General features: G+C 64.1%; 52 protein-coding genes and 1 pseudogene (1 of these 53 only partly in view). 33 read left to right on the top strand and 20 right to left on the bottom strand.

Annotated elements, in window-relative coordinates; translation table 11 throughout:
* The 12 genes from flgL to flgB form a co-directional block, all read right to left on the bottom strand.
* Nucleotides 1–988: the 5' portion of a flagellar hook-associated protein FlgL gene (flgL, locus tag THIX_RS00740; protein WP_112484431.1), read on the bottom strand. It extends 278 nt beyond the left edge of the window; the window shows 988 of its 1,266 coding nt (coding positions 1–988); the start codon lies at nt 986–988; its stop codon lies off the left edge, out of view.
* 20 nt (nt 989–1,008) lie between these two features.
* Entirely contained in the window at nt 1,009–3,012 is a 2,004-nt protein-coding gene (flgK, locus tag THIX_RS00735) for a flagellar hook-associated protein FlgK (RefSeq protein ID WP_112484430.1), read from the bottom strand.
* A 1-nt stretch (nt 3,013) separates the two neighbouring features.
* The gene (locus tag THIX_RS00730; RefSeq protein ID WP_112484429.1) at nt 3,014–3,439 is read right to left on the bottom strand and encodes a hypothetical protein; all 426 of its coding nucleotides are present in this window, start codon (nt 3,437–3,439) and stop codon (nt 3,014–3,016) included.
* Nucleotides 3,440–3,504: 65 nt separating this feature from the next.
* Nucleotides 3,505–4,572, bottom strand: a complete 1,068-nt coding sequence (gene flgJ / locus THIX_RS00725) for a flagellar assembly peptidoglycan hydrolase FlgJ (protein WP_112484428.1) — start codon at nt 4,570–4,572, stop codon at nt 3,505–3,507.
* 8 nt (nt 4,573–4,580) lie between these two features.
* Nucleotides 4,581–5,723 (bottom strand): flagellar basal body P-ring protein FlgI, encoded by a 1,143-nt coding sequence (locus THIX_RS00720; RefSeq protein WP_112484427.1) that lies wholly within the window; start codon nt 5,721–5,723, stop codon nt 4,581–4,583.
* A 24-nt stretch (nt 5,724–5,747) separates the two neighbouring features.
* The gene (locus tag THIX_RS00715) at nt 5,748–6,434 is read right to left on the bottom strand and encodes a flagellar basal body L-ring protein FlgH (protein ID WP_112484426.1); all 687 of its coding nucleotides are present in this window, start codon (nt 6,432–6,434) and stop codon (nt 5,748–5,750) included.
* Between the two features lie 13 nt (nt 6,435–6,447).
* Nucleotides 6,448–7,233 carry a flagellar basal-body rod protein FlgG gene (gene flgG, locus THIX_RS00710; protein ID WP_112484425.1) on the bottom strand — a complete coding sequence of 262 codons (786 nt, stop codon included), beginning with the start codon at nt 7,231–7,233 and terminating at the stop codon, nt 6,448–6,450.
* A gap of 57 nt (nt 7,234–7,290) precedes the next feature.
* Nucleotides 7,291–8,028, bottom strand: coding sequence for a flagellar basal-body rod protein FlgF (gene flgF / locus THIX_RS00705; protein ID WP_112484424.1), 738 nt, complete (start codon nt 8,026–8,028; stop codon nt 7,291–7,293).
* A gap of 102 nt (nt 8,029–8,130) precedes the next feature.
* Nucleotides 8,131–9,366, bottom strand: a complete 1,236-nt coding sequence (flgE, locus tag THIX_RS00700) for a flagellar hook protein FlgE (protein WP_112484423.1) — start codon at nt 9,364–9,366, stop codon at nt 8,131–8,133.
* Between the two features lie 54 nt (nt 9,367–9,420).
* On the bottom strand, nt 9,421–10,119 hold the full coding sequence (locus THIX_RS00695; RefSeq protein ID WP_112484422.1) for a flagellar hook assembly protein FlgD: 699 nt from the start codon (nt 10,117–10,119) through the stop codon (nt 9,421–9,423).
* Nucleotides 10,120–10,144: 25 nt separating this feature from the next.
* On the bottom strand, nt 10,145–10,561 hold the full coding sequence (gene flgC, locus THIX_RS00690) for a flagellar basal body rod protein FlgC (protein ID WP_112484421.1): 417 nt from the start codon (nt 10,559–10,561) through the stop codon (nt 10,145–10,147).
* Between the two features lie 35 nt (nt 10,562–10,596).
* Nucleotides 10,597–11,016 (bottom strand): flagellar basal body rod protein FlgB, encoded by a 420-nt coding sequence (flgB, locus tag THIX_RS00685; protein WP_112484420.1) that lies wholly within the window; start codon nt 11,014–11,016, stop codon nt 10,597–10,599.
* 391 nt (nt 11,017–11,407) lie between these two features.
* Between flgB and flgA the strand changes: the two genes are divergently transcribed.
* Complete coding sequence (flgA, locus tag THIX_RS00680) at nt 11,408–12,127, top strand: flagellar basal body P-ring formation chaperone FlgA (protein ID WP_371412866.1); 720 nt, start codon at nt 11,408–11,410, stop codon at nt 12,125–12,127.
* Between the two features lie 372 nt (nt 12,128–12,499).
* The gene (locus THIX_RS00675) at nt 12,500–13,339 is read left to right on the top strand and encodes a diguanylate cyclase (RefSeq protein ID WP_158540759.1); all 840 of its coding nucleotides are present in this window, start codon (nt 12,500–12,502) and stop codon (nt 13,337–13,339) included.
* Here THIX_RS00675 and THIX_RS00670 read toward each other — a convergent pair.
* Nucleotides 13,325–13,660, bottom strand: coding sequence for a hypothetical protein (locus THIX_RS00670; RefSeq protein ID WP_112484418.1), 336 nt, complete (start codon nt 13,658–13,660; stop codon nt 13,325–13,327). The genes THIX_RS00675 and THIX_RS00670 overlap by 15 nt on opposite strands.
* Here THIX_RS00670 and THIX_RS23275 point away from each other — a divergent pair.
* From THIX_RS23275 to THIX_RS23270, 23 genes are all read left to right on the top strand, one after another.
* Nucleotides 13,649–14,926: a hypothetical protein gene (locus tag THIX_RS23275; protein ID WP_158540758.1), complete on the top strand. Its 1,278-nt coding sequence runs from the start codon at nt 13,649–13,651 to the stop codon at nt 14,924–14,926. The two genes, THIX_RS00670 and THIX_RS23275, sit on opposite strands and share 12 nt — an antisense overlap.
* Nucleotides 14,923–15,519 (top strand): chemotaxis protein CheW, encoded by a 597-nt coding sequence (locus THIX_RS00665; RefSeq protein ID WP_158540757.1) that lies wholly within the window; start codon nt 14,923–14,925, stop codon nt 15,517–15,519. The genes THIX_RS23275 and THIX_RS00665 overlap by 4 nt, the downstream gene beginning before the upstream one ends.
* A gap of 134 nt (nt 15,520–15,653) precedes the next feature.
* Entirely contained in the window at nt 15,654–16,790 is a 1,137-nt protein-coding gene (locus THIX_RS00660) for a hypothetical protein (RefSeq protein ID WP_146748422.1), read from the top strand.
* 94 nt (nt 16,791–16,884) lie between these two features.
* Entirely contained in the window at nt 16,885–18,360 is a 1,476-nt protein-coding gene (locus THIX_RS00655) for a flagellin (protein WP_112484415.1), read from the top strand.
* Nucleotides 18,361–18,684: 324 nt separating this feature from the next.
* Nucleotides 18,685–18,915, top strand: a complete 231-nt coding sequence (locus THIX_RS00650) for a hypothetical protein (RefSeq protein ID WP_112488029.1) — start codon at nt 18,685–18,687, stop codon at nt 18,913–18,915.
* 84 nt (nt 18,916–18,999) lie between these two features.
* Nucleotides 19,000–20,961, top strand: coding sequence for a flagellar filament capping protein FliD (gene fliD, locus THIX_RS00645; RefSeq protein ID WP_112484414.1), 1,962 nt, complete (start codon nt 19,000–19,002; stop codon nt 20,959–20,961).
* An 18-nt stretch (nt 20,962–20,979) separates the two neighbouring features.
* Entirely contained in the window at nt 20,980–21,357 is a 378-nt protein-coding gene (fliS, locus tag THIX_RS00640; RefSeq protein WP_112484413.1) for a flagellar export chaperone FliS, read from the top strand.
* A gap of 81 nt (nt 21,358–21,438) precedes the next feature.
* Nucleotides 21,439–22,020 (top strand): PilZ domain-containing protein, encoded by a 582-nt coding sequence (locus THIX_RS00635; protein WP_112484412.1) that lies wholly within the window; start codon nt 21,439–21,441, stop codon nt 22,018–22,020.
* A gap of 73 nt (nt 22,021–22,093) precedes the next feature.
* A complete protein-coding gene (gene motD / locus THIX_RS00630) occupies nt 22,094–22,987 on the top strand; it encodes a flagellar motor protein MotD (protein WP_112484411.1) in 894 nt (297 codons plus the stop codon).
* Nucleotides 22,984–23,805, top strand: coding sequence for an SPOR domain-containing protein (locus THIX_RS00625; RefSeq protein WP_112484410.1), 822 nt, complete (start codon nt 22,984–22,986; stop codon nt 23,803–23,805). The genes motD and THIX_RS00625 overlap by 4 nt, the downstream gene beginning before the upstream one ends.
* A gap of 84 nt (nt 23,806–23,889) precedes the next feature.
* Entirely contained in the window at nt 23,890–24,969 is a 1,080-nt protein-coding gene (locus tag THIX_RS00620; protein ID WP_112484409.1) for a sigma-54-dependent Fis family transcriptional regulator, read from the top strand.
* A 493-nt stretch (nt 24,970–25,462) separates the two neighbouring features.
* Nucleotides 25,463–26,524, top strand: a complete 1,062-nt coding sequence (locus THIX_RS00615) for a sigma-54 dependent transcriptional regulator (protein WP_112484408.1) — start codon at nt 25,463–25,465, stop codon at nt 26,522–26,524.
* Between the two features lie 99 nt (nt 26,525–26,623).
* The gene (gene fliE, locus THIX_RS00610; RefSeq protein WP_112484407.1) at nt 26,624–26,959 is read left to right on the top strand and encodes a flagellar hook-basal body complex protein FliE; all 336 of its coding nucleotides are present in this window, start codon (nt 26,624–26,626) and stop codon (nt 26,957–26,959) included.
* Between the two features lie 108 nt (nt 26,960–27,067).
* Complete coding sequence (gene fliF, locus THIX_RS00605) at nt 27,068–28,753, top strand: flagellar basal-body MS-ring/collar protein FliF (RefSeq protein WP_233224326.1); 1,686 nt, start codon at nt 27,068–27,070, stop codon at nt 28,751–28,753.
* The gene (gene fliG, locus THIX_RS00600; protein ID WP_112484406.1) at nt 28,743–29,756 is read left to right on the top strand and encodes a flagellar motor switch protein FliG; all 1,014 of its coding nucleotides are present in this window, start codon (nt 28,743–28,745) and stop codon (nt 29,754–29,756) included. Before fliF ends, fliG begins: the two co-directional genes overlap by 11 nt.
* A 30-nt stretch (nt 29,757–29,786) precedes the next feature.
* A complete protein-coding gene (locus THIX_RS00595; protein ID WP_112484405.1) occupies nt 29,787–30,512 on the top strand; it encodes a FliH/SctL family protein in 726 nt (241 codons plus the stop codon).
* Nucleotides 30,513–30,586: 74 nt separating this feature from the next.
* Nucleotides 30,587–31,981, top strand: coding sequence for a FliI/YscN family ATPase (locus THIX_RS00590; protein ID WP_371412985.1), 1,395 nt, complete (start codon nt 30,587–30,589; stop codon nt 31,979–31,981).
* Between the two features lie 30 nt (nt 31,982–32,011).
* Nucleotides 32,012–32,497, top strand: coding sequence for a flagellar export protein FliJ (locus THIX_RS24720; protein ID WP_112484404.1), 486 nt, complete (start codon nt 32,012–32,014; stop codon nt 32,495–32,497).
* 465 nt (nt 32,498–32,962) lie between these two features.
* Nucleotides 32,963–33,949 carry a flagellar hook-length control protein FliK gene (locus THIX_RS00580; RefSeq protein ID WP_158540756.1) on the top strand — a complete coding sequence of 329 codons (987 nt, stop codon included), beginning with the start codon at nt 32,963–32,965 and terminating at the stop codon, nt 33,947–33,949.
* Between the two features lie 104 nt (nt 33,950–34,053).
* Complete coding sequence (gene fliL / locus THIX_RS00575; protein WP_112484402.1) at nt 34,054–34,584, top strand: flagellar basal body-associated protein FliL; 531 nt, start codon at nt 34,054–34,056, stop codon at nt 34,582–34,584.
* Nucleotides 34,584–35,591 (top strand): flagellar motor switch protein FliM, encoded by a 1,008-nt coding sequence (gene fliM, locus THIX_RS00570; protein ID WP_112484401.1) that lies wholly within the window; start codon nt 34,584–34,586, stop codon nt 35,589–35,591. The genes fliL and fliM overlap by 1 nt, the downstream gene beginning before the upstream one ends.
* A 43-nt stretch (nt 35,592–35,634) precedes the next feature.
* On the top strand, nt 35,635–36,090 hold the full coding sequence (gene fliN / locus THIX_RS00565) for a flagellar motor switch protein FliN (protein ID WP_233224324.1): 456 nt from the start codon (nt 35,635–35,637) through the stop codon (nt 36,088–36,090).
* A 233-nt stretch (nt 36,091–36,323) separates the two neighbouring features.
* Nucleotides 36,324–36,470: a hypothetical protein gene (locus THIX_RS23270; protein ID WP_158540755.1), complete on the top strand. Its 147-nt coding sequence runs from the start codon at nt 36,324–36,326 to the stop codon at nt 36,468–36,470.
* Between the two features lie 382 nt (nt 36,471–36,852).
* Here THIX_RS23270 and THIX_RS00560 read toward each other — a convergent pair whose 3' ends face one another.
* From THIX_RS00560 to uvrA, 3 genes and pseudogenes are all read right to left on the bottom strand, one after another.
* Nucleotides 36,853–37,515, bottom strand: coding sequence for a dienelactone hydrolase family protein (locus tag THIX_RS00560; RefSeq protein ID WP_112488025.1), 663 nt, complete (start codon nt 37,513–37,515; stop codon nt 36,853–36,855).
* Nucleotides 37,516–37,645: 130 nt separating this feature from the next.
* A pseudogene (locus THIX_RS00555) lies at nt 37,646–38,422 on the bottom strand (fructosamine kinase family protein); the annotation flags it as partial.
* Between the two features lie 146 nt (nt 38,423–38,568).
* Nucleotides 38,569–41,505, bottom strand: a complete 2,937-nt coding sequence (uvrA, locus tag THIX_RS00550; RefSeq protein ID WP_112484399.1) for an excinuclease ABC subunit UvrA — start codon at nt 41,503–41,505, stop codon at nt 38,569–38,571.
* Nucleotides 41,506–41,837: 332 nt separating this feature from the next.
* Here uvrA and THIX_RS00545 point away from each other — a divergent pair, with 332 nt between their 5' ends.
* From THIX_RS00545 to THIX_RS00535, 3 genes are all read left to right on the top strand, one after another.
* Nucleotides 41,838–43,094 (top strand): MFS transporter, encoded by a 1,257-nt coding sequence (locus THIX_RS00545; RefSeq protein WP_371412865.1) that lies wholly within the window; start codon nt 41,838–41,840, stop codon nt 43,092–43,094.
* Nucleotides 43,095–43,284: 190 nt separating this feature from the next.
* Nucleotides 43,285–43,779: a single-stranded DNA-binding protein gene (locus THIX_RS00540; protein ID WP_112484398.1), complete on the top strand. Its 495-nt coding sequence runs from the start codon at nt 43,285–43,287 to the stop codon at nt 43,777–43,779.
* Between the two features lie 222 nt (nt 43,780–44,001).
* On the top strand, nt 44,002–44,682 hold the full coding sequence (locus THIX_RS00535) for a cyclic nucleotide-binding domain-containing protein (RefSeq protein WP_158540754.1): 681 nt from the start codon (nt 44,002–44,004) through the stop codon (nt 44,680–44,682).
* Here the strand turns inward: THIX_RS00535 and THIX_RS00530 are convergent.
* The 4 genes from THIX_RS00530 to THIX_RS00515 form a co-directional block, all read right to left on the bottom strand.
* Nucleotides 44,631–45,326 carry a bifunctional 2-polyprenyl-6-hydroxyphenol methylase/3-demethylubiquinol 3-O-methyltransferase UbiG gene (locus tag THIX_RS00530; protein WP_112484396.1) on the bottom strand — a complete coding sequence of 232 codons (696 nt, stop codon included), beginning with the start codon at nt 45,324–45,326 and terminating at the stop codon, nt 44,631–44,633. The genes THIX_RS00535 and THIX_RS00530 overlap by 52 nt on opposite strands.
* A gap of 104 nt (nt 45,327–45,430) precedes the next feature.
* Nucleotides 45,431–45,883, bottom strand: coding sequence for an OsmC family protein (locus tag THIX_RS00525; protein ID WP_112484395.1), 453 nt, complete (start codon nt 45,881–45,883; stop codon nt 45,431–45,433).
* Nucleotides 45,884–46,031: 148 nt separating this feature from the next.
* Nucleotides 46,032–47,255 (bottom strand): DUF1501 domain-containing protein, encoded by a 1,224-nt coding sequence (locus THIX_RS00520; RefSeq protein ID WP_112484394.1) that lies wholly within the window; start codon nt 47,253–47,255, stop codon nt 46,032–46,034.
* Between the two features lie 17 nt (nt 47,256–47,272).
* Nucleotides 47,273–49,000, bottom strand: a complete 1,728-nt coding sequence (locus THIX_RS00515; RefSeq protein WP_112484393.1) for a DUF1800 domain-containing protein — start codon at nt 48,998–49,000, stop codon at nt 47,273–47,275.
* A gap of 263 nt (nt 49,001–49,263) precedes the next feature.
* On the opposite strand from THIX_RS00515, the gene THIX_RS00510 reads away from it, so the two are divergent.
* The 5 genes from THIX_RS00510 (at nt 49,264) to THIX_RS00490 (ending at nt 57,031) form a co-directional block, all read left to right on the top strand.
* Nucleotides 49,264–51,369, top strand: a complete 2,106-nt coding sequence (locus tag THIX_RS00510; protein WP_158540753.1) for an EAL domain-containing protein — start codon at nt 49,264–49,266, stop codon at nt 51,367–51,369.
* A gap of 411 nt (nt 51,370–51,780) precedes the next feature.
* Nucleotides 51,781–53,106, top strand: coding sequence for an IS110-like element ISCARN20 family transposase (locus THIX_RS00505; RefSeq protein WP_086558138.1), 1,326 nt, complete (start codon nt 51,781–51,783; stop codon nt 53,104–53,106).
* Nucleotides 53,107–53,291: 185 nt separating this feature from the next.
* The gene (locus tag THIX_RS00500) at nt 53,292–54,653 is read left to right on the top strand and encodes a class I SAM-dependent methyltransferase (protein WP_112484391.1); all 1,362 of its coding nucleotides are present in this window, start codon (nt 53,292–53,294) and stop codon (nt 54,651–54,653) included.
* Nucleotides 54,654–54,735: 82 nt separating this feature from the next.
* The gene (locus THIX_RS00495) at nt 54,736–55,059 is read left to right on the top strand and encodes a DUF1840 domain-containing protein (RefSeq protein ID WP_112484390.1); all 324 of its coding nucleotides are present in this window, start codon (nt 54,736–54,738) and stop codon (nt 55,057–55,059) included.
* Between the two features lie 310 nt (nt 55,060–55,369).
* Nucleotides 55,370–57,031 carry an MFS transporter gene (locus THIX_RS00490; protein ID WP_112484389.1) on the top strand — a complete coding sequence of 554 codons (1,662 nt, stop codon included), beginning with the start codon at nt 55,370–55,372 and terminating at the stop codon, nt 57,029–57,031.
* The last annotated feature ends 85 nt before the right edge of the window (nt 57,032–57,116 follow it).

Raw genomic sequence — 57,116 nt, 5'->3', positions numbered from 1 at the left:
GCTGGGCGTTGGCGCCGGGGGTTTGCGCCGTGGTGGTGAACGCCTGCTGCAGCGCCTGGAAGGTGGCGAACAGGCTTTGCGGACCGGCGCCCGCGATGGTGAACGTGTCTCCTGCCGCTGGCGTGCCCTGGATGGGGACGCTGATGGCCGCGCCGCTGCCAGGTGGCAGACTGATGCTCATGCCGTCGGTATACGTGCCGCTGCTGACCACCCCGGAGCCGGCCATGCTCGAGCCGGTGCCGCTGGTGACCGTATAGCTGATGGCGCCGCCGCTTGCGGCCGTGCCGCTGAAGCTGATCTGGTATTGCGTGCCGTCGACCAGCAGCACCTGCTGCGCAAGCGCCGGGTTGTTCACGCTGCCCGGGCCTGCGGTGGCGTTTCCGGTGTTGCCGCCGGAGGCGGCCACGGAGAAGGTTCCGTTGCCGCCCGGCACGTTCATGAACAGCGCATTGCCGGGGTCGCCCACGGAGGTTTGAAGGCTGGGGCCAAGGGCCAGTTGGTTCTGGCTGCCGTCGCCCAGATACTGCACCTGGCCATTGGGCTGCAGGGAAAAGGGCTGGGCCTGGCTCTTGCTGCCGGCGAAGAGATAGTTGCCCTGGCCGTCCTGGGTATTGCCGTACTGCACCAACTGCTGCAGATAGCCCTGCATGGTGGCGGCGGCGTTTTGCAGATCCTGCGTGTTGACGGTTGCGTTGTTCATCTGCACGGCGAGTTGCCGCACCTGGTCGACCAGGGTGCCCACGCTTTGCAGGGTCGAGCTTTCGAGCTGCAGCGCGTTCTGCGCGTTCTGGCCGTTCTGCTGGTAGCTGGCCAGGCGGTTGATCTGCCCGGTGAGCGTGATGTTCTGCGCCGCGGCCACGGGTTGGTCGGACGGGTTGACCAGGGCGTTGCCGGTCGACAGCTGCTGGCTCAGGGTATTGAGCGTGTTCTGCTGGTTGAGGATGCCGCTCAGGCTGGCGGCGTAGAACTGCGGTGTGCTGATGCGCATGACGTGCTCCCCGGCTCGCTCTACAGCGCCTGGATCAGCGACTGAAACAGGCTGTTGCCGACCTGGATGGCCTTGGCTGCGGCCTGATAAGCCTGCTGGTACTGAATGAGGTTTGTCGCCTCTTGGTCAAGATTCACGCCGGAAACAGATTGCTGCGCCGCGCTTGCCTGTTGCACCACGGCTGCTGCTGCGGACAACGAGCTTTGCGCTTGGCTGCCTTGGCTCGCAACCTGACTGACGAGTTGACCGTAGGCACCCTCCAACGAGGTTGTGCCGCCGTTCAAGGATTTGGCCGTTTGCAGTGCAGCCATGGCCTGGGCGTTGTTGCCATTGCCTGGGCCACTGGGCGTGAGAGTAAAAGCATCGCCGGATGCGGCGGTGCTGCCGCTCAAGGTGACCTGCCACTGCCCCCCTGGGGGGGTGTTCGGGTAGTTGATGCCGAGGGTCGTACCGCTGGTGCCCAGGGTCAGGTTCCCTGAGCCGACCACGCCGGATGTGGCGCCGCTGCCCGATGTGACCTGAAAGGTGACCGTGCCGCCGCTGACTCCGCTGCTGGTGAGTGTGAGCTGCAGTGGCACGGGCGGACTGGCGAGCGTGTTCGAGAGATTGACGCTGGCGCTGCCGCTCGTGGCTGTAAAGCTGCCCGCAGATAGTGTCAGATTGCCGAGGTTGGAGTTGGCCAGCACGCCACCGCTTTGAACGGATCCGGCACTGCTGACATAGGGCGAGGCTGCAGCGATGGCGGATGGGGCTGTCAAGAGCGACTGGAAATTCAGCGCGCCGTAACGCGTGGGTTCAATCAGAAAACTGTCACCATTCTTTGGCGTGCCACTGGCTTGGGTGAGTTGCACACCATCGAAACTCAGGGGCAAGGCGCTGCCCGAGGTGATGACCTGCTTACTCGAGAGGTTCGTCACCGTCCAGTTTGCGCCGTCAAAGCGTGCCAGATAATCGGATGCGGTCAATCCGCTGGTGTTGACGATGCTGGCCGAGATCTGGGCGGAGCCGGTGTTGCTGCTGCTGGACAGAACTTGCGGGTTCCCCGTCGAGAACATTGCCGCTCCGAACGTGCCGCTCAGGTTCAGCCCCTGCGCCTGTTGCGAATTCATGGCCTGCGCCAACCCATCGGCAATCTGCCCGAGAGCGTTCTGTGCCGGTTGCAGCACCTGGCTGCGGAACTGCAGCAGGCCACCGAGGTTGCCGCCTTGCAAGCCCGAGGAGATGATGGCGCCGCTACTGGCATAGGCCACCTCGATCTGCGTCGGGTCATAGGAATTTGGTGCCGTCTTGAGCGCGTAGGACTGGTTGCCGGCCACCAAGACCTGGCCATTCCCGGTGTACACATTCACCTGGTTGCCCTGTTGCAGCACGTTGATGCCGACCTGGGCCGAGAGTTGGGTGACCAGTTGGTTTTGCTGGTCGAGCAAGGTGTTGGGTGCCTGCCCCGAGCCCGACAGGTTGTTGATCTGGATGTTGAGCTGGGCGATCTGCTGCGTCAAGCTGTTGATCGTGGTGATGCTCTGCCCGATTTGCTGGTTCACGCCGCTGGCCGCGTCCTGCAACTGCCGGGCCGAACCCTGCATGGCCTGAGCCAGTCCTTGCGCCTGGCTGATGAGGTTTTGGCGCGAGGGGATGTCCGATGGGTTGGCCGCCACTTGCGCGACGCCGCTGCCAAAGAATTGGTTGATTGCCGTACTCAGGCCCGAGCCGGTTCCAGCCAGCAGATTGACGATGGGTTGCAGTTGGGTGTTCAAGGTGTTGGCACCACTGGCCGTGGCCGTGGTGCTCCAGACCTGGGACTGCAGATAGCTGCTGTAGCTGCGAGTGACGGTTTCAACCTGGGTGCCGTTGCCCAGATACAGCCCGCCCAGCAGCGTGGGCGGCTGGGCGGACTGGATCGCCTGTTCACGGCTGTAGCCGGGGGTGTTGACGTTGGCAATATTGTTGCCCGTGACCTGCAGCGCCTCCTGCGCCGCTTGCAGGCCAGTAAGGGAGTTGCTGACGAGGCCGCTGATGCCGGACATTTCAGCCTCGCCCCAGAGTTTGGCGCTGCGTGGAAGAATGGAAACGGCCGTAGGCCGGGCCGTACACCGGCTCTGGCAGGCGCTGCGACGATTGCTCCAGTGCCTGCCGAATGGCTGCGCTCCACACCGTCAGGGTGTGCTGCAACCCTTCATATTCCTGGCGCAGTGCGTTCACCCGCGCTGCGAGTTCGGTCGACACCGCAGGTTTGTCCCCGGCCTGTTGCCGGCGCGCTGTACAGCGATCAAGCTCGTCGAGCAGGGGTTGCCAGATGGGTGCGAGCCAATCGGGCGTCACTCTTGCGGCAGCGGATGCCGTTGAGGCTTGAAGCGCCGGATCGTCGTCCAGCAGGGCTTGCCGCTTCTGGCGCAGCACGTCGGCGAGCGCTGCAACCAAGCGGGCTTCGTCCAAGGGAGGGGTGTTCGTCATTGCTGCCGGGCCGGGAGTCGCTGGATTGCGGGTCGCATTGAGTCGGTACTTTGGCTGTTCTAACGTCACCGTGCGGCCAAACTTGAGCCGTCCTGCAGGCCAAGCGCCGCGAGCGCCCCGCGCATGGTCGGGCTTTGCGCCACGGCCAGCAGTTTGCTGGCGTAATGCGGGTCGGTGGCGTAGCCGCTGCGCTGCAAGGCTGCGGCAAAGCCGGCAATATCGCCGCCTTGGCCGCGCACGTTCTGAAAGCGTGAAGAGCCGAGCAGCATCTGCGCGTAGTTCTGCACGCTGTCGGAGGCGCTCTGATAGGCGCGGAAGGCGGCTTCGCCCAGGTGCGAGACTCCATCGCTCACTTCGCTGGTGATCGATGTCAATGTCCCGCCTTGCCAACTGGCACCCGCCTTGATACCGAACAGGTTATTGCCCGGAGCGTGGCTGCCCCAACCCGTTTCCAGAGCTGCCTGGGCCAGAATTGCAATCGGGCTGACCTTCAGCGCCGTGGCCGCCGACTGCACGCTGGGCAGGATGGACTGGATGAAAGCCTGCGCCTTGTCCAGTAGCGTGGGCGGGGCTGTGTTGCCCTCGGATGTTTGCGTCCCATTGCCTGGCGCGTGCGTGATCGCAACGGCGCTGCCTGGACGGACTGTGCCGCGCGACGGCGTCGTGGCGGTTGCGGATGCGGTGGTGGCGTGGGGCCGTGGCGTCGACTCGGCGGCCTGCGGCAGAGCGCCGGGCATGTTCGTGCCGGATGTCGGGCCGCTCGCCTTGCCCGGGTGGACTGGGTGTGCAGTGCCGTAGCGCGTGGCCAGTTCCTTGGCCAGAAAGCTGGCCAGACCAATGCCTTGCCCCTGGCTGATGGTGGTGGCGAGCTGCTGCGTGAAGAGTGACTTGAACATCGGCCCGGAAGTGTCACCGAGCAGATCGGGACCAAGGCTGGTGGCGTTCATCACGGTGAGCATCTGCTGCATCAGCAGCGCCTCGAACTGCTGCGCCACGGCCTTGATCGCCTGCGGGTTGTGCGGGTCGGCCTTGGCTGCGGCTGAAAGCTGGTTCAGCCCCTGGAACGAGAGGCTGTTGGCGGCCGCTGGAATCGTTGGCGGCAGAGGGGCCAGGGGCAGGATAGGGGTTTGCATCGCCGGCCTCAGATCACGTCGAGTTGCGCATGCAGGGCTCCCGCGGCCTTCATCGCCTGCAGGATGGCGATCAGGTCATTCGGCGTGGCGCCCACGGCATTGAGGGCACGCACGACAGCCTCCAGCGTCACGCCAGGGTTGAACATCAGCAAGTTGGCCTTGTCCACCTTCGCTTTCACGTTGGTCGTCGGTACCACGGCGGTCTGCCCGGCACCAAGCGGGTTGGGCTGACTCACCTCATATTGGGTGTTGATCGTCACCGACAAATTGCCGTGCGCCACCGCGCAGGACCCCAGCGTCACGTTCTGCCCCAGCACCACGGTTCCACTGCGAGCGTCGATCACCACCTTGGCTGGCGGGGTTTCCGGGGAAACGTCGAGCGCTTCCAGACTGCCTAGAAAACCGGTACGCGCACCCGGATTGGCGGGTGCGCTGACTTGCACCATGCCCGCATTCAAGGCCACGGCCGTATTAGCGCCATATTGCTGGTTGATGCGGTCGGCAATGCGGCTTGCCGTGCCGAAGCTCGGGGTATTGAGCGCCAGGGTGAGCGGCCCGGGCTGGTCGAAATGATTGGCGACCGCGCGTTCCACGGTGGCGCCGTTGGCCACCGTGCCGGCAGTGAGAAAGTTGACTTGTGTGCTGTTGCCCCCCGATGAGGCGCCAAAACCGCTGACCACCACATTGCCCTGCGCCACCGCGTAAGTCTGGCTGTCGGCGCCCTTGAGCGGAGTCATCAGCAAGGTGCCTCCGGCGAGGCTGGATGCATTGCCAACGGCCGAGACCGTGACGTTGATGGTCTGTCCAGGTTGAGAGAAGGGCGGAAGCTGGGCGGTCACGATCACCGCGGCCACGTCTTTGGGCTGCAGGTTCGACGCCACGCTCGGCGGCAGATTGATGCCCAGACGCTGGAACATGTTGAGCAGCGACTGGGTCGTGAAAGGGACCTGGGTCGCCTGATCGCCGGTACCCGACAGGCCCACCACCAGCCCGTAGCCCACCAGCTGATTGACCCGCACGCCTTGCACGCTGGTGAGGTCGCGAATCGCCATGGCCTGGGCCGTCGTGCTGGCAGCAAGCAGGGTCAGGGCGAACAGCAGCCGGTTCAGAAGGCCGGAACGCGAGCGAGACGGTGCGCTTAGGATTTGCATGAGATCGTGTTGGTCACGTGTCGTTCAGAACGGCCATAGCGAGAGGAAGAAACTGGTCAACCAGGGCACCTTGGCCGCGGCGTAGACGCTGCCGTTGCCGCTGTATTCGACGCGAGCATTGGCAATCTGTGTGCTGGAAACGGTGTTTTGCGGCGAGACGTCGGCCGCGCGCACGACGCCGACCACGCGAACGAATTCGTGTCCGCCGTTGAGCATCACTTCCTTCTGGCCGGAAATTTCCAGGTTGCCGTTGCTCATCACCTGAACCACAGTGGCTTGCAAGGTGGTGGTGAAGGTGTTGCTTTGCGCGGTGGCGCCGTTACCGCCGAACTTCTGTGCCGAGGTGGCGCCAATGCTGGGGCTGTAAGCACCGATGGTTGGAACGACGCCGAAAAAGCTGGTGAGACCGGCACTCACGCTGTCGGACTTGTTGATGGTGGTGTTGGTGGACTTGGTGGCGTTGGCATTTTCCTGGATCAACACCGTGATCAGATCGCCCACGCGGTGCGCGCGCGTGTCCTCGAACAAAGTCACGTTCGTTCCGGGTTGCCAGATCGAGCCATTGGCGGCGTGCGCGTTCATGGCCTCGGGCATCGCCGGAACGGGCAGGGGCTTGAGCTGTTCGTTGGCCATGCGGCCGGGCATGTCGGCGCAAGCGCCGAGCAGCAGCGCCAGCAACGATACGACAACAGTGCCGACATGGGTGCGCATATGCGGAGCCGGCTCAGATGTTCTGCTCGGCGTACTGCAGCATCTGGTCAGAGGCCTGCACTGCTTTGCTGTTGATCTCGTAAGCACGCTGCGTGGAGATCATGTCCACCAGTGCAGAGACCACGTTCACGTTCGACGATTCGAGATAACCCTGTTGCACCGAACCCAGGCCATTGAGTGTGGGCTGACCGGTATTGGGGCTGCCGGAGGAGCCTGTTTGCAGATAGAGGTTGGTGCCTATGCTTTGCAGCCCAGTGGGGTTGACAAAGCTGGCGAGCTGCAAGGTGCCGACCTGCTGCGGCGCCGCTTGCCCAGGCAAGGTGACTGACACCGTGCCATCGTTGCCAATGGTGATGCTCTGTGCACTTGCAGGAATGGTGACGGTGGGCTGTATCAGGTAACCGTTGGACGTGACGAGCTGCCCCTGGTTGCTGAGTTGGAAGGTCCCGTCCCGGGTGTAGGCAATGGTGCCATTAGGCTGCAGCACCTGAAAGAACCCCTGACCGTTGATCGCCACGTCGAGCGAGTTGCCGGTTTGCGTCAGATTGCCCTCGGTCATCAGCCGTTCGGTGGCGATCGGGGTCACGCCGGTGCCGAGTTGCAGGCCCGAAGGGTATTGCGTGGTCTGCGATGACTGCGCCCCGGGCTGCGTCAGGTTTTGATAGAGCAGGTCCTGAAACACGGTCCGCGCACTCTTGAAGCCCGTGGTGTTGACGTTGGCCAGATTGTTGGAAATCACATCCATGCTCGTCTGCTGGGCTTGCAGACCGGTGGCGGCGATATAGAGGGAGCGGATCATGGGAGAGGTCTCATTCGAAGGGCGTCGATAAGGACAGGACTTGAGGCGAAGCCGCCATCAGCTCACATTCAGCAACTGCGTTGCGGCCTGCTGGTTCTGGTCCACCGTCTGCATCAATTTGGTTTGGATTTCGAAGGCGCGGGAGTTGTCGAGAATCTGGATCAGGGCCTGTACCGGATTGACGTTGCTGCCTTCAAGCGCACCCACGTCCAGTTGCATTGAACCGTCCTGCTGGGCAGGGCCCTTGGCGTCGCGGAACAGGCCGTCGGCCCCACGCTGCATTTGCGTGGCAGGCGGATTGACGAGTTGGATGCGGTTGACCACAACCAAGGCGTTGGGCTGGCCACCGACAGGTACGCCGGAGATGGTGCCGTCGGCGCCGATCTGCACCGATTGCAGCGGCGGCAGTGAAATCGGTGCGCCTCCCTGGCCGAGAACCGGGTGACCGTCGCTCGTGCTCAGGATGCCGCTGCTGGATACCTGCAGATCGCCGTTGCGGGTGTAGGCGGCATCGCCGTTTTGGGCCTGCACCGCAATCCAACCGGGCCCCTTGATCGCGACATCGAGATTGCGCCCGGTGTGATTGACCGGACCTTGCTGGAAGTCAGCACGATTGCCTTGCGTGGTCACGTAGGCATTGCTCGGCAGTGGTTCGCCATACACGGGCAAGGCGCGAAACTGGGCCTCCGCTGCGCGGTAGCCGGTGGTGTTGACATTGGCCAGATTGTTGGTGACCACGTCCTGCCGCTGCAGGATGGCGCGAGCGCCGTTGGCGGCAATCCAAAGGGTATCCATGAGTCAAGTTTCGGTCGGGCTTGCGATTGAATCGAAGAGCCACCCCAAGGATCGAGATTCGATTGGGGCTGGCGCCGCTTGCGGCGTTCCGGGGCTGCTCGCTTACAAAGCAAGCAAGGTCTGGACCACCTGATTCTGTGTCTTGATGGTCTGGGCATTGGCTTGGTAGGCCTGTTGAGCGACGATCAGATCGACCAATTGTGTCGACAAGTTGACGTTGGACTGTTCCACTGCGCTGGCCTGGAGCGTGCCCAATCCGTTGGAACTGGGTTGCCCGGTGAGCGGTTGGCCAGACTGGTAGGTCGCAGCGTAGTAATTGTTGCCCACGCGCTGCAGATTCTGCGGTGCCGCGAAGTTGGTCAGCGTGATCTGGCCCAGGATGGACGACTGGCCGTTGCTGTAGACGCCATAGACCACCCCGCCGGGGTTGATGGACAGATTGCTGAGCTGGCCGACGCCATAGCCGTTATCGGTGATGCTGCTCACCGCCGACGGCGCGCTGTAATTGGTCGAGCCGGCGAAATTGATGGCAATCGTGCTGCTCGAAGCGCCATCGGCCCAGTTCAGCCCGGCAATGGTGCCGCTGACCGTGCCGCTGACTGCTCCGGCGGACGTGAACGGCAAGGTTCCGAACGATCCTGAGGTGGTGCCTCCCGAGGCCGTTGTGCCGTTGGCCGAGTAGTAGACGTTCCAGGTTGGCGTCGCACCGGAGGTGAGCTGGTAGTAGCTCGTCAGTAAATGCGATGCCCCCAGGCTGTCATAAACCGTCGTACTCGTCGAGTAGTTGTAGCTGGTGGGGTCGTTGATGTTGAATGCCGTGCCGCTGGCAATCGGCGTGGCTCCGGCGTCCAGATTGAGGCCGATGCTCAAGCCTGATGTCGCTTGCGGCGCCAGGATTGTTGCCGTGACGCGCAACGGGCCGGCACCCCCGGTCAGCGCGCCGCTCACGGCAGGGGTGCCGATGAGCTTGCCGCCCGCAGCATCCACGATATGGCCGTTTTGATCGATCTGGAACTGGCCGTTGCGGCCATAGACGGTTGCGCCGTTGTAGTTGAACTGGAAAAAACCCGTGCCATTGATGGCGACGTCCAGCGGGTTGCTGGTGGTCTGGATATTGCCCTGCGAGAATTGTTGGGCCACGGTCTGCACGGTCGTGCCAATACCGATCTGCCCAGCAGCTGGTGCGGTCCCTGCAATCGCCGAGGCGTAGGCGTCGGCGAACTGAGCGTTCGACTCCTTGAAGCCCACGGTGTTGGCGTTGGAAATATTGTTGCCCATCACCTGCAGGTCGGTGGAGGCGGCTTGCAGGCCAGAGAGTGCCGTTTGAAAAGTGCTCATCGATATTCCCGGATGGGTGGTGTGCAGTGCTGTACTGGGATGCTTTGCCGGCGCTTACATCACGCCTTGAATGCTCGCAAGTGGAATCGTGCCGCTCTGACCTTGAATTTGCAGGGCGGGGCCACTGCTGGCGTTCAGGTACACCGACTGCACCTTGCCTGTCCCGAAGGGAATCGCGGCCACGCTCTGGCCGCCAGAGTCCGTCGCCTGAACGTTGAAGCTGTAATTGCCGGCTGGAGCGGGTTTGCCGCTGGAATCGGTTCCATTCCAGTTGAACGTTTGCACGCCGGTAGGCAAGGCTCCGAGCTGCAAAGTCTGGATGACTTGTCCCGCGCTGTTCTGAATCTGAACCTGCACATTCTGCGCGGCGTTGGCCAGGGTGAAGCCCCCGGCGGTGCCGCCACTTGCTCCCAGACTGACCGAGTTGTTGTCGAACACCACGTTTTGCCCGACCAGATTGGCGGCTTGAAGACCTTGCGACTGCGCCAGTTGCGCGGTCAGCGCTGCCATGGATTGCTGGATGGACTGCACCCCGCTGGCGGTGCTGAACTGCGCCAATTGCGCCGACAAGTCTGAATTGCTCATCGGGTTGAGTGGGTCCTGGTTGGTCAATTGCGTGACCAGCAGGTTGTAGAAGGTATTGACGTTGCTCAGTCCACTCACGCCGCTGGTGCCGCTGCCGGAGGTGCCGCTGCTGCTGCTCGTCTGCAGCGATGAGAGAAAGGTGTTGCTGCCGATGGAAGGGATGCTCATGGTGTTGTCCTTCAAGCGTTCAGGCTCATTGGCCCAGGGCTAGGGTTTTGAGTAGCAGGTTCTTGGTGGTGTTCATCACGTTCACGTCGGCCTGGTAAGCGCGCGAAGCGGAAATCATGTTGACCATCTCGTCCACCGGGTTCACGTTCGGATAAGCCACATAGCCTTGCTTGTCGGCCAGCGGGTTGCCCGGGTCATAGACCATTTTCATCGGACCCGGCTTTTCCACCACCCCTGCCACTTGCACGCCATTGACGCCCGCTGGAACGCCCGGGCCGGACAGCGGCTGCGCGGCGAACACCACTTCGCGGGCACGGTAGGGTTGGCCGTTGGAGCTGGTGGCCGAATTCGCGTTCGCCAGGTTGCTGGCCACGACGTTGAGACGGTAGCTCTCGGCGTTCAGGCCGGAGTTGGCGACATCGAGTGCTGTGAACAGGGACATGGCGGGGATCGGCGGCCGGAGTTTGGAGTTCGGGTTCAGTTGCCAGTGATGGCAGAGGTCAGCGTCTTGATCTTGCCGGTGAGGAAGGTCAGATCGGCCTCGTACTGGATGCTGTTCTTTTGGAATGAGGCCTGTTCTCGGCTCATGTCGACCGAGTTGCCATCGAGCCTCACGGAATTGCCTGCCTGGTAGGCGACGAAGGCGGCTGCCGGGCTCGCGGTCTGGGTGCCTTGTTGTTGGCCGGATTGCTCAACTTTCAGCGCCAGGGAACCCTGGGTCTGGCCGGGCGTTTGTTGGAGCGCACTTTGAAGCGCAGCGGAGAAGTCAAGGTCCACAGCCTTGTAATGCGGCGTATTGGCATTGGCCATGTTCGCCGCCAGCAGTTGCTGTCGATACGCGCGCAGGTCCAGCGCGGTTTGCAGCGGTGCGAATGCGCGGTCGAGGGCGGAGTTCATGGTCAGGTCGTGGCGGTGGATGCCATGTCTTCTGCACGAAGCGTGCCAGTGCCTCCGCCACGTCAGCCCTTGCCTGCATGCGGCCATCCGTGCCAGCGGCACCCAACAGGAGCGGCAAGGCTTTGCCGCTTCGGCGGCAAAGCTGGGTTCACTCCGGCTTCTTCCTGGACTGGGTCACCAGTCGAATACCTTGGCGCTCCAGTGGTATGGACCTTGCAGCATGGAGGTGGATGGTCAATCCCGCATGGGGTGGAATCGGGTCGGGATCGACGCGGCCTTGCGAACCATTGAAGGCTGGCTGGCGACGAAAGGAAGCATGAAGATGTGCGGTGTGGGTTGGATGAGCGTTCAGGCGAGAGCTTCGCAACAGTGCTCCGGTCTTTGGCGTGGAGTGCGCTGCTTGCTGCTCGTCACGTTCACCGTCTTTGGCGCAGGTTTATGGGCTTCCAGCATGGCCGCAGCGGCTGATGCCACGGCCTGGGAGCCCGCCGAAAGCATTCGCCAGGTCGTCGAGCATTTCGTCCGAAGTCGCCTGCCACAACAATCGCAAGATGCGCGCATCACCGTTCAGGGGCCTGTGGAGGGCCTGCATTTTCCCCGCTGCGGGCATATGCAGGCGCGTGACTTCGGCGCTGCCAACCCTTTCGGCGCGCAGACCGTCGAGGTGGCCTGTTTGACACCTCAGGTCTGGTCTCTCTATCTACCGGTTCAGGTGGCTTGGCCGCAGGGGGCGGTGGTTGCAGCGCGGGCGCTTGGTGCCGGGCATGTGCTGACCGAGGGCGATCTGGCCATCGTGCAGCGTGACCTGTCGAGCCTGCCCGCAGGCGCGATCACCAAGCCGGCGCAGGCCATCGGCAGGGTTCTGCAATACAGCGTGGCGGCCGGGCAGAGCGTCACCCAAGGCATGCTCGCCGGACCGCAGTTGATTCACTATGGGCAGTCGGTTTCCTTGGTCGCACTGGGTCAGGGGGTGAGACTGGTGGCCTTGGGTATGGCCATGGAAAACGGGCGCCAGGGGCAAACCATCCTGGCGCGTAATGTCCAATCCGGCAAGGTCGTCACCGGCGTTGTCGACGGGGCTGGACAAATCATGGTGGCGATGGGGCCTTGACGAATCAGGGCAATCGATCGTCATGCCAAGTCGGCCAGTCATATTCCGTCAAATCCATGACGCAGGCGCCGGAAATTTGCGTCGAATAGAATATTGATTGGAAAATTTTTAAAATAACCATCAATAATTCTATTTTTTAGAACAAAGCTGTCTTATGTAAAGACTTGGGCTGGCACCAGGTTTGCTTGTTTTGAGCAATCATCCCTAGGAGCTGTGCCCATGTCGGCTGCGGCAATCACAACGAATATCGAAGCCAGCACCCCGCACCCGGTCATGATCGGTGCTGCGGGAGACAGGCTGGACGCTGTGGATTCATGGCCAAATGAAGGTGCTGAGAGCCCTGACTCTGTAGCCATTCGTATGGCTCGAAGCTTGCTGTCTTCATGGCTGCAACGCTGCCTGCGCCAGGGCGCCTATCGCCAGAAGCCGAGAGCCGTGGCGGCGCTGCCGATTGAGGCCATCGAGCAGCATTTGCGTCCGGCGATGGAGCCGGCGCTTCGCACGGGCACACTGACCACTGCAAGCGCCGCGCTGATGGCAGAGTTCCAGGGTCTCGATGGACGGGTCTCCAGCCTGGCGGCTGCGAGCAAATCCCAACCCGAGGCTTTGCGCATCCACGACGCCATCGTGGACAGCGGCCTGGCCTCCCTGCTGCAGATCGCTGAAATCGAGGCCGAACTCACGGCACAGCGAACTGGCCCCGACCCGCTCACCGGTCTACCGGGACGCCGAGCGCCGCCGCAGCGACTGCTCGCTGAACATGCAGGGGTGATGAGGCGGCATGATCATTCTTGCGCGCTTGCGCTCATCGATCTTGACCAGTTCAAACTTGTCAACGACCGTTATGGTCATCTCGCTGGCGACCGCTCTCTGGGGGCCTCCGTCACGATGCTGCAGGCGGAATTTCGGCCTGACGACGCCGCTTTTCGCTACGGCGGTGACGAATGCGTGATCTGCCCGCCCCGGACCACAGACGAGCAGGCGAACACGGTTGTTGAACGCATTCGCAGCCGACCGCAACGAGAACCCCTGCTGCAGGTGCAGAGCCAAGCCTTGTCGGCGCAGTTTTCCGCCGGAATCGCCGCGTTGGACCCAAACGCCGCCATCCCCCAGATCCTGTGCGAGGCTGACACTTCGCTCTATGCCGCCAAAGCGCGATCGCAGCAGATGGGCGAGTTCCGCTGGGCCAAGACAGGTTCAAGTGGGGCCTGAACTGAAGCACCAGTGCGGAAACATCGAAGGTCCTGACGCCATGAAGTCCGGGCCGAACCCGTGTTGCCTGCCACGGAGCTGGTGGTGAATCTCGCCCAAGCCTCTGCGGACGAGTTGATGGCGGCCTTCGCGCGCGATGCCGGCGTCTTTCTCGCCCAGTTCGAGCAAGCCCTGGCCGATGTTGCCGTGGGCGTCGAGTCCATGCAAGCGCTTGGCCATGCCGGCGAGGCGCTGCGAGGCATTCGCATCGGCGCTGATTTTCTTGGGCTGGAGGCCGTACGCCAACTCTGCCGGCAAGGCGAGCAGGAATTGCTGGTGCAACTGCCTGGCGTCAGCGCAGGAATGCCTGTGCGCTGGGACGTCCTGCGGGTGGTGGTGACTGGGTTGCGCCGCACGCTTCAGCCCCTGGGGGATCTTGAGACTGAGCCGCTACAGGATCATGTCGTCGGGCTGGCCCAAGGCTCCCCTGAGCGACCGGACCCGGCTGCATCTCCGGCTGCATCTCCGGCTGCGGAAATACTGCTTGCTCAAGTCGCCGAGGCAGCGTCGGCGCCCACGGTGGTTGCAGCAGCGGAATCCATGACGTCTGGCTCCGACCAGGCGGCTACATCGGTTGGGTTCTCGATTGCGGCCCAGCCCGCGACCGCAATCGATCAGGATCCACCCGTCAAACGGCCCGACATTGAGCCGCCAGCAATCAAGGCCGCCGACCTCGATCCACCCGAACCAGGACCACCTCTCGCGGAAGTCGTGGCTCCTTCACCAGCATCGGCGACCATGGCACCCGAAGCAGCGCAGGCGTCAAGGGACGGCGCGCACCCCTCCGGTCCCGTAGCTGACTTGCAGCCGCCGCCTCCCACCGAGGGAAAACAAGACATTTCGGGTGGCAGCGCGTTTGCTACAGAACCGTTTTTACAGCTGCTGGCGGAGATCCCGGGCTTGTTGCGCGAGCAGATCAAGAGCTGGCGGGAATTGCGCGAAGCCTGGGAGCCATGGCAAGTCAAAGTAGTCGCCGCATCCCCAGTCATTGCTGAGCCTGAACTTTCATCGGTGCCCATCGCGCCGATGAAAGTTGCCGACATGAATCCTGACGTCAAAGCGGCCGACAGCTCAAGTCAGATGGAGAAAGGCGCACCACAAGTCCGCCGGCATCAACCCTGGGATGCCGGTATCGAAGTGCGTTTGGCGCGCATCGGCGCTTGGTCGCTTGCCTTGCCTGCTACGTGTGTGCTGGGCGTTGTTCCCATGGATAACCGCAGTTTGAGCCTGCCTCGTGGCGAAGCGCTGCTGTTCACGGATGTTGGCGCCGTACCGGTGCTGAGCCTCGAATCCGCCTGGGGCGCATTGCCCGCCGAGACCTCGCGCATGTTGTTGCTGCAGTACCGTGAGCAGTTTTTCGCGCTGCGCGTGGATACATGTGCTCCCGTCCAGACTCTGCATTTCTGGTCCATTCCGCCGCAGATCGGAGCGCCGTATGGCATCGAGGCGGCCGCGGTGATGCCGCAGGCGGCGAGTTCGATGGCGTTTTTGCTCTCGCTGAGGTTTCTGTCGCGCCTTCAGGGGCAGGTCCGTGGCAAGCGGCGATGAATCCAGCCCCGGCCTCCCTGCATGTCGGATCGCATCTCCCGCCAGGGGTGCAGACGCGTGATGCAGAACCCGCTGTTGCGCAGGGTTTCGGGAGTTGGTTGCTGTTCGAGGCCGATGGCCAGCTATGTGCCATCGACAGCCGCCAAGTGCGGCAGATTCTCTTGCCCTCCGGCCTTTTCCCCCTGCCTGGCCACAACCCACATTGCCCCGGCTTGCTGGCGTGGCAGGGGAGAGTTTTGGTCGTGCTCGATCTTGGTTTCAGCCTTGGCAGGCGCGCGAGCCTGGGTCAGCCGCAGACACGCCTGCTGGTGTGTCAGGGACCGGCGCATGCCTGGGCCGTGGCGGTCGACGCGGTGCGAGGGTTCCACCGCGACTCGGCCCTCGCGCCGGAGTGGATCCCTGTGAGCCCCGGCTTATCGCCGCCTTGGAACGCCATGTTCGCCTTGTTGCCGCTGGCATCGGCGCCCGATGGCGAGGTCTGTGCCTTGCTGCATGCGCCGGCTCTATGGCACGGCTGCCTTGCCGTCATGTCCGAGTTCGGCGCGGCCGCAGATGCGCGGCGGCTGCATGTCTTCCCGGAGTTTGAAACGTGAAAATCTCCCCGATGCGGGCCTTGTTCCTGATGTGGCTGCTGTGCAGCGCGTGGATGGTCGGTTTGTGGTGGCTGGCGCGTGGTGCGCTCGCTCCTGGCCTGATCGGCGCATCCGCGGCCACGGCCAATGGATCGATGCTGAACCTCGCCCTAGGGGGAGGGGCCGTGCTCGCGCTGTTTTTGGCCCTCTATCTCGGCCTGAGCATCAAGATCGAACAGGGCCGTTTGCGCATCACGGCCCAAGCCCTGATGCGTGGGGCTGCGCCACCGGGTACTGATGTCGATGTCGCGCCCGAGTGGCGCGGCCTGCTCGACGATTTGCGCGTCGTCTCCCGTCGCCAGCAACAGGAACTGGCCGATACCAACAAGAAATGGCATGCTTGTCAGCATGACCTTGCCGTTGGCCAAGCCCGTGCCCTAGCCGCCAACTCAATGGCAGTTGCGATGCATCGGACCATCCTCAGCACTCTTGCGGAGGTCGAGCGGATGCTCGCCGGCATGCCGCTTCAGGGGGCGGCGCAAGCGGATCGTCAAGCACGCGTCCGTTCGAGCCTGGAACCGTTACAGCTCAGCCTGAAGGCCAGTGTCGCCTCTCTCGAAACCGCACTGCAGCCCGTCTCAGCACTGTTGAAAGCTGCGGAGATGGCGCCTACGTCTTTAACTGAAAAACACGAAGGGCGAACGCATGCCGCCGAGACGAAGCGTGCCTTCGTGCAAACGGCGACGCGGCTTGCCGAATCCATGCAATTGTTGGGGCTGAATTTCCGTCTCACACTGGAGCGCATCAGCCTGGAGCGTGACGAGAACCCAGAATTGGCCTCGGTGGTCGAGGATCTGGAGCCCTTATGCGCCGAGGCTGCGGTTTTGCAGGATCAGGTTCGTGCAGCAGAACGGACCTGGTTCGAGCCGGAGCCAGCCCCGAGCGCTGGCGAGCCGTCTGCATGGCCACTGCCGGGGCCGCAGACCCGGCAGGTGTTGGTCGCATTCCTGCAGCAGGCTGCGCTGGAGCTACAAACCATGACTGCTGCATTGCAGCAAACGCACTCTGCGCTGGAGCGGGATACGACCGAATGGGGCAATTCGGAATCCGCCCAAGACTCCTTGCGAACGACGCTGGGTGCGATGTCACAGCGTCTATCGCTTGCGCTGCAGCAAGGGCGGATGGAATTCGCCCCGTCGGAGATGACCACGCCGGCGCCCGACGCAGTCATCCCGAGTCCTTTCCCGCCGGATGCGTCCAGCCGCCACAGGGAGGCTCAAGGAGAGGGCTAAAGTCTGGCGGTGGCGTGCCGTCAACCCAGGTGCGGGCAGGTTTGCCTGCATCCGGCAGGGACGCCGGATCATGTCCATCCACAGGAGCAACAAAATGGCCATTTCCGGCATCATCAACACCAACGTCAACGCGCTGAATACACTCAACGCCCTCGGCAGCACATCAAGCAGCCTCAGCACCTACATCCAGCAACTCTCCACCGGCAAGCAGATCAACGGCCCGTCCGACAATCCTGCTGGCTACGCCATCGCCCAGCGCTTCCAGACCCAGATCAACGGCTTGAACCAAGCGGTGTCGAACGGCAACCAGGCCGTTTCGCTCGTGCAAACCGCCACCGGCGCGCTGCAAAACGAAACCAACCTGCTGCAGCAGATCCGCACCATCGCCGTTCAGTCGGCCAACGGCTCCAACACCTCGTCGGACCGGGCTTCCCTGCAAGGCGTGGTGTCTCAACTGCTGGCCCAGGTTCAAACGATTGCGACGCAAACCCAGTTCAACGGGCAGAACATCCTCGACGGCAGCTTCTCCGGCCAGCAGTTCCAGGTCGGCGCGAATGCCAATCAGGTGATCAATGTTTCCATCGCGAACTCGCAGGCCAACTCCATTGGCGTCAACACGATCGGCACAAGCGGCACGGTTTACGCAGGTGCCAGCGGATCGGTCACCAATAACGGCTACGGCTCCGCTTACACCATCAACACCGGGGCTGGCGGCTTCACTGCAGGTACCGTCTCAATTTCAGGATCGGCGGGTGCAAGCGGCGTTGCCGTCACGGCTGACGAATCGGCGTCCAACATCGCCGCCGCGTTCAATGCGATCACCCAGCAAACCGGGGTGAGCGCAACGGCCAATACCAGCGTGGCTTTCACCGTGACCACGGGTTCGTTCTCGTTCTCGCTGAGCAACGGCACCTCCGGCAGCCCGACCAATACCGTCAACATCTCGGCCAACGTGACCAGCACCGACCCCACTGGCCTGAGCGGACTGGTCGCGTCGATCAACAACAGCACGGCACAAACCGGTATCGCGGCCAGTGTGAATTCCAGCAACCAGTTGGTGTTGAGCCAGAACCAAGGACAGAACATCCTGGTTTCTGGTTTCGGCGGCAGTGGCACCCTGCAAGCAGGTTCGGCGACAGCCATTAGCAGCGGCTCGGGCACGGCACTGGTGCAGGGCTTCGTCCAGTTGCAGTCCACCCAGGGCTACTCGCTGAGCGGCGGCACCAGTATCGGCCTGGCCAACATCAGTTCGCTGAACGCCGCCTCGACCGTGAATGTGTCCACAGTCCAAGGTTCGAATCAGGCCATCTCGATCATCGATAACGCCATCAATGCCCTGAACCAGCAAGGTGGTGCGCTAGGTGCGATTCAAAACCGGATTCAAGCCTCGGTGCAGAACTCGCAGACCACCGCGACCAATCTGCAGGCGGCCCAGTCCGTGGTGCAGGATGCGAACATCGCCCAGGCGACGACGCAACTGTCGAAGTATCAAATTCTTCAGCAAGCCGGCATCTCCACTCTGGCGCAGGCCAACTCGCTGCAGCAGAGCTACTTGAAGCTGCTGCCGTAAACCAGTCTGAGGCTTGACCAAGACTTCCCCCGGGGGCTGCAAGGCGTCCCGGGGGTTTTGCCATCTGAAAGGTGGTTTTGTTTGGGGAGTTGTTCGCGTTTTTAACCGGTTCTTGGCGGGGGCATCATGAACATTCAAGGTGTGGCAGGACTGCCCGATGCGGGCGGTGTGCAAAAACGGTCAGCGGGCGATCTGCCCCCCATCGCAGCCAAACCGCCTGCTGGTGCTGACGCGTCATTGCCTGGACCAGCGCATGCTCCGGCTGGCGGCGCAACGCCACCGGCGAGTCCCGACACGGCACCGGCTGCAAAATCGGCCCAGGCTGTGGACAAAGCGCAGAAGCAGCTCAGTGCGCAGGAGTCTTCGGTCGCGCTGACCGCGGGACTCGACCCTGGTGGCGATCATCCGGGGCAGGTGCTTGTGGAGCTCAAAGACAATGTGACGCAGCAAGTTTTTTTCCACTATTACCTTCCGGCGGAACAGGTTGCGAAGGCCGCGACGCAGGGCACGGCTCAGGGTGTGCCACCAGGCACTTTGCTGAAAGGAAAAGCCTGAGCAAGGGCTTGTGCTTGCTGTGCTTCAAGTTTGCGGCGGCTGCGCCGTTAAGTCAGACAAGCGAATACGCATTCGGAGTCAACCATGTCGTCGGTGTCCATTTCGGGTTTGGTGAGTGGAATCAATGTGCAGTCGCTGATCACCACGCTCAGCGCGGCTTACCAGCAACCCATCACCCTGTTGCAGAACCAGGAACAGTCCTACCAGACGACCCTGAGCGCCTGGGGCTCGGTGCAGAACAGTCTCTCAAGCCTGCAGTCGGCCGTGGGCAGTTTGCAAAACGTCACCAGCCTGAACAATCGCACGGTCAATCTGAACAACACCAGTGCAGTCTCAGGAACGGCCAGCGCGAACGCACCGCTGGGCAGCTATTCATTGAGCAACATCGTTCTGGCACAGACGCAGAGCGTGTACTCGCAGGACTTCACATCGGCCACCAACACGGCAGTTGGCACGGGTACTTTGCAAATCCAGGTGGGCAGTGGATCGGTCACCAATATCAGTATTGGAAGCGGCAACAACACGCTCAATGGCATTGCCGCGGCCATCAATGGGTCGAATAGCGGTGTGAACGCCGCAGTCATTTACGACGGCACGGGTTACCGCCTGACTCTCACCGGCAACAATACCGGCGCAGCCAATGCGTTTACCGTGAGCACCAGCGGTGCGACAGGTGCGCTGGCGGCCCTGAGTTACAGCGCCGGTGCGTCCGGTGGCATGACCCAGAGCCAGACGGCGCAAAACGCTTCAGTCAGCATCAACGGCCTGGCCATCACGAGCGCCACGAACACGGTGAGTGGTGCGATACCGGGAGTGAGTCTGAACCTGTTGCAAGCAAGTGGTTCGACAACGCTGACCGTGGCCAATGATTCCAGCGCCTTTGTCACCTCGGTGCAGAGTTTCGTCACGGCGTTCAACTCGACCATGAGCACCTTGAACCAGCTCACCGCTTTCAACGGTGGAACTGGCACGAGTGGATCGTCCGGCCAGAGCGGTCCGTTGATTGGTAACGCCGGCATCCAGACGCTGCGCACGCAGTTGCTCAATCTGATCAGTGGCCAGGGCATTGGCACGACGCCCGGCAGTTCTTACACCTCGTTGGGAGCGGTGGGCCTGAGCTTGGCGCAGAACGGCACTCTGGTGCTGAACTCGGGCACCTTGAACCAGGCGCTTTCGAGCAATTACAACGCCGTGGCCGGCTTGTTCGGCCAAGTGGGTAGCGCGACCAACGCCAACGTGCAGTACATCGGCGCCGGCAACAGCACCCAACCCGGAACCTATGCGGTGAACGTGACAACACCCGCAGCGCAGGCTAGCGTCACGGCGGCCAACCCGATTGCAAGTGGCGGTTTGAGCAGCGCCGAAACCCTGGTGATTGGCTCGGGAGCGACCAGCGTATCGGTGCAACTGGCCTCGGGTGCAACGATCAGCGCCATCGTTGCCACCATCAATGCCACGTTGACTCAGCAAGGTCTAAGCAACATCGCGGCCATCAACAATAACGGCAGCTTGCAATTCCAATCGTCCGGCTACGGTAGTGCGCAAAGTTTCACGGTGGTGTCCACCCAGGCGGCATCAAGTGGTAGCACTGGCATTGGCACCACATTGCTCACGGGCAAGGGGATGGACGTGCTTGGCTCGATCAACGGCCAGACCGGCAGCGGCGCTGGCCAGCAACTCACGGCCACCGGGCCGGGTGCGGCGCTCGGATTGCAAGTGAGCGTGACTGGCCAAGGCACGGGAAGCCTCGGGACTGTCACTGTCAGCCAGGGCATCTACCAGCAAATGAATGCCATCCTGACGCAGGCCCTCAACACGCAGAGCGGCTTTGTTTCGGCGGCCACCAGTGGCATCAACAGCACCATCACCAGCATCAACCAGCAGATCACCCAGTTGCAAAGCAGCGCGACGGCCCAGACCGCCTTGCTGCAGCAACAGTTCAACGCCATGCAGACCCAGGTGGCGCAACTACAGTCGGTGGGTCAATATCTGACGGCATTTTTCAATACCGGCAGTTCCAGCAGTTCTTCGTCAACCAGTGGTTGAAAAATTTAGGAGACGTCTATGAGCGCAGGATTGGCTGTACAGGCTTATCGTCAGGTCGGGCAGCAGGGCGTGCCCGAAGACAAGCTTCTCGTATTGGGTCTGGACGGGATTCTGGAATATTTGCGGCGTGCCAGAGCAGCCATTGCTGACAGCGCGACCGACCGCAAGCTGCTGGCCCTGAACAAGTCTTACCAGATCGTTGAGCATCTCTTGGTGGCCTTGCCCGGCGCGCCAGAAGTTACGCCGTTGGGGCATCGGCTTGAGGGTATTTATCGCTATTTATTGGAGCGTCTGGGCCAGGCCAATATCTTCGACGACGTGCAAGCCATCGATGATTGCGATGCTGTGGTCACCGCTCTGCGCGACTCCTGGCTTGAAGGTCTGCGCCGGGGCTGAAGCTGCCCATGCACGGTTGTCGCAGCGGGTTATGCTGTGCGCAGCGCAGTTGTCGCGCTAGCTCGCAGGTGAAGCCATGCCATGACCGCAACCGGTACGCCAGAACCGCTCGATACGCCTTCCAGGTTGCCGCACGCCGATGCGGTGCGCTTGGAAGGCCGCATGCCACTGGATTGGGTGGACACGATCACACCGGCGTCTGCATTGGCCGACGTGATGATCGACAACACAACCCTGCTCCGTGCTCTGCTGATGCTGGATGATCCGCGTGCGGGCGTGGACACGGAACATGGCCGCAACGATGCCATCCAACAGCTCGAACGGCGTATCGACCTGCTGTTGATCATGGCCAGTACGGCGCTTCGCGGCATGAACACCATCCCCGAGGAAAGGCCATGCGTGTTGTCGGCGCGGTATTTGCACTGGGGCAGCGAGGAGGCGGTTGGCGTTGGCCGGCGGGTTTGGGCGCGCATCTATCTGCGCCACCGCATTGCCTTGCCGCTGATGCTTCCGGGTCAGATCGTGGAAGAGTCGGTGGAAAACGATTTGCTGTGGCACCGTCTGCAGATCGAGCCGTTGGACGAAGCCTTGCAAAACGACCTGGAGCGTTTCATCTTTCGCCATCACCGCAGGCAGATCGCGCGGCAGCGCTCAGGGCTATGACGCTGTCGTGCGCGGCAACATCCGAATCGGTGCGATGAACCGAGGCCATTGCTCAATTCGGAGATCCGTTCACATGGCGCGCAAAAAACAACAGGAGGAGCACGAAAACCACGAGCGATGGTTGGTCTCGTATGCTGACTTCATCACGCTGCTATTCGCCTTTTTCGTGGTGATGTACTCCATCTCCTCGCTGAATGAAGGCAAGTACAAGGTGCTGTCGCAAACCCTCGTGACAGCATTCACGGGGCAGCCGAACTCACCAGAGCCGATTCAAACCGGGCAGCCCTACTCCAATACGCCCAGTGTCATCGACCTCCCGCCACTGCCCAGGCCGACAAACATCGCGCCGATTCCGACGATGGCACATGCAGCGCATGGGCCCAAGTCAGGTGCGGCATCACCGCCGGTCGACCCGGTTGGGCAACAGCTCGAGGCCATCGCCCAGGCCATGGCGGCACGCCTTGCCAGTCAAATTCGCCAAGGCGAAGTGCAAGTGCGCATGACGCCGATGGGCGTGGCTATCGACATCCATGACGACCTGTTGTTCGCCTCCGGCCAGGCGGCGTTGTCGTCAGTGGCTCAGGGTCTGCTGCAGGAGGTGGCTGGTGTGCTCGCCGGCTTGCCTTACCAGGTCCGGATTAACGGCTACACCGATGACAAGCCCATCCACACAGCGCAGTTTCAGTCCAATTGGGCGTTATCGGCCATGCGCGCCGTCTCGGTCGTGGACATGTTGATCCAACAAAATGTTTCCCCTGGACGGCTGGTTGCTGCAGGGTATGGGCAATATCATCCGATCGCTTCGAACGCCACACCTGAAGGCCGTGCCGCGAATCGACGCGTCAGCATCGTGATCGTGTCCCCTGAGCAACCCAAAAACGCAGACACCGCATTACCAGTGGGCGGCATAGCGCCACCCGCCGCACCGATACCAGCAAAGGCCACCCATCCAGGAAATCCTTCGTGACCGACTCACTTGACGCCATTCAAAACCGCCTGCGTTGGATCAATCGGGGCATTTTGCTGATGGCCGTGCTGGTGCTTGTTGGCTTGCTCGTGTTCGCGCTCCGCTCTTTGCAGGCAGGCAGAACCTCTGCGGTCCAGATCAAGACGGTCGTCGTGAACCAGCCAGGCGCCAAGGCCCCAGGAGCCCATATTGCTACGAGCAAGCCCGCGACTTCAGCATCTGCGGCCGAGCCAAATGCGCCGAATCCAGCGGCTGCGATTCCTGGCGCGGCACATGCGGCTTCCGCATCACGTCCAACCCCACAGGCTCCCACGAGCGCAAGCTCGTCCGCGCACACGCTGGCGAATGCTGCGTCTAAGCCATTGAAAGCCGTCGATGTCAATCATGCGGGTTCTGCAGCGCCTGCTGAGCCGGCCGCCCATTCTCCTATCGTGCATTTCGCAAATCTGGAGCACAAGGTCAAGACTGATCGCCTGCGTCTTCACCCCAGGCAAGCGCGCCGTATCAAGACCAATCCGGTCCCAACGGAGGCGCGTGCCAACGTACGACACAGGCTAGCGTCGAAATCAGCGATGTGCCACCGGCCGGGTTGGTACGTGCAGGTTGGCGCTTTCGCCGAGGACTGGCGTTTCGAACGATTGCGAATCCGCATGCGGCACGACGGCTTTGCGACATGCAAGGCGCCGCAAACACCCATGGATCTGAGCCTGTTGTTGGTCGGCGCTTATCCGACGCGCGATAGCGCCCGCCGCGCCCAGTTGCGCATCAAAAAATTGTTGGGAACCGACAATTATTTGCGCCACCTGCTGGCACGCTAGGCGGCGCTAGCCAAGTCAAAAACCCCGCCAGTGCTCGCATGGTGTGTGGAGCATCACCGTCTCGGATGCGAAAATGCGCTGCAAATGACAGCCAAACCCCTACAGATTGACGAGGCGGAACGCGAGCCGCAACTCCTTGGCGAAAGTTCGGCGATGGTGGCGTTGCGCACACTGATCCGCCGCGTCGCCACCACGGACAGCACAGTGCTGATCCAGGGCGAGTCCGGCACTGGCAAGGAACTGGTGGCGCGCTTGCTGCATGCCTGGTCGTCGCGCGCATTTCGGCCATTTGTCGCGGTCAATTGCGGCGCGATCCCGGGCGAACTGATGGAAAGCGAGTTGTTTGGCCACGAGCGCGGCGCTTTTACCGGAGCGCAGGCGGCCAGGAAAGGGCGTTTCGAACTCGCGGGACGTGGCTCGTTATTTCTTGATGAAATCGCTGAAATGAGCCCCCCGCTGCAAGTGAAAATATTGCGAGTTCTGCAAGAACGCTCGTTCGAGCGGGTGGGCGGCTCTGAAACGCTGCAGGCCCACGCCCGTATCGTCGCGGCAACGCACCGCGATCTGGAACAGCAAATCCAACTTGGGCGTTTCCGTGAGGACTTGTTTTACAGGTTGCACGTTGTTCCCATCCAGATTCCGCCGCTGCGCTCGCGTGGCGAAGACATTCTGCTGCTAGCCGAGCAGGCGCTACTGAACCTCGAAGAAATTGGCCTGGGCCATATCCGAATGGGTGACGGAGTGCAGCAGGCCTTGCTGAGCTATCGCTGGCCAGGTAATGTGCGCGAGTTGCACAATTTGATGGAGCGGCTGGTTGTCATGCATGCCGGCTCCACGGTGCAACTGCGCGACCTTCCGGCCAAAATGCTGACGCCCGGCGCACAAACGTTGTCTGTCGAACTTGCTGCCGACACAGAAGATGGGTTGCACGATCTGATGCAGTTGATGGCTGAGCCGCCCGAGTCTGTGCTGCCGGCACAAGGCATCGATTTGCGGAGCTACCTTGAACGGATCGAACGATCGCTCATCAAGCAAGCGCTTGGGGTCAGCGGTCATGTGATCGCACATGCGGCCAGCAAGCTGGGCCTGCGGCGCACCACCTTGGTCGAGAAAATCAAAAAATACGGATTGCGTGACGACTCCGGTGGGATAGAAATTTCCTGAATGTCCAGATGCATCGCGGGCTGTTTCCACACCCCCAGGCCCCAGTTGGCGAGTCATCTGCGCCGACGATGCCGCACGCTATGCACGATTTGCAGTCTGAGGATGGCGTCAAATTTCGGGCCTAAGGCGCAGCCGTCCGAGTCAAGACTTTGACGCCGACGTCCAGGCTGGGTGGATGAACCCCGAGGTTTCGGCCCAAGGCGTCCCTCGTCTCAAGCCACTGGTTCAGTGGGCACTGGAATTGCTTAGCATGGGACAGATGCCTGCCGAAGCAGAATGCTCGGTGGGTGCTTCTTGTCCCGTCGCGACTGACCTGGATGCCGATCTTGACCCCATTTTTGCGAGTTCCTTCAGCCGCTTTGGGGCTGCAAACTGACTTGGACATGCGCTTGGCCCTGCGTGCGCCCAGGACGATCCATGCGATGTTCGCCCCGATGGGTGCCGAGAAACCTGGGTGTCGCGCTGCGCCTCTTCTTCCCGACGCGGCCATCGAATGATGCATGAGGATTGCTCCTCCGAAGCCCAACCAGCACCTGTGGGTCGGGCTGGTCTGATTGCCCAGTCGCCAGCGATGCAGCAAGTGTTGGAGATGGCGCGACGAGCCGCGCAAACGGATGTCAGCATCATGCTTCTGGGAGAGAGCGGAGTGGGCAAGGAAGTGGTGTCGCGCTTCGTGCACCGCAGTTCGCCGCGCGCCCAAGCGCCGTTCATCGCCATCAACTGCGCCGCCATTCCCGAAACCCTGCTCGAAGCCACATTGTTCGGTTTTGAGAAGGGCGCATTCACCGGCGCTTTGCAGTCGGCGCCGGGCAAATTCGAGCAGGCGCAGGGCGGCACACTGATGCTGGACGAGGTGACGGAAATGGCGGCCGGGTTGCAGGCCAAGTTGTTACGCGTCCTGCAGGAGCGTGAAATCGAGCGCGTGGGCGGCCGCAAGCGCATTGCGCTCGATTTGCGCATCGTGGCCACCAGTAACCGCGAGCTGCAACTGGCGGTGAAGCAGGGCGTGTTGCGGGAAGATCTGTACTACCGTCTAAGTGTGTTTCCGCTTCGCATTCCGCCGTTGCGTGAACGGCGCGAAGACATCCTGCCGTTGGCAACCTCTATGTTGGAGCACTATGCAGCCCGCTTTGGCCTTGGGCCAGCACCACAACTAGATGCGGGGGCAAAGCAAAGCTTGCAGAGTCACCAATGGCCCGGCAATGTACGCGAGCTGGAGAACGTCATCCAGCGTTCGGCGATTCTTTGCTCGCAAGGGGTGATCACCGTTTCTGACCTGTTCTTGCAAACTTTCGAGGCTGTTGCACCAAGCTTGCCACAGTTGCCTGCTGGCGATCAAGCGGCCATGGAAGCGGCGCGTGCCCCCGTGAGGCGCGACCTGGACGCCGAGCTGGCTGACAATGAGCGCCAATTGATCGCCGACGCACTGCGAGACAGCCACGGCTCGAAAAAGCTGACGGCCGAGCGGCTTGGGATCAGCCCACGCACTCTGAGGCACAAGCTGCAGCGCTTGCGCGAGGCCGGTGTCGAGCTTCCTCCAACGCACGATGGTTGAGGCCGGGGCTGGTGAGCGCCTGGAACGAGTTTTGCTTTTATTGGGCATATCGCCGGATTTCCGACGGACCAACCAATAACCCTGCGGGAGAGAGCACTGATGAATGTTGATCGCATGCAGGAACTCGTCGGCCAGATGCGCTCACTGGCGGCCGAAGCTGCGGCCAAGCCGCAGGCGGGAGAGGGCATGGCAGGTGCGCCCTCGACGCAGCAGACCGATTTCGCGGCCACGCTTCAATCCGCGCTCGACGGCGTCAACCAGCAAATGCAGCAGGCCGGCAAACTACAGCAGCAATTTTCCGCAGGCCGTTCCGACCTCAGCCTGAGCGACGTGATGCTGGCTGGCCAAAAAGCAAGCCTGTCCTTCCAGGCTGTGCTGCAGGTGCGCAACAAACTGGTTTCGGCTTACCAGGACATCATGAACATTCAGGCCTGATAGAGCGGCGTTTCTGCCGCAAATCTTGCCAAGTATCCTGCCGCGCTTTGACAGCTGCGCCCGCGCCCATCCCCCTTCGCTTCGAGCTACTCGATCAGCACTTGACCCATGGCCACAACCAATCCCGCCATGCCCGCGCCACCCATGCTGCAAGACCCGCTCGGGGCTTTCCGCAGGCTGAGCATGAATCAGCGCTTCGCCCTGCTGGCTGGCTTGGCCGCGCTGGTGGCGTTGATCGTGGCCATCTTGCTGTGGAGCCGGAGTCAGGGCTACGAGGTGCTCTATACCAATCTGTCCGAGCGTGATGGGGGGGCGGTGATCGCGGAGCTGCAAAAGCTCAACATCCGCTACAAGATCACCGATGGTGGCGGCGTGATCCAGGTACCTTCGGACCAGGTCTACGCCACACGCATGAAGCTCGCAGCCAGTGGCCTGCCAAAAGGCGCTGGTGTCGGTTTTGAAGTGCTCGACAACGAGCCCATGGGTACTAGCCAGTTTGTCGAGCAGATCAATTACCAGCGTGCGCTACAGGGTTCGCTGGCCCGCACCATCGAATCGCTCTCGGCGGTGGAATCGGCCACGGTGCATCTGGCCATTCCCAAGCCGTCGGTGTTCCTCAGTCAGGAAGAAAAGCCCTCTGCCTCGGTCCTGCTCAAGCTCTACCCGGGCCGCGTGCTCAGTGGTGCCCAGGTTGCAGGCATCGTGCATCTGGTGTCGTCTGGCGTGGCGGGGCTGAGCGACAAGAACGTGACGGTGGTCGATCAGGACGGCAATCTGCTGACGGCCTCGACACATGGCGACCTGGGCATTGAACCCGGTCAGCTGGCCTATCGCAGCGCCATTGAGCAGGAGTATCGCAAGCAGATTGAATCCCTCCTCGCCCCTCTGGTGGGCAGTGATGGTGTGCGCGTCGCGGTTTCGGCCGATGTGGATTTCGGCAAAACGGAGACAAGTTCCGTGTTCTATGGCCAGGGTCATCTACTCAGCCAGCAGACGCAGTCCACCACCAGTTCTGGCAGCGCCAACCTGCCGGCTGGCGTACCGGGAGCACTGAGCAATCAGCCACCGGGTGGTGCGACAGCACCATTCACGGTGGGGTCGGCCTCGGCACCGCTCACGCCGCAGCAATTCGCGCAAATCACCCCTAGCCTCAAAACTCTGGCGCCAGCAGCCGCGAGCAGTTCAGCCACGATCAACTACGACCTTGACAAGACCGTCAGCCACACGCGGCAGCCGGTGGGCTCGCTCAAGCGCATCTCGGTTTCGGTCCTGGTGAACGACCAACCTGGCCCTGGGACGGGCGGTGCTTCCAAACCGCGAGCGATGAATGCGCAGCAATTGGCGCAAATCAAGCAGCTTGTGGAAAATGCCATCGGCTTCAACGCAAAGCGCGGTGATCAGGTCTCAGTGGTCAACATGCCCTTCTCGGCCCAGATCGTTGCGGCCGAGAAGGCATTGCCTTGGTGGCGTTCGTCCTGGCTTTGGAATGGCGTGAAGCAGACCGTACCCTATCTGGTGGCGCTGATCCTTGGCCTGTTCATTTACCGCGCCGTGCGCAAATTGGGGGGTGCAGGCGGCCCTACAGCGAACGAGCCCGGAGGGGCGGAGTCGGACGCGAGCAGGGGTGCTGGCGGGCGCCCGTCACGCTCTTCAAGCGAGGCTGAACTCGCGCCGGACGTGGTCCGTCTGAGCAATACCTTCGAAAACGATGCGACCGTATCGCGTGAACTGGTTAAACAGGACGCGCGGCGCGCAGCGCAGGTCGTGAAGGAGTGGATTGCCAATGGCCAGTGACGAGGCATTCAAGGGCCTGGATCGCGCTGCCGTGCTGATGCTGAGCCTGGGCGAGGACCAGGCGGCCGAAGTGATGAAACACCTCGCCCCTCGCGAAGTGCAGCGCCTGGGTGTTGCCATGTCCAAGCTGAGCCGGGTCAGCACCGACCAGGCCCATGCAGTGATGCGAGAGTTTCGGGAAAAACTCGAACAACAGACTTCGCTCGGTCTCGGCGCAGACCAGTTCTTGCGTGGGGCGCTGACCAAGGCCTTGGGTGGCGACCGCGCCAATTCGCTGATCGAGCGCATTCTTCACGGCGGCGAATCCAGCGGGTTGGAAAACTTGAAATGGTTGGAGCCACGTGCGATTGCCGAACTGATCAAGCTGGAACATCCCCAGGTTATCGCCCTGGTGTTGTCGTATATCGAACCCGACCAGGCGGGCGAGGTGCTGCATTTTCTGCCCGAGCGCGTATCGGGCGAGGCACTGCTGCGTCTGGCCAATCTCGACGGACTGCAGCCGAGCGCGCTGCGTGAACTCAACGATGCACTCGATGAGTTGCTGTCGGGTGATTCGCAGAGCGTCCAGGTCAGCGCCATGGGTGGGCCGAAAGTGGCGGCTGAAATTCTCAATCGCCTCGACACCACTTTGTCCAACGGCATCATGGAGCACCTGCGCTCACAGGATGAGGAACTGGCGAACAAGGTGCAGGAGCAGATGTTCGTGTTCGATGACCTGATCAATGTCGATGATCGCAGCATGCAGGCCTTGCTGCGCGAGATCTCGTCCGACGTGCTGATTCTCGCGCTGAAAGGCTCCAACGCCGGCTTGAAGGAGAAATTTCTCGGCAATATGTCAAAGCGCGCAGCCGAGATGTTGCGTGACGACATGGAGGCCAAAGGCCCTGTACGGCTGACCGAAGTGGAGGCCGCGCAGAAGGAAATCCTGCAGATCGCCACCCGGCTGGAATCGGCTGGACAGATTCAGCTTGGTGGCGGTAGCGCCGAGACTCTGGTTTCTTGATTGACAACGTCTGGCCGAACCTAAAGTCCGATGAGCGCGATCATCCCCAAGGCAGACGCATCCCAGGCCAGAACATGGCTCGCTCCGGAATTGGGGCGGGGCACCAACCCCACGCAGTCGGCGTCCGCTGGCCAGCAGGAGCAACCGAAAATCAAACTGCCAACGGCTCAAAGCCTGGAGACGGTGTTCGACCAGGCCCAGGCCCAGGGGTATGAGGCGGGCCGACGCCAGGGCTGGGACGAGGGGCAGGCCGCGGGGTTGACGGCCGGCCGCGCTCAGGCCGAGGCGGACGTCGCTGCCTTGCGCAATGTGCTGCTGCGGCTCAAGGGCCCCACCAGCCGGCTTGATGCCGATGTTGAGGCCGCGGTGGTCGCACTGGCGCTCGAAATCGCCCGGCAGGTGGTTGTGCGTGAGCTGCATACGCACCCTGAGGACTTGGTGGATTTACTGCATCGCGCACTCACCGCGTTCCCGGTGCACGCCGGAATGCCCTGGGTGCGCCTTCATCCGGAAGACGTGAAATTGCTGCATGAACTGGCTCCCGAATTGGAAGCTGGCGGCATGAGCCTGATTGCAGACGAAGCGTTGCACCGCGGCGACCTGATTCTTGCCGCGGGTGGCGAGCAGCAGCGTGCCACTCCGGAGCGTCGCTGGCGCCCGCGCGGTGGGCACGACGCCCACTCGGAACTCGATTTGCGCATCGATGAGCGCTGGAGACAGGTGATGGCACGGCTGTTTGAGGAAGGGTCGCTGTGAGCGCTCCAGGGACGCCATCGGGTTCTCCAGAGCGCAATCGATCGGATCAACCTGAGCTGCATCCCGTGGGGTCTTTGCTTGCCCGTGGCCAGGAAACCCCGGCTTGCTTCGCACCGCTGCCGGCCTTGACGCGTTTGCGCACACTCCACAAACGGCTGCAGGCGGCGGGTGATCTGCCGCTCCAGCCCAGCGGTAGTCTGGTGCGTGTGCGCGGCTTGATCCTTGAAGCACAGGGGTTGGACATCAGCCTTGGCACGCGCTGCATCATCAGCGCAGAAGGCCACAGGCGAGTGGCTGCCGAGGTGGTCGGTTTTAACGGCGACCACGTTCAACTGATGGCCTCGGGTGATATGCAGGGTCTGGCGCCGGGGGCGCGCGTGAGCCCTATTCCCGGCGACCTCCGCATTCCCGCTGGAATGGAACTATGTGGTCGGGTGCTCGACGGTAGTGGCAAGCCGTTGGACAACCTGGGCCCCTTGCTGGCCTCGGCGTTCACCACACTCACCAGTGCACCCATCAACCCACTTGAGCGAGCCTTGGTGCGCAAGCCGTTGGATGCCGGTGTGCGCGCCATCAACGCCTTGTTTACTGTTGGACGTGGCGCGCGTATGGGCCTGTTCGCTGGCAGCGGTGTGGGCAAGAGCGTGCTGCTGGGCATGATGGCGCGCAACACCGATGCCGACGTGATCGTCGTCGGCCTGATCGGCGAACGCGGCCGCGAGGTCAAGGAGTTCATCGAAGACATCCTGGGCGAGGAGGGTTTGCGGCGTGCCGTGGTGGTGGCCGCCCCAGCCGACGCCCCGGCACTGTCGCGGATCCGTGGAGCACGCCTGGCAACGGCACTGGCTGAATATTTCCGCGATCAGGGCAAGCATGTGCTGCTGTTGATGGATTCGCTCACACGTTACGCTTTGGCCTTGCGCGAAGTGGCGCTGGCGGCGGGTGAACCACCCGCCGCGCGTGGTTTCCCGCCCTCGGTATTCGCGAAGTTGCCGGCCTTGGTGGAGCGCGCGGGAAACGGTCGGGATGGTGGTGGCAGCGTCACAGCGTTTTACACCATCTTGATGGAGGGTGACGATCAGCAAGACCCCATTGCCGACAACACCCGCGCTATTCTCGACGGACATATCGTGCTCAGCCGCCGTCTGGCTGAGCAGGGGCATTTCCCGGCCATCGACCTGCAGGCGTCGATCAGCCGGGTGATGCCCAACATGGTCGATGCGGAACAATTGCGACGCATGTACAAGCTCAAAGAGCTGCAGTCGCGCTACACCAGCCAACAGGACTTGATCGCGGTCGGCGCTTATACGCCGGGTAGCGACCCCACCCTCGACCTCGCGGTGCAGGCGCATGCCGGGATTCGGTCGTTTTTATGTCAAGGAATGCATGAGGCCGTCAATCTTTCGACGAGCCAGGATATGCTGGGACAGCTCATGGCGCCGTATCTGCGACCGACGGGGGCCGCATAATGGGACGCGCAAAACAACAAAACTCAAGATATGCCGCAAACATCAGCGACGCCTCAGCGCATCGAAGCCCTGCGATCGCTTCATTCCCAGGCGGTCGAGACAGGCCAGCATCTGGCGCTGGACCTCAAGCAGATCCAGGCTCAGCACGGCCAGGCCCGAGACAAATTGCACAACCTGCAGAACTACGCCTCTGAATATCGACGGCAGCTTCAGGCGCTGGAATCGCAAGGCGGCGATTGGAGCAACGTGCGCGATCTGCGTGGTTTCATCGCCAAGGTTGATGCCGCCCAAACAGCTCAGCTTGCGGAGATCAATCGGATTCAAGCCTTGCACGCCGAAAAGTCCAAGGCCTGGGCCGCAGCGCGCCAGCGAGAGAAGGCCTATGAGCTTTTGCTTGCACAGCAGCATGTTCATGTCAAATCGCTAGCGCAAAAAAGGGCCCTGGCCGAGATGCAGGACTGGGCGCTGAATCCCCAGTCGCAATTCGTGAACACCAATCAGCCGACCAAGTTTTAGTCTTGCCGGCACGGCAAGGTTGGCGAAACTGGCTCGGGAATGATGTGCCCTGCGAGTGCTAACCGAGCTGGCGTGGCTTTTGCTTGTATTGGGGTAAAGCCACAGACGCGCCACAGCATGACACCCATCCCATCCATCGCCCCTCCTGCCAATTCCGGACAAGGGGCAGCCACCAGCGCGGCCCAGGGCCCAGCATCGAACGAGGCGGGGCAGCCGACGTTTTCCTCGGCCTTATCCCAGGCTCAAGGTCGGGAGCCGTCAGCGCCAAGGCAGGACGCGAGCACGGCTCAGGCAGCCAACGCAGCCCAAGTCGGAGCATCTGCGGCAACGTCAACGCCCGGATCTGCAACGAAAGACGCTCAAACCACGAAGGCGAAACACGATCCGAAAGCGGAGGGCCAAACCACCGCTGTGGGCCCGGGCCAGACGGCCGTGCCGACGGGTCCAGTGCTGGCTCCTGGCGCGATGCTTGATCCTCAGACGTCTGCGCAAGAAGTGGCATCGCGTGCCAATCCGAATGCCGCCATTGCGGCAGTGAGCGGCAAAACCTTGCCGCTCACTGCCGCAATGGCGGCGGCCGCGTCACCGCTTTCACGCACCGAATGGCCGCAGTCCATCCTTCCGGCGACCCATTCGCTCGCGTCTTCGGAGAGCGGGGCAGGTACCGCGGATGCCAATGCCGGTTTGGCGAATGGCATGGCGGTATCGAAATTTTTAGGCAAGGATGCGACCCACCAGGATGCTCAGGCATTGCTGAATGCCTGGAGCAAAGGTCGGCTCGGACCTGAAGATGCGGCGCGTCTTTCAGGCAGTGACAACACGGATCAACCAGTCGCACCGAAAGGTGCCCTGCTTGCCAAGGCCACAGGGGAACAGCCTCTGAATGGCGGGGCGTCCCTGCAAAGATCAGACACATCGCTGGCTTCGGGGGCAGCATCCAATACCTTTCCCGGCGCATTGATGCCGGGCGCTTTGCAGTTGCAGTCAGCCTCGCCGCCGGCCCAAACCTACACGGCAGCCCTGCATGTTCCCGTCGGCGCTGCTCCCTGGGGCCAAGAACTCGGGAGGCAGATGTTGTTCGCGGTCAACGGTCAGCAGCAGTTGGCCACCTTGCACCTGAATCCGCCACAGCTCGGACCGCTCGAAGTGCATCTGCAACTGCACGATGGGCAGGTGAACGCTCAATTCGTCTCACCGCATCAGGCGGTACGCCAGGCTCTGGAAAGTGCGATGCCGCAATTGCACGATCTCTTCACCGGCGCAGGTTTGACCTTGATGCAAACATCAGTCGATTCGGGCGGAACTGGGCGAAATATGTCTCAAGATCGGCCATCAGATTCCGAAGGCATCGGCGGCGTCTCCGCTTCTGGCAACTCCGCACGGTCCAATACGCAGGTTCCAGCCTCACAGTTGCCAAGCTGGAAACAGGGGCTGGTCAATACCTATGTCTGAATTCGCATTCGTCCAGCCGACCCTTGCGGCAGACCCATGGCTCAATTTCCTGGAATCCGTGCCGTTTACAGTGTCAAGTTCGGCATGACTTCTGGAGTCTCTACATGGCAGCAAAACCGGCCAAGGCCAAATCGGGCAACGGCAGACGGAGCATCATTGCAGTGGTCGTTTTGGTCATCCTCGGCGGCGGCGCTGGGAGTGCTTGGTGGTTTCTGATTCGGCCCAAACCCCAACTCACCGCACAGCAACTGGCTGCGCAGCGCGAGAAGCTCGCCCATTTCATCAGCCTGGAGCCGTTCGTCACCAATGTGCTGAGCCAGGATGGCAATACCCACTATTTGCAACTCAAGATCGATCTGAAGACCTACGAGCCCAAGGCAGATGAAGAGGTCAAGACCATGACGCCCGAGATACGCAACACGATTTTGCGCATCCTTGCCGCACAGCAGGCTGACAAGGTCAGCACGGTGCAGGTGCGCGAGCAGTTGCGCCAGGAGATCCTGGTGGCGATCAACCAGATCCTGGCGGGTGGCAGCAGTCAGCCGGCGCACGCGCCCACCACCGGCATCGCTCGGGCGGCAACCCCCGCAGGCCCGATTGCTGGGGTGTATTTCACCGCCTTCGTGGTGCAGTGATGGTCAAGGACGTTCTGTCGCAAGACGAGGTTGATGCGCTGCTTCAAGGGCTGAGCGGCGAAGACGCCGCAGCCGAAGAAGTGCCGGCCGATTCCAGCGGCGTGCGTCCCTACGACCTTGCCAGCCAGGACCGCATCGTGCGCGGGCGCATGCCCACGCTGGAGGTCATCAATGAGCGTTTCGCCCGACTGTGGCGGGTGGGGCTATTCAACTTTCTGCGCCGGTCGTCCGAAATTTCGGTGGCTTCGGTCCGCCTGATGAAGTACAGCGAATTCATCCGCACCCTTGTAGTGCCGAGCAATCTCAACCTCGTGCAGCTCAAGCCGCTACGGGGTACCGCTCTGTTCATTTTCGATCCACGTCTGATATTCAGCGTGGTCGACAATTATTTCGGGGGCGATGGCCGTTTCCAGGCGCGCATTGAGGGGCGCGACTTCACGCCGTTGGAGCAGCGCATCATCTCACGCATGCTGGATATGGTGTTCAAGGAATACAAAATCGCCTGGAACCCGGTGCTGCCGCTGGAGATTGAGGTCACGCGCTCGGAGGTCAACCCGCAGTTCGTCAACATTGCCACGCCGACCGAAGTGGTCATCGTCTCCACCTTTGACGTCGAAATCGAGGGCGGCGGCGGTAGCCTGCATATTTGCATTCCTTACAGCATGATCGAGCCGATACGCGATCAAATGACCACCGGCATGACCACTGATCGCAACGAGGTCGATCATCGCTGGATGCAGGCGCTGCAAAGCGAGATGCGCGAGGCCGAGGTGGAAATGCGAGTTGAGTTGCTGCAGCGTTCCATCCTCGTGCGTGAACTGTTGCAGATGCGCGTGGGCGACGTGTTGCCGGTTGATATGCCGGAGACCGTCGTGGCGCGCGTGGACGGCATCCCCGTGCTCGCCGGTGAATTCGGTCAGCATGATGACCACATGGCGCTTAAGGTGCGCCAGCGCCTGATGCCCGAGGTTGTCAAAGAGCGGTCTTCCCTGGCTCTGGCTCGTTGATGAGCCAAATCGAACTTAACGACGAGATCTTCAGACACCGATCATGGCCGACGAAACGCAGACCGCTGAGATGACCCAGACCGAGCCAGGAGCAGACGCGGACGATTGGGCTGCAGCGATGGCGGAGCAAACGCCTGGGGCGGCAACAGCGCCACCGGAAGTTGAGCTTGCACCTGAAGCCGCCGCGCAGCGCGCACCTTTCCCCGAACTTCGTCCGGACGTTGGTCATGCCGCATACGCGGATCAACTGGATCTCGTGATGGATATTCCTGTCACGCTATCCGTGGAACTCGGGCGCACCAAAATTCAGATCCGCGAACTGCTGCAACTGGCCCAGGGCTCAGTCGTCGACCTCGACCGGCTTGCCGGCGAGCCGATGGATGTGCTGGTCAACGGTTTCCTCATCGCGCGTGGGGAAGTCGTGCTGGTGAATGACAAATTCGGTATCCGCCTCACCGACATCGTCAGTCCGACCGAGCGCGCGCGGCGTCTGGCCTGAACCACTCCAATCGATGGATCCGGTTTCCTGCAGCATGAAGGTCTGATTTCCGGATGACGGAACTGGCGCTGCACCACCAAGCGAGTCGGCAGGGCGCCTGGCAGAGAAAGAACCCGTGGCCGAAGTGCGCGGCGCCGAGGCTCCCGGACAGGCAACTGTAGGTTCGACGGAGCGCGGCCGAGGTCCCGAACCCCAATTTTCTGAAACAAGCCGGTGACTCCCAAGACGGTTTCATGGCCACTTTGACCGTGGACCAGAAGGTCATTGGGATGTTCTACGCCGACTGTAAACTTTCAGGACGGACTCTAACCGCCGAAGGATTCGAGAGCTTTCAGTGCTTCGTGGCGCAGGCGGAAATGGTGGCGCGCGCACTGCCGTGACTGTGTCTGCATGCCAATAGCGCGTGGCTTCACGTTGACGTCAATACGGCGTCGGACTGTGACAGCTCTCGGGTGCTGGTGCGGCGGGGTCACCTCCAGAGTGAGGACCTTTTCTGAGGGTGCTCCGTTGGGGGCGATTGCGGCGATGACGCTCCTGTTCTAGGGTACTTGCGTCATCATGAGCACCTGACTCCACCAACGCCCGCCGCCGTGGGTGCGGCCGGCAGCCTGGCGCCCAGCGCCCCGCTCGTCGTCAGCCATCAGGGAAGGTGAACCAATAGCCCTTGGCAGATGCGACGCGACCGCGGCCTGCGGGAGGGCAAGGGCGGCAGGGTGCGCGCCTCGGATGCACCGGTGCAGCGAAACCGGAAAACGCAAGCCCTTACCCAAGATGCCTGGCGAAAAACGCCAGGCTGCGTTCCATCGCCAGCTTGGCGCTGTGGGCGTCGAAGCTGCCGCGGGCATCGCAGTTGAAACCGTGGTCGGCGTCGTACACGTGGAACTCGGCCGTGGGGTTGGCGGCGCGCACCGCTTCGCGGTCGGCCTCGGTGATGTGGGCATCTTTCAGGCCGTAGTGGAACAGCAGCGGCGCGGTGGCTTTCTCGCCGACGAGCTGCACGTTGCGACCGCCGTAATAGCTCACGGCCGGCAGATTCAGGCGGATGGCCGAGAGGTAGGCGATGGAGCCGCCCCAGCAGTAGCCGACGACGCCGACCTTGCCTGCCCCGGCCACGGCCTTGGCGGCTGCCTGGACGCTGGCCAAGGCCTTGTCGAAACCGATTTTGCTCACGAGATCCAGGCCTTTTTGCACGCCGGCCTGGTCGTAGCCCAGTTCCACGCCTTTTTCCGCGGAGTCGAACACCGCCGGGGCGATGGCGGTGTAGCCGGCTTGCGCGTAGCGGTCGGCCACGCTGCGAATGTGCGCGTTGACGCCGAAAATTTCCTGCACGACGACGATGCCGCCTTTCGATGGGCCGCCGGGCTCGGCCAGGTAGGCGCTCAGGTGTTGTCCGTCGGTCGTGTCGAGTTCGATGATCTTGCCCATGAAGAAGGTCTCCGTCAGGTTGTGGCCCGCACCATGCGGGTGGTCCATCCAGAATTCTCGCGGGCCGGGCGATTGTGTGCAGATGTCACGTCGCATAGGCCCATGGTTTGCTGCCTTGAGCGGCGCACAGTCAGGACATGGTGGAGCGCAGGGCGCGGGCGCAGCGCAGGGCTTGCTGGGCATAGCCGCCGCCGAACAGCAGGGCGTGGTTGAGCAGGTGGTAGAGCTGGTACAGCCCGCGCCGCCGCACATAGCCCTCGTGCAGCGCGAAGCCGGCCTGGTAAGCGGGCCAGAACCCGGCCGGCGGGCTGCCGAACAGCTCCATCATCGCCAGTTCCGCCTCGGCGTCCGACACCGACACGGCGGGGTCGTAGATCACCGGCTCACCGTTGGCCAGCATGGCCCGGTTGCCGCTCCACAAGTCGCCGTGAATCAGGCTGGGGCGTGGCTGGTGGCCGTCGGCGAACAGCGTCAGCAGGCTGTCGCCCACCGCGTCCACCTCCTCCAGCAAGGCGATGCCCGCGCCTCGCCGCGCCAGCGCCGCGCGCATCGGCACCAGGTGCTTGTCGCGCCAGAAGCCGATCCAGTCGGCCAGAGTGTCGGCCAGGGTCCAGCCGTTGCGCTGCAGGGTGGCGCCGATGTAGTTGTCGTGCTCCCAGCCGAAGCGTGGCTGCGGCCAGGCATGCAGCGCGGCGAGGCGTTCGCCCAGGCGCGCGCCGAAGCCGGGGTCGGGCGCGGCGAAGTCCAGCCAGTCCAGCGCCAGCATGGCCCCGGCAGCGGAGGCCTCGAATGCAGCCAGCCTGGGCACGGCGATGGTGTGGGTGGCGGCCATGCTGAGCAGGCCCTCGCCCTCGGCGCGCAACAGGGTTGCGGCATTCGCGGCCGCAGTCTTGACGAACAGGCGCGCGCCGCCGCCGTCGCGCGCCTGCTAGGTGTCGCAAAAGTTGCTGGTGTTCAACGCCTGCAGCGTCCAGGCGCCACCCAGGCCGCGGTGCAGGGAGTCGGCAGCCTCATGCGGGCTCATGGCGACCGGCGGCAATGGCGCAGCGCGCCTCAGGCCGCGGCCTGCTGCCGCAGCAGGCGTGCGAGGTAGCGCCCGGTGAGCGACTCGCTGCTGTCCACCAGCGCCGCCGGCGTTCCCGCGGCGACGATGCGGCCACCGCCCGAGCCGCCCTCGGGGCCGAGGTCGAGAACCCAGTCGGCGCTGGCGATGACGTCGAGGTTGTGCTCGATGACGACGATGGTGTTGCCGGCATCGCGCAGGCGCAGCAGCACCTTGAGCAGCAGGTCGATGTCGGCGAAGTGCAGACCGGTGGTGGGCTCATCGAGGATGTAGAGGGTGCGGCCGGTGTCGCGTTTGGAGAGTTCCAGCGCCAGCTTGACGCGCTGCGCCTCGCCGCCCGACAAGGTGGTGGCGCTCTGCCCGAGGCGGATATAGCCCAAGCCCACTTCCTGCAAGGTTTGCAGCTTGCGGGCGATCGCCGGCAGCGCGCTGAAATGCTCCAGCCCCTGGTCCACGGTGAGGTCCAGCACCTGGGCGATGTTCAGCCCATGCCAGGTCACGTCCAGGGTTTCGCGGTTGTAGCGCTTGCCGTGGCAGACGTCGCACGGCACATACAGGTCGGGCAGGAAATGCATCTCCACCTTCACCAGGCCGTCGCCCTGGCAGGCTTCGCAGCGCCCGCCTTTCACGTTGAAGGAAAAGCGCCCGGCGTCGTAGCCGCGCTCGCGCGACACATTGGTTTGGGCGAACAGCTCGCGCAGCGGCGTGAACAGGCCGGTGTAGGTGGCCGGGTTGCTGCGCGGCGTGCGGCCCAGCGGCGATTGATCGACGGCGATGACCTTGTCCAACCGCTCCAGTCCATGCAGCGCGTCGAACGGCGCGGGCTCGGTGTGGGCGCCATTCAGTGCGGCGGCGCAGGCGGCGTACAGCGTGTCGTTCACCAGGGTGGATTTGCCCGAGCCGGACACGCCGGCCACCGCCGTGAACAGGCCCAGCGGAATGCGCGCGGTGACGTCCTGCAGATTGTTGCCGCGCGCCCCGCTCAGCTCCAGCCAGTGCTCGCCCGGCGGGCAGCGGCTGCCGCCGGGGGCGATGCGCTTGCGCCCGGACAGATAGGCGCCGGTGAGCGAGGCCGGGTCGTGCGTGATGTGCGCCGCGGTGCCCTGTGACACCACCACGCCGCCATGCACGCCGGCACCCGGGCCCATGTCGATGACGTGGTCGGCGGCGCGGATCATGTCTTCGTCGTGCTCCACCACCAGCACGCTGTTGCCGAGGTCGCGCAGGCGCTTGAGCATGGCGATGAGCCGGTCGTTGTCGCGCTGGTGCAGGCCGATGCTGGGCTCGTCGAGCACATACATCACCCCGGTCAGGCCGGAGCCGATTTGCGACGCCAGGCGAATGCGCTGCGCCTCGCCGCCCGAGAGCGTGTCGGCGCTGCGCTCCAGGGTCAGATAGCTCAGGCCGACGTCGTTGAGAAAGCGCAGCCGGGTGGCGATTTCGCGCACGATGCGCGCTGCGATCTCGGCCTTGGCGCCTTCCAGCGCCAGCGCGTCGAACCAGGTCTGCGCCTGCTTCAGCGTCATGCGTCCCAGCTCGGGCAGCGCCAGGCCGCCTACGCGCACCAGCCGCGCTTCGCGCTTGAGCCGGCTGCCGCCACAGTCGGGGCAGACATGCACGCTGCGCAGGCGCGACAGCTCTTCGCGCACCGCCACCGTGTCGGTCTCGCGCCAGCGCCGTTCCAGGTTCGGCAGCACACCTTCGAACGGATGCTTGCGGCTCACCGCCTTGCCCTTGGGGTCCAGGCTGGTGAAGGCGATGGCCTCGCTGCCCGTGCCATGCAGCAGGCGCTGGCGCGCGGCGTCTGGCAGTTGCTCGAACGCGGTGTCGAGGTTGAACCCGTCGTGCATCGCCAGCGCCTGCAACTGCTCGTAGTAGAAGCGGTTGCGCCGGTCCCAGCCGCGGATCGCGCCGCTGGCCAGGCTCAGCTCGGGATGGGCCACCACCAGCGCGGCGTCGAACACGTCCAGTTGCCCCAGGCCGTCGCAACGCGGGCAGGCGCCCACCGGGTTGTTGAAGGAGAACAGCCGCGGCTCCAGCTCGGGCAGGGCGGTGGCGCAAATGGGGCAGGCGAAGCGGCTGTTGAAGCTCTGCTCCGCGCCGCTGTCCAGGTCGAGCGCAATGGCGCGGCCGTCGCTCAGGCGCAGCGCGGCTTCCAGGCTTTCGGCCAGGCGCTGGCGAATGTCGCCGCCGGTTTTCACGCGGTCCACCACCACTTCCACGTCGTGCCGGCTGCCATCGTCCAGCGGCGGCAGGTGCTCGGCCTCGACGACGACGCCATCGACGCGAAAGCGCACATAGCCCTGCGCCCGCAGCGCCGCCAGCAACTCGGCATGGCCGCCCTTGCGCCCGTCCACCACCGAGGCCAGCAGTGCCAGTTTCCGCCCCGGCGGGCGCGCCATCAGCGCATCCACCATTTGCGACACGGTCTGCGCCTGCAAGGCCTGCTCGGGATGGTTGGGGCAATGCGGCGTGCCGGCGCGCGCCCACAGCAGCCGCACGTAGTCGTAAATCTCGGTGACGGTGCCCACGGTGGAGCGCGGGTTGTGGCTGGCGGACTTCTGCTCGATGGAAATGGCCGGCGCCAGGCCCTCGATCACGTCCACGTCGGGTTTGTCCATGCGCTGCAAGAACTGCCGCGCATAGGCCGAGAGGCTTTCCACATAGCGCCGCTGGCCTTCGGCATAGAGCGTGTCGAACGCCAGCGAGGACTTGCCCGAACCCGACAGTCCGGTGATGACCACGAGCTGGTTGCGCGGAATGTCGAGCGAGATGTTTTTCAGGTTGTGGGTGCGCGCCCCGCGCACGCGAATGCAAGCCGCCTCCGGCGGCGGCGTCGATGGCGCCGTTTCTGCCTCGGCCGGCGCGCCGTGCGGCGGCGTGGCGGACTGCGGGGCGATGAGGGCGAGGCGGTCTTGGGCGTTCATGGCGTCAGGGCGGGACAACATGCAACTATAGGCGCGCAGGCCCTCCCCGCGCACCCTTGCGGCTGAGCAGCAAGCGCTGTGCGCAGCGGCCTGGGGACATTTGATCGGGCGCAGCTTGGCCCCGCTGCAAGCGCTCAATACATGCAACGAGCTGTAAAAAAGGGGAATTTCCCGACCACTCGGACCACGCGTATGGGTGGACTGGGCGAAAATCCTGCCTGCACCCCGTTTCGGCGTCGCGCCCCCTGAGCCCACAGCCGCGCCCGAACCGCCGCCGACCGGCAGGCCGCTCCGCTCTCCTGGTGGCCTCGTCGCCTCACCCCCATCACCCCATGTCCGCCACCACCACCACCAACAACCAAGCCACTTCCGTGCCGCCACTGCCCTCCGGCATGACCTCGCTGGAGCGCCGCGCCAGCCTCACCCTGGCCTCCATCTACGGCCTGCGCATGCTGGGGCTGTTTTTCATCCTGCCGGTGTTCGCGGTGTATGCCCAGACCCTGCCGCAGGGCCACGACAAGCTGCTGGTCGGGCTCGCCCTCGGGGTGTACGGCCTGACCCAGGCGCTGATGCAGATTCCCTTCGGCATGGCCAGCGACCATTTCGGGCGCAAGCCGGTGATGGTGTTCGGGCTGATCATCTTCGCCATCGGCTCCTTCGTCGCCGGGCATAGCAACGACCTTCATCTCATCATCGCCGGCCGCGCCATCCAGGGCGCCGGGGCGATTTCCGCCGCCATCTCGGCCATGATCGCCGACTCCACCCGCGAGCAGCATCGCACCAAGGCCATGGCCATGGTCGGCATGACCATCGGCCTGTCCTTCATCGTCTCGCTCATCTTCGGGCCGCCCATCTACCACGCCATCTCCGTCCCCGGCATGTTCAATCTCACCGGCATCCTGGCGCTGCTGGCGATTGCCGTGGTCATCTGGGTCGTGCCCAGCGCCCCCATGGTGCGCAGCGCCGAGGAGTTGCAAGGCCATTGGGCGCGCGCCGTGCTCACGCCCGCGCTCATCAAGCTGAACTTCTCCATCTTCGTGGTCAATTTCCTGCAGGTCAGCATGTTCGTGGTGGTCCCGGTCGCCCTGGTGAAGTACGCCGGCATTCCGCTGCTGCACCACTGGATGGTCTACCTGCCCGTCACGCTGATGTCCTTCGCCCTGGCCATTCCCGGCATCATCTGGGCCGAGAAATACGGCTATATGAAACCGGTGTTCGTCGGTTCCGTGGCGCTGCTGGTGCTGACCATGGTGGGCTTCGCCCTTGGCTACAAGCATCCGCTGGGGCTGATCGCCGCGCTGTTCTTCTTCTTCCTCGCCTTCAATGTGATGGAGGCGCTGCTGCCCTCGCTGGTGTCGCGCACCGCGCCGCCCAGCCGCAAGGGCCTGGCCATGGGCTTCTACAACACCGGGCAGTCGCTCGGGCTGTTCGCCGGTGGCGCCACCGGTGGTCTTCTGGCGCAGAACTTCAGCCGCGAGGCGGTGTTCCTGGCCGCTGCGCTGCTGGCCATGGTGTGGCTGCTGGTGTCCCTGACGATCACCCCGCCAGCGCCGCGCCACATGATGCCCGAGCCCGCCGAGGCTGGCTGATTGACCCGCGCCGCATGCCTGCGCTGCTGCGCTGGCTCGACCAGGCTGGTCCACAGCAACCGCGTCAGGCCGGCGCTTGGGTGGCGCGGCGCTGCTTGGCGCTATCCTTGCTCCCCGACATCCCGGCGGCCGTGCGCGCCGTCGGCAAAAACCCGCCGCGCGGGCAACTTACCCTGCATCAGGATTCGCTATGGCCTCCGTCAACAAAGTCATCCTCATCGGCAACCTCGGCCGTGACCCCGAAATTCGCTACGCCCCTTCGGGCGCGGCGGTGTGCAACGTCGCCATTGCCACCACGCGGCAGTGGAAAGACAAGGCCGGCGAGAAAAAGGAAGAAACCGAATGGCACCGCGTGGTGTTCTACGACCGCCTGGCGGAAATTGCCGGTGAGTACCTGAAAAAAGGCCGCCCGGTGTACGTGGAAGGCCGTCTGAAATATGGCAAATACACCGACAAGGACGGCATCGAGCGCTACACCACCGACATCGTCGCCACCGAAATGCAGCTGCTCGGCGGCCGTGAAGGGGGTGGGGGTGGAGGCGGCGGTGGTGGCGATGACGAAGGCAGTCACAGCCGCAGCCGTGAGGCTGCCTCCGGCCGTGCCGCACCCAGCCGCGCCCCGGCGCCTGCAGCCAGCAAACCGGCGGGGAATTTCGACGACATGGACGACGACATTCCGTTCTAGACGCTACCGTCATAAGTTCTGTAGCACTTGACTTTCAACCCAGCGTAAATGCTGGGTTTTTTGTATGGGTGTTGCCAACCGACATCGCGCGTGCGTCCGAAGCGCTGCGCGGCATCAGGTGGTTCTACCGCCAGTTGCTGTCTGCGCACGGGCTGGGGCTGTGCGCAGAGCCGCTCACGCCGGCCGAGCGCCGCCTCGTCCCGGAACTGCTCAACGGCGACAGTGAAGAAAGTCATCGCCGGCCGTCTCGGACTGACGCCGGCGAGGCTGCATGGCGCGCTGCCGCCCTTGAACATCCATCGCCTCAGTCAGATCAAGTCCTCGTCCGGCAGGGCGTGTGCCGAGGCACGCGGTCCTTCATCGGCTGCTCGCGGGTTGGCGGACGAGCGTGTCGAGCACGCCACGCGAGGGCAATGGCTGCGCCACAAGGGTGACGTTGCGCACGCGATGGTTCGAATCGTGCGCGGGCGGGTGAAACTGGCCGAATCGAACAGGGAACGCTTGCCCGGCCAGTTCTTCGGCGAGATTGCCATCTTTTCCGAAACGGGACGGCACCCTGACTCGGCTCGCTGCGAGGATGATTGCGAACCCCGGGTCATCCCGGCGGCCGAGATCATCGCACCCTGCGACCAGGATGCCGACTTTCGCCTCGGCATCGTTCGGGCCCTGGCTGCCCAGGCACAGGACAGGTTCCCTGTCTACGGCGTCAACGCCGCCACCGACGCACTCAACCCCGCCCCTCACAGTCCGTTCGCCGCAGGAACGACCCCATCTCCATCACCGTTGCGCCACCTTGAATCAGGCACCGAGGGGCAGCGCATCGACCTCGACATCCTGCGGGCGGCCTTGCCTCAGGCCGGCTTGCGCGCCACGGCGTCGATCAGCGCCGAGATGCCGGCGTGACCCGGGCCTTCATGCAGGGTGTCTTCGTGTTCGCGCAGCAGCAGCCAGTCGGCCTGCGGCAGCAGTTCGCGCAGCATGGGCGTGGTGTAGAGATGCTCCAGCTTGCCGGGGCCGCCGGTGCGGTAGTCGAGCTGCTTCGGCGTGTAGCCCTGCAGCAGCAGGATGCCGCCGGGCTTGAGGGTTTGCCACATGCCGGCGAACAGGCGCGCGCGCATGGCGGGGTCGGCGAATTGCACGAAGATGGCGGCGACGGCGTCGTAGGCGTGCGGCGTCCAGGCCCAGTCGTCCACGCCGGCGACACGGAAGTCGAGGCTCTGGCCACGCTCGGCGGCCCAGGCGCGGGCCTTGGTCACGGCCACGGGGGAGAGGTCGAAGGCGGTGACGGCATGGCCTTGCTCGGCCAGCCAGATGGAGTTGCGGCCCTCGCCGTCCGCCACGCTGAGCACGCGGCTGCGCGGCGCCATGCGCTGCGCCTCGCGCAGCAGGAAGGCGTTGGCTGTGGCGCCGAACAGCAGGCCGGGCTGGGCGAAGCGGGCGTCCCACATGCTGCTGGCGTCGCCGAAGCCGGAGGCCGGGGCGGGTGATGCCGGGGCGGGTGCGGTGGTGGAAGTTGCGGGGGATGCGGCGGGGTCGGGATGGGTCATGGCGGGGCAGTGGTCGGTCGATGTGTCGCAGGGAAGTTGGGGCGTCGATCAGGCCAGGGGCAGCGGACCATTGCAGCGCCTGGCAAGGACGCCATTGTTCCTGCTCACTTGAGTTGCTGCCCGCCGCCGTCGAACACCGACACGGTGATGGGGATGCCCTGGCGCACGCTTTCGCCCACGGTGCAGAACTGCTCGAACTGGTCGAGGATGCGCTCCAGGTGATTGAGGCTGGCGGCCGCGGCGCCCATGCGGATGTCCACCGCGATGTGCAACACGCGCAGCCGCCCGGCCGGGTTGCGGCCAATCTCGCCGCGCGCCGTGGTGGTGATGCCGCCTGGGTCGTTCTTGAACTTGGCCAGCGCGAAATACAGGCTCGAACTCATGCAATTGCCCACCGCCGCCAGCAGCAGATGCGCAGGCGATGGACCGGCGCCTGCGCCCAGCGGCGCCGGCTCGTCGGACAGCACATGCTGCGGCATGTCGGGGCTGAAGCTGATGTCGAACTGGTAGGCCTGCTGCTGGCGCAGGGTGACGCTGGGTTGGGCTTCTTCGGCCATGGCGATCTCCGGTTGGCGTGGTGCAAGCTTACGCAAGTCCGCTCGACGCCGATTTGCGTTGACGCAGACATGCAGCACCAGCGTTGCGCTATGGCGGAGGTCGCCCGGGACTATGGCGTCCATGCACGCGCGTGGCCCCTTCCCGCCTTCAGACCAGACGCAAATCCACCGGCTGGCTGCCGGGGAACACCGCCTGCAACTGCCCGGGGCTCAGCCCCCACAGGCGGGCGAACAGGCCGCCGAGCAGGGCGCGGTCTTCGGTGAGCACCGGGTCATCACGGTTCTGGTTGAGCGTGGCCGGCGACAGCGCTACCTGCTCGCCGGCGATGCGCCCGCCGCGCACCGCGCCGCCCAGCACCCAGTACACCGTGCCATGGCCGTGGTCGGTGCCGCGGTTGCCGTTTTCGCGGAAGGTGCGGCCGAATTCGCTCAGCACCACCACGGTGGTGTCGCGCCAGGCCGGGCCCATGGCCTGCGCCAGGGCCGCCAAACCCTGGCCGAGGGCACCGAGCTTGTCGGCCAACTGCCCCTGGGCGCCGTTGGCGCCGGCTTCGTTCACATGTGTGTCCCAGCCGCCGACGTCGATGAAGCCGAGGTCGAAGCTGGCGCGCATCAATCCGCCCACGCGCGTGGCCTCGGCCACGAAGCCGCGCGGATTGATGGCGCCGCGGCTGGCGGCCACCATCTCGGCCTCCCAGCCTTGCGCCTGCATGTCGCGCATCACCGTGGCGTGCACGGCAAAACCCTCGCGCACCGAGGCGCCCTGCGCGGTGCCGCCCCACATGCGCTCCAGCAGCTCTTGCTGGCGCGCATCGATGCCGCTGCGGCCCACCTGGCCCATGGCCATATTGGGCACGCGCTCGGCACCGCGCAGCGACAGCGGCAGTTGCGCGGTGAAGGCCATGGGCTGGGCGCGGCCGCCGAGTTGCCGCACCAGGCGGTTGAGAAAACCGTCGTTGAAGTCGCGGGTTTGCGGGCCCTGGCCGAGTTCGATGTGGTCTTGCGTCTCGAAGTGGCTGCGGGTCATGTCGCGCGTGCCGGCGAAAGGCACGAAGGCGAGTTGCCCGGCTTGCCACAGCGGCAGCATGCTTTCGCGCAATGCCGGGTGCAGCGCCCAGTCGGCGTCGAGCCGGATGGCGCCGTCCGGTCCGCCTTCCGTGCTGCTTGCCGGCCGCGGTACGGCGATATGCGGGCGCGACTCGTAATAGAAGTCGCTGGTGTAGGGCACGAGCAGATTGGTGGCGTCGTAAGCGCCGCGCAGGAACACCAGGATGAACTTGGGGCCGCCCGGCGCGGGTGCGGCCCATAGCCGGCTCATCGGCGCGGCGAGTGTGGCGGCGGCAGCGGCTTGGAGAAAGTGGCGACGTTGCATTGCAGTCTCCTTGGCGCTCAGTCGTTCATGAATTCGGGCGAGGACAGCCACAGCGCGTTCCAGCTCACGCGCTGGTCGGCCTGAGCCAAGGCCTGCAGCGTGGCACGGCTCAAGGTCGGCTCGGCGGCGAGGAACACGGCGCTGCGGGCGAGGTCGGGCGGGGGCAGGTGGGGGCCTGGACGTGGTGCTGTGTTGGTTTGCGGCATGGCAGCGGCCATGCCGCTCATGCCGCCCATGGTGTCGGCGGCATCCATCGTCGCGTCCATGCGCAGGAAGGGCGGCGGCGGGCCGAACAAGGCGGGTGCACCGCTGCCCATCCACCGCGCCACCTCGAAGCGCGTGGTCAGTTGCCCCGGGCTGTCCCAGGCGCCGCTGTTGAGTGGATAGCCGTCGGGCGTCTGCCGGCCGTACAACGGCTCGCCCAGCTTGTCGAGCATGCCGATGAGCGGCTGCGGGTTGGTGATGACGCGGCCATGCAGACTCGCGCGCGCCGCCGACACCACATAGCGCATCGGGTCCTTGAACTGCGGCGCGCCCAAGCTGGCGGCGAATTGCGGGCTGGTGAACATGGTGCGCAGCACGGCGGCGATGTCGCCGTTCGTCTGCGCCCAGGTGCGCACCATCGCGTTCACCATCACCGGGTCGGGATGGTCGGCAACGAAGTACTGCGCCAGCTCGAAGCTCACATGCCGCGCCGTGGCCGGGTCGTCAGCCAGCAGGGTGATGACCCGCTCGATCTCGTCCAGCCCGCGCCCATGCAGGGTCTGGCCCAGCACCAGCTTGGGGTCGGGGTCGTGGCGCGCGGGGTTGAACACCACCAGGCCGCGCTGCCAGAGCTCATCGCGCAGGGCAGGGCGCACACGCACGGGGCGGTCGGCCAGGTCCACGCCCAGGCCCGTGAGCACGCGCGCCAGGTTGGTCACATCCGCCTGGGTGTAGCCGGCGCCCACACCCAGGGTGTGCAGTTCCATCACCTCGCGGGCGTAGTTTTCGTTGACATGGCCGCGCGCGTTTTGCGCGTTGTTCAGATACAGCAGCATCTGCGGCGAGAACATGGTGGCCTGCAGCAGATCGCGGAAAGGCCCGAGCGCGTGCGGCGCAATCACGCGCTGGGTGTAGTCCGCCATCATCGGCCCGATATTGCCGCCGCGGAAGACGTTGAAATGGTTCTGCCAGAACCAGGTGAGCCGCTGCTGCAACTGGTTGGGGGCGTACACCGCCAGCAACAGTTGCTGCGCCATGGCCTGCTGGGTGAGCTGGTTCTTGCCGGCCTGGATCGCTTTCAGTCGCGCCTGCGCTTGCGTCGCGTCGTCGCCACCCTCGCGCTTGCTCAGGAACAGTGCCCGCTGGGCGCGTGCCAGCGGGGGGACGAGTGCGGCGAGCGGCCGGTCCACCGCCAGAGCAGCGAGCTGGGCTTGCACCTCGGGCGGCAGCGCCGGATCGGGGTCGGGGCGCAACTGCGCATCGAGATAGCGCGCGGCGCCCAGGCGCTGCAGGGTTTGCAGTTGCGCGGCTTCGGCGCCCCAGCCGATGCGGTCGAGAAAGGCCACCGCATGGGCGCGGGCCGCGGCATCCAGCGCGCCCGAGGCCGCAGGCTGCATGGGCTGCGGCCTCGCCGCGAGCTGTGCGGTCGCTTGCGTCTGGGCATGCGCCGCGCAGCCTGCGAGCAAGGTGAAGGCGAGGAGCGTGGCGGCACGGCGTACCGGAGTGCGCTGGGATGAAAACTCAACGGCAGGCGCTTGCATCGTGGGCGGTCGCGAAAAGGGTCGAGGGGCTTGGCGGGCGGCTCGTGCAACTCGGCGAGCCTTTCCGCGTGGTTGGCATAACGGCAGCGCCTGAGCGCTGCCGACACGCGGCGCATGCCCGGATGCGAAGGTTGTAAGCGCGTGTTGCAATGCCTGCGCAGGGGCATGAGCGCGTCCGTGAATCCGCATGCATCGGAGCTCGGCGCGATATTCCGTGGGAAAGTCGTTGACGCATGCCGCGATGCGCATCCATCATTCGGCCCATGCCCCCATCCGCCGCATCCACGCGCTCCGATCTGCCGGCCGCCTATGGCCCCGAGGCCGACGCCTGCTTGCGCGCCGTGGCCCCTGCGCTGATCGAGCAGGTCGGGCCGTGGGTCGACGCCTTCTATGCCCAATTGCGGCTGCTCGAAGGGCCGGCGAACTTGCTGGCGCTGTTCGGGGAGGACGATTTCGCCGCGCTCGCGCGGCACCAGGCCACGCATCTGCGCCTGCTGCTCGACCCGGCCAGCCAGGCCGATGCGGTGCGCGTGGCGTCCATGCATGCCGGGCGCATGCGTGCGATGACCGGGGTGCCGGTCGCCTGGCTGGTGCGCGGAACCGCGCTGTTGCAAGACCTCATGCTGCGAGGTCTGCAACGCGCCGCGCAAACCCTCGACGCTTCGGCGCGCGAGGCCGCCCGCTTGGTGCTCGGCCAGCGCTTGATGCAGGATCTGCACGATCAGGTCGTGGCGCACCAGGCGGTCGAGGCGCAGCAGGTTGATGCCATGGCACGGCTCGACGACTTGCTGGCGCACGGACTGGCGCCACCGGACCTGGCCGCCGGCGCGCTCGATGCCCTGCATGAACTGGACGGCATGGTGGCCGCCACACTGGGGCGGCCCGATGCCGACGGCCATCTGCAGTTCGAGGTGGTGCGCGGTGACGGCTTCGAGTCCTATGTGCGGCGCGTGGCGCAGGGTCAGGCGCAGCCGGTCGGCGTGCATGCCGACCAAGCCATCGGCGCCGGCGCTTCCGGGCTGGCCTGGCGCAGCGGGCAGCCGCAGCATGTCGTCTCCTACGCCACCGACCCGCGCATCGCCCCCTGGCGCGAGGAGGCGCGGGCGCTGGGCATTCGCAGCAACGTCGCCATTCCCTTGCTCGACGCCGATGGCCAACCCTTTGCCATGGTCGACCTGTACGCTGCCTGGCCGGGCTATTTCAGCGCGCCGATGCGCCGCCCCTTGCTCGGGCATGTGCAGCGCAGCCTGAGCCTGGCGCTGTCGCGCGGGCTGGCGGGCAGCCGCGTCATTCCTTATCAAAGCCGCCGGCTCTACCGCCTGGGCCTGGAGAGCGGCGCGCTGCAGATGCTGATGCAGCCGGTGGTCGATCTGCGCAGCGGCCTGCCAGTGAAATGCGAAGCCCTGGCGCGCCTGCGCGAGACCGATGGCGGTCGGCTCATCGGCCCGGCGGAATTCCTGCCCGCGTTCGATGCGCGCCAGTTGCTGCTGCTGTTCGAACTCGGCCTGCAACAGGCGCTCGCCGCGCAGCGCACCTGGGCGGCGCAGGGGCTGGATCTGGGCGTATCCATCAACCTGCCGCCGCAGGGTCTGAGCGACCCCGCCTTCGTGCGCGTGGTGCAGACCCAGTTGCACACCAGCGGCGTGCCGCCCGCACGCCTGACCCTGGAGTTGCTCGAAAGCGGCGAACTGGGCGAAGCCACCGTGCGCGAGCCACTGATGGCGCGGCTGCAGGCCCTGGGCGTGCAATTGGCCGAGGACGACCTCGGCTCCGGCTACAGCTCGCTGCTGCGCCTGGACAGCCTGGCGTTCGACGAGGTCAAGATCGACCAGGGCCTGGTGCGCCGTGCCACGCTGGCGCCGCAAAAGGCGCTGGACTTCATCCGCCACCTGGCACGGCTCAGTCAGGACCTGAACATTCCGGTCACGGTCGAAGGGCTGGAGACCCCGGGGCTGATCGAGGCCGCTGCCCTGCTCGGCGCCGATTTCGGTCAGGGCTGGGGCATCGCCCGGCCCATGCCCGCGGCCGAAATACCGGCCTGGGCGGCCCGCTGGCGACTCGACCTCGACCCGCAGCAACCGCGCACCGCCCTGGGCGCCTACGCCGCCTATCTGCTGTGGGAGGCCCAGCTCGGCGCCCTCGCGCCCTGGCCCGACCTGCTGCATCGCTTCGTCCACGTGCCCTGTGCCCTGGGCCATTACCTCGCCGCGCAGAATCTGCGGGGCGACGCGCTGGAGCGCGCCCGCCTGGCAGTGCTCGCCGCCGCGCCGCAAGGCCCTGCGAGCCAGGCCTACAGCCACGCCCGCAACACCCTGCGCGCCCTGCTCGCCGCCCATGTGCGCCAGGCCAACGGCCTGCCGGCGGGCTGAGCGCTGCGGTTCCACAATCCAGCCTTCGTCGTGTTGGACGGCGCGAAAGTTCTCCCGGCCGGTGCGCGCCCCCAGACCTGCCGCTTCGCTTCAGGCCTCCCGAGGGGGATGAGAAAACTTCGGGGGGCGGTGCGTTTTCTCATGAGCATCCCAAGCCCCTGGGGGCGCCCGGCGTTCGCGAAGAAACGATCTTTGGGCTACAAGGTGAACGGCAGTGCCGAGATGACCGACAAGTCATTGGTGCGAGCCTGCGGCGTTGTAGGACGCCGTGAGGTGAGCCCGCTCGTGAGCATGGTCCGGGAATCGTCGGCGACAGTGGTGAGCACAGCGATGTGCATCCCGTTTGAGAGATCGAGTCGAATTCGACGACTCCCATGGCGCTGCCGTTCGTTGACAATCTTGGAGCAAACGATGGCGATGCGCAAGCGAGATGATGATCTGGTCTTCCCCAACGCGGCGGGTATCGACGTAGGAGGGTCGAGCCACTGGGTGGCGGTACCCCGGCAAGCCTGCGACGAACCGGTGCGCGAGTTCGGTGCGATGACCGACGATCTGCACGCCATGGCCGACTGGCTGCTCGCGTGTGGGGTCGACACCGTGGCGCTGGAGTCCACCGGGGTGTACTGGATCCCGGTGTTCGAGGTGCTGGAGCAACGCGGCTTGACGGTGTTTTTGGTCGATGCGCGGCAGATGAAGTATGTGCCTGGGCGCAAGAGCGATGTGCAGGACTGCCAGTGGTTGCAGAAGTTGATGAGCCTGGGGTTCTTGCGCGCGGCGTTCCGCCCGACCGATGAGGTCTGTGTGGTGCGTGCCGTGGCCCGTCAGCGCGACGTGCTCTTGGCCGAGCAGGCCAGTTGGGTGCAGCGCATGCAAAAGGCGCTGGTGCAGATGAACATCCAGCTCACCGAGGTTCTGACCGATGTCATGGGACTGACGGGACAAGCCATCATCCGCGCCATCGTCGCTGGCGAGCGCGACCCCAAGACGCTGGCCCGGTATCGCAACGCTCGTGTCAAGGCCAGTGAGACGGAGATTGCCAAGGCCTTGACGGGCAATTGGCGCGATGAGCACCTGTTCGTGCTGCGCCAGGCGCTGGCGATGTATGACGACATTGCCCGGCACCTGGGCGAATGCGACGCCAAGCTGCAAGGACTGCTGAGCCAGCTTGGCGCGGCCAAGGTCGATCTGGGCAAGACGCCTCGTGCAGGCAGCAAGCTGCGCGCGCAGTTCGACGCACGCCAGATTCTGGCCAACTGGGCCGGCGTCGATCTCACGCGCATCAACGGCCTGGGTCTGGCTGCGGTGATGAAGATCCTCTCGGAGGTCGGCCCCAACCTGAGTCGCTTTGCCAACGTCAAGCACTTCTGTTCTTGGTTGGGGCTGTGTCCGGGCACGAAGATCAGCGGCGGCAAGGTGCTGTCAGCCAAGACCCGGCGATCCGCCAATCGGGTCAGGCAGGCGCTGAAGATGGCCGCGATGAGCCTGTCGCACAGCGACTCGGCCCTCGGCGCGTTCTACCGCCGCTTGTCGGGCCGCATGGACAAGCCGCGTGCCAATACCGCCACCGCGCACAAGCTGGCGCGCATGGTGTATTTCATGCTGACGCGTGGCGAGGCGTTCGTCGATCAAGGCCAGCAGCGCTATGAAGATCAGCAGCGCGAGCGCTCAATCGTCGCCCTCAAGCGCCGCGCCGCTGCCCTTGGCTTCCAGATCCATCCAAACCCGGTGCCAGCATGAAACCGGCCTTCAACCCATTTTGTTTCTTGAGAGGGGGCTGCCGGCGCGTCGGGCGCGCACCGCCGACGTGTGCTGCAGCGCCACCAGAGATGCGGCACAATCGAAACACGCATCGCGCCCGCCAAGTACGGGCCGAGTCTGCCGGTGCGGGGTTGCCGCACGACCTGTCCCTGGAGGAATGCGTCATGTCCTGGTCCCACCGTCTCCTGTTGCAGCCGGCAGAGCAGCGCCTGGCCAACCTGCCGCTGCCGTGCTCCGTGCAGCTTCCGGGGGGGCAGCGCATTGGTGCCGCGCAGCCCCGACTGCGCCTGGTGGTGCGCGATATGCGCGCCCTCATGCACCTGGCGCAAGGCGCCATCGGCCGTCTGGCCGAGGACTATGTCGAAGGCCGTCTCGAGATCGAAGGCCGGCTGCGCGACCTGATGGCCGTCGCCCCCGCGCTGCTCGGCACCGACCCCACCCGCGAGTCCGCCAGCTTCCTGCCCCGCCTGCTCGGCCGCGTGCAGCGCAGCCTGTGGGAGCGCAGCCACCACAGCCGGGCCAAGGACGCCGCCCAGATCCAGCGCCACTACGACGTCTGCGACGATTTCTACGCCCTGTGGCTCGACCCCCGGCGCGTCTACTCCTGCGCCTACTTCGCCCAGCCCGGCATGAGCCTGGCTGCAGCCCAGGAAGCCAAGCTCGACCACATCTGCAAGAAGCTCCTGCTCAAGCCCGGCGAGCGCTTCATCGACATCGGCGCCGGCTGGGGCGGCCTGCTGCTGTGGGCCGCCGAGCACTACGGCGTGCAGGCCACCGGCATCACCCTGTCGAAGAACCAGTACGCCTACGTCAACCGCCTGATCGAAGACAAGGGGCTGCAGGGGCGCGTCAAGATGCTGCTGCAGGACTACCGTGACGTCGATGAATCCCAGCCCTACGACAAAGTGGCCTCGGTGGGCATGTGCGAACACGTCGGCCGGCCCAGCCTGGCGCTGTACTTCGCCAAGATTCGCCGCCTGCTCAAGCCCGGCGGCCTGGTGATGAACCACGGCATCACCGCCGGCGGCACCGACAACCCCCAGCTTGCCGGCGGCATGGGCGACTTCATCGAGAAGTACATCTTCCCCGGCGGCCAGCTCGTGCATGTGAGCGTCATGCTCGACACCCTGGCCCGCGGTGGCCTGGAGCCGCTGGACGCCGAATGCCTGCGCCCCCACTACGCCCAGACCCTGTGGCACTGGCTCGACGCCCTGGAGGCCCACGAGGCCGAAGCCCGCCAGGCGCTGGGCACGCATGCCGAGAAGATTCTGCGTGCCTACCGGCTGTACCTCGCCGGCTCGGCCATGGGCTTCGAGCAGGGCTGGATCTCGCTGTTCCAGGTGCTGGGCTCGCATCCCGATGGCGTGGTGGAGACCCGCCAGGAGCCCGCCACCACGCTGCGCGCGGCGCAAAGTGAATATCCGTTCAATCGTGGGTACATTTACACGCAAGCTGCCAACCAGGCCAAGCCAAAGACACAGACACCCCTCGGTCCCCAGCGCCTGGAAAATCGCGAAACGGTTTGAGCGTTGGCGCCGGGGCGGTTTGCTGGCGCACCGCACCTCGCCCCGGCAACGGGTTTTCCGTCCACTTCCCATTCCAGCCATCATGCTCTACAAATTCAAGTCCCAAGCCGATTCCGATCTGTTCATGAACCAGGGGCCAGCCGAGCGCATCCTGGCCATCATCGGCAAACCAGCCGGGCCGCAGGGCATCATCGAGCCTGGCGATATGGCGCAGGCCATCGCCAAGCTGGAAGCCGCCGTGGCGGCGGAGGGTCAGGCCGACCCGAGCACGGCTACCGCGGCTGAGCCCGCAGCGACCGCTCCCGGCGGCGCCCAGCCCATTACGCTGCATCAGCGCGCCTGGCCCTTCATCCAACTGCTCAAGCGCAGCCTCGAGGCTGACAAGCCCATCGTCTGGGGCGTTTGACGCGGGTTCGATGCTGGCGAGCGGAGTCGAGCGTCGCCCCATGGCGCGGCTGTCCGCCGGCTCGGCGCAACATCCCGGCACTCCGGCGAGCAGGGCTTTGCGCCGTGTCGAACCCCGGGTTGACTCCGGGAATCCCCGGATGTTTTTGGCGCCTCGCTGTCAGCAAGCGGTCAGATGCCACCTCAACAATCCTCACACTTCGTAACATCAGCGCATGTCGTGTTACGAATGGAGGCCGGCTGCGAGCCGCCCCAAACCCATGCGATGCGTGCGTCTTGCACGAACGCCAACAGAACGAGGAGACAGTTCGATGGCTGCAATCACCCTGGACGCCGCACCGCGTCCGATGTCCGGCGAGGAGCGCAAGGTCATCTTCGCCTCGTCGCTCGGCACCGTGTTCGAGTGGTACGACTTTTATCTTTACGGTTCGCTGGCCGCCATCATCGCGACGAAGTTCTTCGCCGGCCTCGACCCCGGATCGGCCTTCATCTTCGCCCTGCTGGCGTTCGCCGCCGGCTTCATCGTGCGGCCCTTCGGCGCACTCCTGTTCGGGCGGCTCGGCGACATGATCGGGCGCAAGTACACCTTCCTGATCACCATCCTGATCATGGGCATGTCCACCTTCATCGTGGGTCTGTTGCCCAGCTACGCCGCCATCGGCGTGGCCGCTCCCGTCATCCTCATCGCCCTGCGCCTGCTGCAGGGCCTGGCGCTGGGCGGTGAGTACGGCGGTGCCGCCACCTATGTGGCCGAGCATGCACCGCGCGGCAAGCGCGGCGCCTACACCTCGTGGATCCAGACCACGGCGACGCTCGGGCTGTTCCTCTCGCTGCTGGTCATCCTCGGTGTGCGCACCACGCTGGGCGAGGACGCTTTCAACGACTGGGGCTGGCGCATTCCTTTCCTCGTGTCCATTTTCCTGCTGGTCATCTCGGTGTGGATTCGCCTCAAGCTCAATGAGTCGCCCGCCTTCGTGCGCATGAAGCAAGAGGGCAAGACCTCCAAGGCGCCGCTGACCGAATCGTTCGGCAAATGGGGCAACCTCAAGTACGTCATCCTCGCCTTGCTGGGCCTGGTGGCCGGGCAGGCGGTGGTGTGGTACGCGGGGCAGTTCTACGCGCTGTTTTTCCTGACGCAAACCCTCAAGGTGGATGGCATCACCGCCAATCTGCTCATCGGCCTGTCCTTGCTCATCGGCACGCCTTTCTTCCTGCTCTTTGGTTCGCTGTCGGACAAGATCGGCCGCAAGCCCATCATTCTTGCCGGTTGCCTGCTGGCTGCGCTGACCTATTTCCCGCTGTTCCACGCGCTGACCGACGCCGCCAACCCCGACCTGGCCAAGGCCCTCGCCAGGACTCCCGTGACCCTGGTGGCCGACCCGGCCGAGTGCTCGTTCCAGTTCAACCCCACAGGCACGGCCAAGTTCACCAGCTCGTGCGACATCGCCAAGCAGATGCTGGCAGCCTCTTCGGTGAACTACACCAACGTGGCCGGCACGGGCGTGGCGCAAATCCAGGTGGGCAGCCAGGTCATCCCGACCTTCAACGGCAAGGGCATGCCCGGGCCTGAGTTCAAGGAGAAAGAGACGGCGCTGAAGAAGGACATCGGCGCAGCCATCAAGGCAGCGGGCTACCCGGCCAAGGCCGACCCGGCGAAGATCAACAAGCCCATGGTCACCGCCATCCTGGTGCTGCTGGTGATCTACGTCACCATGGTCTACGGCCCCATCGCTGCGGCCCTGGTGGAGCTGTTCCCCACCCGCATCCGCTACACCTCGATGAGCTTGCCGTATCACATCGGCAACGGCTGGTTCGGCGGCCTGCTGCCCACCATCGCCTTCGCCCTGGTGGCGCAGAACGGCAATATCTACTACGGCCTGTGGTATCCCATCATCGTCGCCAGCGCAACCTTCGTCATCGGCCTGTTCTTCCTGCCGGAGACCAAGGACCGCGACATTTACGCGCACGACTGAAAGCACTGAAAAGAAGCCACAAGACTCGCATGAACCTCGCAGTACGGCCCGCTTCGCACGGGCCATTTTTGGCGCGCTCCCCTGC

The organism is Thiomonas sp. X19 (assembly GCF_900089495.1).
In the GTDB taxonomy this organism is placed as follows: Bacteria; Pseudomonadota; Gammaproteobacteria; order Burkholderiales; family Burkholderiaceae_C; genus Thiomonas_A.
This window is presented reverse-complemented; position numbering and strand designations above follow the sequence as displayed.

Bases quoted from the DNA above. Each gene is read 5' to 3' on its own strand.
- flgK (WP_112484430.1), bottom strand. From the start codon at position 3,012: ATGTCCGGCATCAGCGGCCTCGTCAGCAACTCCCTTACTGGCCTGCAA.
- THIX_RS00730 (WP_112484429.1), bottom strand. From the start codon at position 3,439: ATGACGAACACCCCTCCCTTGGACGAAGCCCGCTTGGTTGCAGCGCTC.
- flgJ (WP_112484428.1), bottom strand. From the start codon at position 4,572: ATGCAAACCCCTATCCTGCCCCTGGCCCCTCTGCCGCCAACGATTCCA.
- THIX_RS00720 (WP_112484427.1), bottom strand. From the start codon at position 5,723: ATGCAAATCCTAAGCGCACCGTCTCGCTCGCGTTCCGGCCTTCTGAAC.
- THIX_RS00715 (WP_112484426.1), bottom strand. From the start codon at position 6,434: ATGCGCACCCATGTCGGCACTGTTGTCGTATCGTTGCTGGCGCTGCTG.
- flgG (WP_112484425.1), bottom strand. From the start codon at position 7,233: ATGATCCGCTCCCTCTATATCGCCGCCACCGGTCTGCAAGCCCAGCAG.
- flgF (WP_112484424.1), bottom strand. From the start codon at position 8,028: ATGGATACCCTTTGGATTGCCGCCAACGGCGCTCGCGCCATCCTGCAG.
- flgE (WP_112484423.1), bottom strand. From the start codon at position 9,366: ATGAGCACTTTTCAAACGGCACTCTCTGGCCTGCAAGCCGCCTCCACC.
- THIX_RS00695 (WP_112484422.1), bottom strand. From the start codon at position 10,119: ATGAGCATCCCTTCCATCGGCAGCAACACCTTTCTCTCATCGCTGCAG.
- flgC (WP_112484421.1), bottom strand. From the start codon at position 10,561: ATGTCCCTGTTCACAGCACTCGATGTCGCCAACTCCGGCCTGAACGCC.
- flgB (WP_112484420.1), bottom strand. From the start codon at position 11,016: ATGAACTCCGCCCTCGACCGCGCATTCGCACCGCTGCAAACCGCGCTG.
- THIX_RS00665 (WP_158540757.1), top strand. From the start codon at position 14,923: ATGAATCCAGCCCCGGCCTCCCTGCATGTCGGATCGCATCTCCCGCCA.
- THIX_RS00660 (WP_146748422.1), top strand. From the start codon at position 15,654: ATGCTGAACCTCGCCCTAGGGGGAGGGGCCGTGCTCGCGCTGTTTTTG.
- THIX_RS00655 (WP_112484415.1), top strand. From the start codon at position 16,885: ATGGCCATTTCCGGCATCATCAACACCAACGTCAACGCGCTGAATACA.
- fliD (WP_112484414.1), top strand. From the start codon at position 19,000: ATGTCGTCGGTGTCCATTTCGGGTTTGGTGAGTGGAATCAATGTGCAG.
- fliS (WP_112484413.1), top strand. From the start codon at position 20,980: ATGAGCGCAGGATTGGCTGTACAGGCTTATCGTCAGGTCGGGCAGCAG.
- THIX_RS00635 (WP_112484412.1), top strand. From the start codon at position 21,439: ATGACCGCAACCGGTACGCCAGAACCGCTCGATACGCCTTCCAGGTTG.
- motD (WP_112484411.1), top strand. From the start codon at position 22,094: ATGGCGCGCAAAAAACAACAGGAGGAGCACGAAAACCACGAGCGATGG.
- THIX_RS00620 (WP_112484409.1), top strand. From the start codon at position 23,890: ATGACAGCCAAACCCCTACAGATTGACGAGGCGGAACGCGAGCCGCAA.
- THIX_RS00615 (WP_112484408.1), top strand. From the start codon at position 25,463: ATGATGCATGAGGATTGCTCCTCCGAAGCCCAACCAGCACCTGTGGGT.
- fliE (WP_112484407.1), top strand. From the start codon at position 26,624: ATGAATGTTGATCGCATGCAGGAACTCGTCGGCCAGATGCGCTCACTG.
- fliF (WP_233224326.1), top strand. From the start codon at position 27,068: ATGGCCACAACCAATCCCGCCATGCCCGCGCCACCCATGCTGCAAGAC.
- fliG (WP_112484406.1), top strand. From the start codon at position 28,743: ATGGCCAGTGACGAGGCATTCAAGGGCCTGGATCGCGCTGCCGTGCTG.
- THIX_RS00595 (WP_112484405.1), top strand. From the start codon at position 29,787: ATGAGCGCGATCATCCCCAAGGCAGACGCATCCCAGGCCAGAACATGG.
- THIX_RS24720 (WP_112484404.1), top strand. From the start codon at position 32,012: ATGCCGCAAACATCAGCGACGCCTCAGCGCATCGAAGCCCTGCGATCG.
- THIX_RS00580 (WP_158540756.1), top strand. From the start codon at position 32,963: ATGCTTGATCCTCAGACGTCTGCGCAAGAAGTGGCATCGCGTGCCAAT.
- fliL (WP_112484402.1), top strand. From the start codon at position 34,054: ATGGCAGCAAAACCGGCCAAGGCCAAATCGGGCAACGGCAGACGGAGC.
- fliM (WP_112484401.1), top strand. From the start codon at position 34,584: ATGGTCAAGGACGTTCTGTCGCAAGACGAGGTTGATGCGCTGCTTCAA.
- fliN (WP_233224324.1), top strand. From the start codon at position 35,635: ATGGCCGACGAAACGCAGACCGCTGAGATGACCCAGACCGAGCCAGGA.
- THIX_RS23270 (WP_158540755.1), top strand. From the start codon at position 36,324: ATGGCCACTTTGACCGTGGACCAGAAGGTCATTGGGATGTTCTACGCC.
- THIX_RS00560 (WP_112488025.1), bottom strand. From the start codon at position 37,515: ATGGGCAAGATCATCGAACTCGACACGACCGACGGACAACACCTGAGC.
- uvrA (WP_112484399.1), bottom strand. From the start codon at position 41,505: ATGAACGCCCAAGACCGCCTCGCCCTCATCGCCCCGCAGTCCGCCACG.
- THIX_RS00545 (WP_371412865.1), top strand. From the start codon at position 41,838: ATGTCCGCCACCACCACCACCAACAACCAAGCCACTTCCGTGCCGCCA.
- THIX_RS00540 (WP_112484398.1), top strand. From the start codon at position 43,285: ATGGCCTCCGTCAACAAAGTCATCCTCATCGGCAACCTCGGCCGTGAC.
- THIX_RS00530 (WP_112484396.1), bottom strand. From the start codon at position 45,326: ATGACCCATCCCGACCCCGCCGCATCCCCCGCAACTTCCACCACCGCA.
- THIX_RS00525 (WP_112484395.1), bottom strand. From the start codon at position 45,883: ATGGCCGAAGAAGCCCAACCCAGCGTCACCCTGCGCCAGCAGCAGGCC.
- THIX_RS00520 (WP_112484394.1), bottom strand. From the start codon at position 47,255: ATGCAACGTCGCCACTTTCTCCAAGCCGCTGCCGCCGCCACACTCGCC.
- THIX_RS00515 (WP_112484393.1), bottom strand. From the start codon at position 49,000: ATGCAAGCGCCTGCCGTTGAGTTTTCATCCCAGCGCACTCCGGTACGC.
- THIX_RS00510 (WP_158540753.1), top strand. From the start codon at position 49,264: ATGCCCCCATCCGCCGCATCCACGCGCTCCGATCTGCCGGCCGCCTAT.
- THIX_RS00505 (WP_086558138.1), top strand. From the start codon at position 51,781: ATGGCGATGCGCAAGCGAGATGATGATCTGGTCTTCCCCAACGCGGCG.
- THIX_RS00500 (WP_112484391.1), top strand. From the start codon at position 53,292: ATGTCCTGGTCCCACCGTCTCCTGTTGCAGCCGGCAGAGCAGCGCCTG.
- THIX_RS00495 (WP_112484390.1), top strand. From the start codon at position 54,736: ATGCTCTACAAATTCAAGTCCCAAGCCGATTCCGATCTGTTCATGAAC.
- THIX_RS00490 (WP_112484389.1), top strand. From the start codon at position 55,370: ATGGCTGCAATCACCCTGGACGCCGCACCGCGTCCGATGTCCGGCGAG.